Raw genomic sequence first — 57,671 nt, forward strand, 5'->3', positions numbered from 1 at the left:
CCCCCGCCCCCTATACGGATATCAAGCGTGGCCGGATCTATTGAACCTTTCCCAATCGAAAAAGTCGACTGGGCCGCCGTTGGATTAAATGACTGGGTAGCGCTCGTTGTAAAATAATCAACGCTCACATCGCCGCTTGCCGGGGCTTTTCCGAATTCCAGCTCCATGCTGCTGCCGTCTCCGGCAAAAGTGACGCGAACCTGATTAGCTGTCAGCACCGCATCGCCGGTTACGACTTCATAATTTTGATTTCTTCCTTTAATAATCATATCGCCGGCTGCATCTGTTTTCAGATTGTCTTTTGATACCGTAAATGTGGTTTGGGTACCATCGGCGCGCAGTGTTTCTTTCTGCGTGACGCCCGTTTTCCATTCCGGCGCATTGGCTGCATAGCTCTGCGAACCAAGGCTGGCTGTACTTTTAAACGTTTCATCCCCGACCCGCGCCGAGGTTGTTAACGAAGCCGCCTTCGCCAGCTCACGGACTTCGCTGAGCTGGTAGCTGGAATTTCCGGCCTCGGCGTTAGCTGTTGACGTTACCCGGGCATCATTCGTTGAAGCCGCCGTACGTGCCTGCATATTGGAAGCACGCATGACAGTATCGAAGGTACTCGTGCGGAAATCGTTAAACATGCGGTTTACGCTGCGGTATTCCTCCATCTGGTACGCAATCGTTGTTTTTTTCTGCGTGAGCTTATCCATCGGCATCCGCTCGGCGCGCATAAGATCTTTTACCATCTGATTAATATCCATTCCGGAGCCAAAGCCGGTAACCCGGTTCATCGCCATCTCATTTCATCCTCTCGTTCTCGAACTCTACTCTCTTTATCGGTCTACACGGCGATAAACTAAACCTTTTGCTGTAAAAAAGTATTCAGCCGGCTATGTATTTCGCATATAACAAAACCTCAGCTGATCAGCTGAGGTTTTCGTTGTATTTTAAACACTCTCATCTACAATTAAACCGGCCTGCTTCATAAAAGCCGCTGCCATATCCATAAACTTCTCCGGCGGAATCTCCCGAATGAGTTCTTTTGTATCACGGTCTACAATTCTAACAATCGGCCGGTGCAGATCTTCATGCAGAGAAAACTCCAGACTCGTATGCCTCATCAGCTTATTTCCTTCGCTCACAGTATTGGATAATAGAATTGCGTCATATCCCTTTTCAATACCGGGACGGACGACTTTTTTATCAGTCTGTTCAATAGGAGTCACTTTCTGTTCTTCCATGACTGCTTTTTTCCAAAACTGGACCGCATCGCTGAATCCTGAAATCCCCTCACTCATAGGTCATTCCTTCTTCCTTTTTGTCTTATCTTGAGAGATATAAATACCTTTTTTTACCAAAATGACAATTTCCTAATCGAAAAGTATTAGTTAATGAACAATATGTCATGTATCCTATTTCTTTTGCTGTACATTGTTAATACTTGTTCGCATAGACTGTTCTACACATCCTCTATTATTTTTTAAAATCAATACTTCCTCCTAAATGAGGCTGGGCTGCTTGCTCTATCTTTTGCACATCCGCTGATTCCATCAGCTTTTTTAGAGCTTCACTTTGTTCACCTGCCTGCCCCATCACTTTCTTCATCATCGAGACCGACGCCTGTTGTTTCACTTCTCCTTGACTCATTGCCATAGATAATGCAGCGATATCCATCATAGCACCTTCTTTCAATTAGAATAAAAACGATATGCGAATCAAACAACATTTTTTCTTCACCTTTAATCTTTTTAAATTAGAAATAAGCCTCGACTGGAAGATGAAAACAACTTATGTAAAATATAGGGTTTATGTATCAAATTTGCTTTGGGTAGCAATTTCAACTCTTTCATCACTTTGGGTTAAATAATATCTGATATTGTTTGTTAACTTTCGCTTAAAGGGCTGGTCATGTTTTAAAATAGCGTTAAAAATTATTCACGCATTTGCTAAATATTTTCCCAATTTAACGGAGTACCTTTTTTAAATCCAGTTTTTGCATTTTTCCCTAATAACATCTCAAAATACTTCGGCTCCAATCCATATCCCGGTCTAACGATTTTCAAATTTTCTTTCGTAAACGCTTCTCCTGCCGTTATATCTTTTGATACATAAATGGATCTTCTAAACTTCAACGATGCTTTTTCTTTTTCTGTTGGTCCATATGTCACTTTGCCAAGTGCCTGCCATGCGCTTTTTGATTCTTCCACTAAACTTCTCATTTCATCTGGTTCCATAGAAAATGCGGAGTCTACGCCTCCATCAGCCCTGGATAAGGTAAAATGCTTTTCAACAACTGTTGCACCTAAAGCTACACTTGCTATCGCTGCACCAATTCCCAACGTATGATCAGATAATCCAACCTGACAATTAAATAACTTTCTCATATGAGGTATAGTTATAATATTTGTATTATCAGGAGTTGCCGGGTATGTGCTTGTACACTTTAATAGTATAAGATCATTGCAGCCTGCTTCCCTTGCTGTTCTGACTGTTTCATCTAATTCAGCAATAGAGGCCATGCCAGTTGATATAATCATCGGCTTACCCGTTGCTGCCACTTTCTTAATTAACGGAAGATGATTGTTTTCAAAAGAAGCAATCTTGTACATTGGAACATCTAATGATTCCAAAAAGTCTACTGAAGTCTCATCAAATGGGGAACTAAATGGAACCATACCAAGTTCACGACATCTATTAAAGATTGGTTCGTGCCATTCCCAAGGTGTATAAGCCTGCTCATAAAGTTTGTAAAGAGAATTCCCTTTCCATAAATTCTCTGCATCTTGAATTTGAAAATCTTCATTGTTAACATCCAACGTTAAAGTATCTGCTGTATAAGTTTGTAACTTCAAAGCTTGAGCACCAGTTTTTGCTGCTTCTTCTACAATTTTAAGAGCACGTTCCAAAGACTGGTTATGATTGCCTGACATTTCAGCAATAATAAAAGGAGGATTATTTTCTCCAATCTTTATACCTTCCACTGTAAGGCCATTTTTCATCATTTAACTGCTCCTTCTAATTTTTTCTTCAAGTTGTTTTTACTATGTCCCCATTGATGCTCAAATTGTGCCATTAACACAACATCAATAAATTTGTTCCCTTTATTAATGTGTTCCACCAAACGTCCTTCTTCAACAAAACCCATCCTTTGATGAAATTGAATACTTTGGGTATTGTATCCAATGATTTCAGAACAGACCTTTCTAATGCTTCGATTCTCAAATATATAATTAAGAGCCAGGTAACCCAGGATAGTGCCTGCTCCCTTGGGAGCGTCCAGAGCTCCAATATAAAAACCCCAATAACACTTGTTATCAAAGGCGTTTATTTTATTAAAATTAACTAAACCTATTGGTTCACCTAAATATAATAAAATTTTAATGATAGTTTCATTAGAATCCCTAAAAGACTCAAACCAATTCCAATGTTCTTCAAATGAAATAATTTTATCGGTATACATCACTGTACGAATCTCATGAGAATTTCTCCATTTTAAAACAATTTCTAGATGCTTCTCTTCAAGAGACACTAATTTAAAATCAGCTATTCTAATAACCCTGCCCTCCTCCAAATAAATTAATGGCTAATGAGCCTGCCGGATTGGATTGACATTTGTTTTAAAGTATTGTTATTGCTTAATAATGATTTAATTCGCTCTACCAAATTCTCTATTGAAACATGCGAAGAATATCCTAAATTTATAATAGCTCCTGACTTTTCAACTGCTCGTAGTATCTCCATCTGATTGTAGGCTACTCCAATAGTAATAGCCGGTAATCCTAAATAGCATCTCTCCCACGTTGTGCTTCCCCCCGCACCTATGGCTAAATCTGCATTTAACATTAACTCTGCTATATTTGAAACCTGACAGTGATAAATCATATTTGGGAATTTATTCACTAAGGTCTCGACTTGATCTTTATTAGGATTAGAGGCTCCTACTACGACATCGATAGAAATATCTTGTCTATTTAGTTTTTCTATAGCCTTTACTGCTTTTGTCGTTTCATTAGTCGGATCGCTACCTCCAAAAAAAACCAGTATTCTTTTGACTTCTCCACTTCGGACTCTTAGCTTTTCTCTAGCTTCTTTGAACTCTCTTCGGAGCAGTGCATATTTGGGCCCCAGCATTAATGTACAATGCTTAACTACTAAACCTTCATACCTTTTCTCCATGTCTAAGTAAAAATTTTGGTCTAATAAGATATCGCAATGATGATATCGATCTGCTAAATCATCAATCACAAAAATTTTCTTTGCCCTACCTTTAATTATTAGCTCCCAACGATAGTCAATAGCATAATGATCAACAACCATTAAATCAATCGTGGTAAAATCTGCTATTGCATGAAGTACATCTCTAGCATCCACTTCTTGTGAAGTCCCCAGCCAGTCGCTGTGTTGAAGCTCCTCTTTGATACTATTTTCTTTAGAAGACTTTTTCAGCTTAATAACCTGAAAACCTTTTGATTGGATGAAATCAGCCAAATGACCTTCATGATCACTTGTTATAAATGTTATATCATAACTATTGTCATCTAATTCTTCTGCCAGCGTGAGGCACCTCATCACATGACCTGTCCCAATCTCAATAGAAGCATCAACTCTTATGACAGCCGTTTTCATCGTTTATAATCCTAACTTTTTTTGTTCGATGGTTGCGTTTATTTCTTTAAGCTCAGGATGTTTATTTATATAAGATAGTGTATCTTCCATGCTGAAGGTATTAGCCTCAGCATGGAAATGTCCGAGAATCTTTTCAATTAGTAAAAAGTCCTCTTCTGTATCCACAGTCCACCGGTGGGCACTTTGATCCGTTACATACTCCAGGTTATGTAAGTGAAATATTTTAGGATTCAAATAAATATATGGAGTAACATGCTCTCTTTCAAATGGCTTATCCGCATTTTTATGAGCTTTTTCTAATGCATCAAAAGCAAATACTTCGGTATCCATTCCCCTTGGATAGAATCTTTTTAATGTATTAGATACATAGTCATGTTCATTATTTTCGAAGGTTAAAATAATATCATCTACAACACTCGGATCAATAATTGGACAGTCTGCGGTTAAACGAACAACAGTATCGGCATTGTATTTTTTTGCTGCCTCATAATATCTTGAAAGGACATCATTTTCTGATCCTCTGAAATAAGACAGATTATTGTTTTTGCAAAATTCGATAATAGGATCATCGGCTTTGTTCGTTGTTGTTGCAATGATTAATTGATCTATTTTTTTTGTTTGTTTTAAACGCTCAAATTGATATTCTAACAAAGGCTTATTATTTATTTCTTTTAAAACTTTTCCTGGTAACCTAGTCGATCCCATCCTGGCTTGTATAATTGCGACAACCTTCATTTTTTCACCTTCTACCTTGAATATAATAAGATGATCTTTTTCACTGCATTTATAACATCATTTACATCTTTGTCATTCATGGAAGGAAATAATGGTAATGAAATGATTTCTTCATATAATTGCTCTGCTTTAGAACATAAACCTTTTTTGTATCCCAGTTGTTGATAGTACGGTTGATAGTATACCGGTATATAATGTACATTAACGCCGATGTTTTCCTTTTGGAGAGCTTCAAAAATTTCTTTTCGACTCACTGTTAGTGTCTCCAGCTTCAAACGAATAATATACAGATGCCAACTAGAATTGCCCTCAGGTGATTGATAGGGTATTTTTATTTGTTCTAATTTAGAGAATGCTTCATTGTAAAATGAAACGTACTTTCTTCTTAACTCCACAAATTCATCCAGCTTTTCCAACTGGCTCATTCCAAGAGCTGCCTGGATATCGGTCATTCGATAGTTATATCCTAAAAATTGCATTTCGTAGTACCATGGACCATCATTTTCGATTAGTTTATCTGGATCACGGGTAATTCCATGAGAACGAAATTGCAGCAGTTTCTCATAGTACTCTTTATTATCTGTCGTAATCATGCCACCCTCACCCGTCGTAATATGCTTGACAGGATGAAGACTGAACATGGTCATATCACTGATGGCCCCAATTTTGTGATCTTTGTAGACTGCTCCAACAGCATGAGCTGCGTCTTCAATGACAATAAGGTTATGATCCTTCGCTATTTTGTTGATTTCGTCTAAGTTGACTGGTTGACCAGTGAAGTCTACAGGAATAATCGCTTTTGTCTTATCATTAATAAGTTCTTTTACTTTAACCGGGTCTATATTATAAGTATCTTCACAAATATCGGCAAAAACAGGCCTCGCACTTTGATATAATACACAATTTGCGCTTGCTGCAAAAGTCATTGGTGTCGTAATAACTTCATCACCAACACCAATATCAGCTGCAAAACAAGCACCGTGTAAAGCAGCCGTCCCACTTGAATAAGAAACAGCATATTTTGCCCCTACATAGTGTGCAAATAACTCTTCAAACTTTTTGACAGCAGGTCCTGTTGTTAAATAATCACTCTTTAATACGTCGATAACGGCTTGTATATCTTTATCATCTATCCATTGCTTACCGTAAGGGAGATAAGCTTCGCGAATAGGCTTAATTTCCTCATCACTATTAAAATTCATCAAACCATCTCCAAATTTTTACTCACTTTATTTTTTAATAGTTTCTTTATCTTCTATTAATAATTGTAAGTCTTCGACAGACAGCCACTCCTCATTAATATTACTAATGTAACCAAATCCTTCAGAAACAGGTTTTCCATCTATTCCATTTTCATTTCTCCACCAAGGGAATTCAGGCTGGATAACGTAATACGTATCATATTCTAACGTACGCCTTGCATCGTCCTCAGTAATCATAGCTTCGTGTAATTTTTCTCCAGGTCTGATACCTACTACTTCAATTTTACATTCCGGTGCAACAGCCTGCGCAAGGTCTATCACTTTCATACTGGGAATTTTCGGTACAAAGGTCTCTCCTCCATGCATACGCTTAAGGCTGTCTAACACAAATTGTACACCATGCTCCAGAGTAATCCAGAATCTTGTCATCCGCTCATCAGTAATTGGCACGGTACCGGTATGCCTAATCTTTTTGAAGAAAGGAACGACACTTCCTCGACTTCCAACAACATTACCGTACCGCACCACTGCGAACTTAGTATCTTTCTCGCCAACATAGGAGTTAGCGGCAACAAAAAGTTTATCTGAGGCCAGTTTTGTTGCGCCATATAAGTTTACCGGACTGCAAGCTTTATCTGTACTTAATGCAATAACTCGGTTAACACCTCGATCGATTGCAGCTTCAATTATATTTTGAGCACCATTTATATTCGTCTTTACAGCTTCAAATGGATTATACTCACAAGCCTCTACATGTTTCATAGCCGCAGCATGGACTACAATATCCACACCATCGAAGGCACGATAAAGACGTTCTTTATCTCTAACATCACCTAAAAAAACGGAGTCGTGTATCCGAAAATTCCTGGGCCATTTCATATTGTTTTAGTTCATCTCTACTAAAAACAATCACTTTTTTTACATCCAGCTTTAGAATCCGGGCAACAAACATTTTCCCAAATGAACCAGTACCACCTGTTATTAAAATAGTTTTATTTATAATATCCACTAAATTCTCAACTCATTTCCAATTATATTCTTTCGGATTCTTCTTCAATTTCTGTCATCACATTATTATAAACAGGTACTACCATCTCAAGAACTTGTTCAATGTGGTTAAAGTAGTTCGAGAATACCTTTACCATTTTTTCTCCCTTTTTAAATGTATCCTGTTCAAATCGAAATTCCTCTACTTGTTTAGCTGTCACTTCATTTTGAACACGTATCATGGGCAGAATAAACACTTTGTAAAAATCTAAATTTTTAAGCTTCTTAAGCAATTTATCAAATTTGCTAAATAGATCATGTATCAATTGAATCGACTGAGCATCAATTAATTTCTTTATTTGTCTTGTAATTTGCTGCAAATGGTCAATGATAACGATTAATTCCTTCAAACTCTCATCCATTTCCCCTTTTTTACTCATAAATTCATATGGCTTTAAAGGTGCTTCCAAAAAATCGTACCAGTTTACAACAATCTGCTTTTCAGTTAATTCACGTTTGATTACTTGCTGCAAAGATAAAAATGTTGTTCCGTCAATTCTTGCCCCGCCCTGAGTTGTATTAATAAACGTACAATTATTTATCTTTTGAAAGGCCTCGATCACCCGCTCCATTTGCATCTTCATCTTTAAAAAACCTTCATTTGTTAATATAAATTCTCCTTGAACGTTTTCTACAGTTATCGATTTATTCAGAATTTTTTCAGAGACAGCATTTGAGATTCCTTCATATTCAATCCCCTGTGCGTAATGGGAATTATTTAAATAAGCAAAATTTTGTCCAACAAAGATAATTGGGTCGCATTCCAGACTATTTAACAATTCTGTGGTTACTACAGCTATAGAAGGCGCGTCTGACACTTTCACTAATTCATTTTGCCTGTCCTGCTGATAAAAATAAGAAGATACCATATCCTGGCTGGTGATCATATGTGCTTTGGATCCCCTGTATTTTTGAATTGTTTCAAAACCAACGCTCGTCCCGTATATCATAGGGATTTCCCAATCCGCCTGTTTGGTGACAGTTTTCTCAAAAACTTTATAATTGTGGGATTGAGGATCATACGTACATGCAGCATCAGGGTAAATATCATAATCTACTAATGTATTAATAGCAGAACCTACAGAAAAAATATAGGCAAGTCCATTCATTTTAATATGCTTAAGATGCTCTAACTCTTCATTCAAAGATGGACCTGCTGCAACAATAATAGCCGGTTTTCCTTGAAATATATGTTTGTTTTCAATATGTAAAATATTTGGTGTTTGCATTGTTTCTTTTAAATTCATCAAACTATTTATAGTCCAGCGCTGTTCATAAGCAAAGCTTGTTCGTAGATTCATTCTTTTATTTTTGAGCTCATCAGTAAATATTTCCATAAATTTCTTGTTTTCATCCTTAAATATCCGCTCATAACTTGGTAGAGTAATCAAAAGAACGTCGTCATTTACTTCCATTGCAAAATTACGAAGGAATTGATTTCTATTTTCTTCAGAAGTTTCCACAAATAAATCTTTTATAGCTTTATCAGCTAAATTTTTAATTAATTTAGTTTCCATAAGACATTGGAAAACATCAACGTTTGGTTCATACAATGTTATAGAAATATGTGGATATTGCTTTCTAATCGCCTCGATATGATATCCTAACCCTATTCCGTAAAAAAATACATTTTTCTTTTCGTTTAATTCTTCAGAATACTGCTTAACAAGTTTTACAGCTTCTTGAATAGGATCGTATTTACTGTGCAAATAAAGTATGCGTCCATCGTTCTTTATAGTTAAAGTTGGAAGATCTTTTTTAGAATTAACCACATTTACACCTCATTATTTTTATAGTGGTCTTTCGTACTTTTCTAACTTCCGGGAAATTTTTCTAAGATAATTGATATTTTCAATTTGTACCATTTCTAGCTCCAGCTTCATTGATAATTGTTGCTGCTTGTTTTGAATATCAATTAATAATGGTTCGATTTCATATTGCAGTACATCGGCAAAGACAATCGTATCTTGATTCTTAAATACTTCTTCCATGTTTTTCACAACCATTTCTAAACTTGTAACTGAAATCAGTAAGTTATTCCAATCTTTAGGACGCACTTCTAATTGATCTATATTTTTTATGACTCTATGTATCCATTGAATGCCTTCTAATAACTGAAGAGTCTTATTTGATCCAATATCTGCTTCACTACTGTAAAGTTCCTCCACAAAAATTTTAATTTCTGGTAATAACCGTTCTACATAGCTTTCCATTGAATGTAATGATTCAATGACAAATTCAGAAGCAGTTTTAAAAACAGCTTCAACTCTTTCAACCGATTGAAAATTTTCTTCAAAGTACTGTTCATAACTATCAAAGACAGATGTATTATCGACATTAAAATGACTAAAATAATAACCTTTATTTTTTAATTCATTATTAACTAAATCTGTCATAGACTGTAATGCTTCACTTTTATTGTTAAACTCATAGACTTTTCTTTGAATAACAAATTTCATTATGTACCTCCCTTTAATCATACCTTTATAATTAGTATCGGTTTAATCTGTGCAATTATAAAGGAACATTAACTATTATTAATACGAAATAAAAAAAAGAAGACTTCATCGAAGTCTTCTTTTTTAAAACTACTATCCAAGCAACTGTAGTACTGATTGAGGCTGCTGATTTGCCTGAGCAAGCATCGATTGAGAAGCTTGGGAAAGAATGTTATTTTTAGTCATTTCCATCATTTCTTTTGCCATGTCTACGTCTCTAACACGAGATTCTGCTGCTGAAAGATTTTCTGAAGCATTGTCAAGGTTAGTGATAGTGTAATCTAATCGATTCTGCATAGCCCCAAGATAAGAACGTCCCTCAGAAACTGTTTTAATTTTATCTTCAACTTCTGTAATTGCTGCTTGTGCTCCACTAAATGTAGAGATATCTTGAGCTTGGATACCACTTACTGTTCCAGATAAGTTAACTCCAGACGTGGTAAAATCAAGTTCAGTGATTTCTGCAGCGTTAGCTCCAACTTGGATACTAACAGTTCCACTTGCTCCTGCAGTACCATCTAAGAGATTTTGCTTGTTAAATTGAGTGTTATCCTTAATTCTTTCAATTTCATTTCCTAATTCCTTAAACTCATTTTGTAAAGCATCTCGATCCTGATCAACGTTTGTATCGTTAGAAGCCTGCACTGCCAGTTCTCTCATACGCTGCAGAATATCATGCGTTTCATTAAGAGCACCTTCAGCTGTTTGAATCATCGAGATACCATCCTGCGCGTTACGGCTTGCCTGGTCTAAGCCTTTAACCTGGGCACGCATTTTTTCGGAAATTGCAAGACCTGCTGCATCATCGCCGGCTTTGTTAATTCTTGAACCGGAAGACAATTTTTCCATTGAGTTCTGCATGTTTGCCTGGTTTGCTCCGAGTTGACGGTGAGCGTTCATCGCACTAACGTTTGTGTTGATAATCATAATATAAAACCTCCATATTGTTTTTTACTCCACGTCCTTGTAGAGCGTTTATGTAAGGCATTTGGACACCGGCTACGATCGCTGACCGGGTGTCTTTCCTGCTTACACTGTTTATATCGGCAGAGGTTTTTATATGTTTAATACTTTTTTAAGAAATTTTATGCCGATTAGGTATATACTCCTGAAATCGGTGGACGACCTATCCTTATTATGGTAATTTAGTCTTGTGACCGCGGAGCAGCGGGCTTTGCGGACGCAATACTTTAAAAGGGGATAAAAGAACTTGGAGAAAACATTACAGGACATTCTAAACACGTATCAGATTACGACAGCCCAGGCGATTGAGCCTTGCTTCGAGGGGAAGCAAAGGCTGTTGTACGGGAGGAGGGCGGCACCTTGTATTTTGTTAAGCAGACACCGGCTGCGATTATCAGCCATGCCTGCCTCGAAAACGGCTCTTCCTTAAAGGGGCGGGGAGACGCGGTCAAGCACCTTACCGGCTTTATCGACGCAAACCTATTCTATAGACGAAAAACGTCGTATTTTTGCTTTTCCAATTCATTCCCAGCGTTCTCCCGATAACGTCTGGCTGTTCTACTTCCACGTTCGCAACGCAAAAACGGAAGGCTTGATTGAATTCCGTGACCATTCTACGATGCCGACAGAGGTCAGCGCGTATTCGATTCAGCAGCAGCTGCTTCGTACGAGCCACTGCATGTCTCATTTCACCGATATCGGTTGAAACCGCACCGTACTTAGATGAAACGAAAAACCCCCGGACGCATGGCGTTGCTCCGGGGGTTTCGTTATGTGGTTTTTAGTAACGTTTGGAATCAGGAGACTGGGTGATGCTGATCCAGCCTTCCTCGATCGCCCGCTTAATTGTATGCGTGCGATCGTTTGCTTTCATTTTCTTTGTTAAGTGGCTCACATGGTTGTTGACGGTCGCCACTGCCAGGTAGCATTCTTCCGCGATGCGGCGGTTACTTTTGCCTTCGATGATCTTCTCGAGAATGCGAATCTCCGCATCCGAGAGGACCGCTCTGGCTTTATCGCTTTCGAGCTGCATCTGCTGCTCCTTCGGCTGCTCCTGCTGGCGGTGGAGACTGCGGTAACGTTCCATAAAGTACGGCTGAAAGTATGGATCCATATACGTCTGAAAGGCTTCCGCTTTTTCAAACTGATCACACCATTCCTTCATCGGGCGGTCTGCTGCCATCATAATAGATACGTCCTTGCTCATTAAATATTCAAGCAGGTGCGAGTCCACGGACGACACGTTGACGCCGAGCCTGACCGGCAGCCCCATTTCGGCCACCTTTTCCATAAGTTCCAGCAGATCTGTGTTTTCGCATTCGGCACAGTAGACCGTGTCTCTAGCGATTCCTTCCTGTGTTAAGAGAGAAAGAGACTCCGGCGTTTCCGCTTCGACTGCTTTTCCCATATAAGCCACCGCACGTCTTACCATGGCTTCACCGGAGGTATCAATAAACAATACCGGCCGGCGGTGGACCGGACCTTTACGTCTAAGCATTTTTGGCATTATGTATTCCTCCTGAACTATCTCTGAAAGTGTGATTTTTTCTTGCAGGTAAATGATTACACTTCCACCAAGCTGCCCCTTGCTGCCCTATTCTCTCTATAATTGTATGTAGCCGTTAATGCAAGCGGTTTTCTCTTCTTTTATCCCCTATGTTTACTAATGATGATCATTCTTTCAAATTTTATCTCGGAACACCTTTTCTTACAACGAACCAAAAGACCTTGTGTTCGCTTAGGTAGAACGTCAAAAGCATTATTTGTCGTGGTTCTTTTGACATACATTATAGCGTAATATACTTTTAGGCATCAAGAAATTTTTAGTAATTTGATAAATTAATGAGACTTTTGCTACAAAAAAAGGAGGTTTGGCTTATTTTTTGTTTTTTTTCATTAATTCCGAAATTTGTGAAAGCATTGATACATCAACATTAGATGCCTGATTGTTTTCTTTTTGAATCATTTCGTACACTTCTTTTCGGTGAATTTCGACATGTTTAGGGGCACTTATGCCTACCTTTACCTGCTCCCCTTCCACAGCGGTAATGGTAATTTCAATGTCGTCGCCGATTTTAATCGTCTGGTCTTTTTTCCTCGTCAATATAAGCATTTACCGTCCTCCACTCTCGGCAGAAACCGTCTGCGGGGCATTGGGAAACAGCTTGTGCTTCGTACGGTATGCCGCTTCCGGCAGAATTATCTGTCTGCCTTTCTGCTTAGCCGGGTTCAGCACAACGGGTGCCTGCAGGTTGGCGGTCGTTTCGTGAAACGGCTCCTGCACGGTCAATACCGCAAATACAGCTATATCTTTCTGGCTTTCCGCTTCCAGCTCCACCGTCTGTGAATCGTTCAGCATAATCTCATAGTCCTTAAAAAATGGAAATGGATCGGTAATAACCAGTGCCACCTGAGCTCTTGTAATTGATTGTAACACATATAAAAGTCCTGATTCGTCAAATGGCAGCAGCGCAAATTCTTTTTCTTCCTCAAAGCCCGGGAGACCATGCTCGAAAATAAATTTATCCTTGGGTGAAATCGTTACTGTGCCGCTGTATTTCGTATGTATGTTCATTTTTTTATTCCCCCTTTATAAAATAAAAAAAGAAAAGCAGGTCCTGTTCCCAACCCGCTTTTCTTTTTAACGAAGAAAATCCATTAGCGATGGCTGAATAATTCTTGCACCCGCGGAAAGAGAGGCCTGATGCACGTTCTCGAGCAGCATCAGTTCAATAATTGTCTTTTCCAGATCCACGTCTTCGTTTTTGCTCATGACTTTCTCGGCGATCAGCTCCTGGTTTCCCAGACGATTCTCCATCATTTCAATCCGGTTCGTACGTGCTCCAAGCTCTGCCCGTTCGTTCACCGTGTTATTCATATGGGTATCTATTTTCGATAAAAAACCCTCAATATCGGAAGATCCGGCATCCGGATTGCTCAGTGTCCGCTCGAGCCGCTCCAGATCGGCAAACAGCTCCTGGTTAAAAACGCTGTCCGGTGAAATGTTCACTGGCATCATTGTATCATGAAGCAGCTCAATATTCACCCGGTCCTGATTCATAGATAACGCACTCTCATCATATACAAAAGCTGCGTCTGGTTCTGCAGCAGTGCCGTTCACGTTCAGCTCCATTCCGTCATCGGTCCGGGTGAAGGTAACGATTTCGTCAGCATCGTTCGTAAACTGAATCGTATCATCATCCAGTCGGGCTGCGTTACTGTAGACAGCTCCGTCTATATTAACGCTGAGCGATTCCAATTCCTCTGCATCCATTGTAAACATATCATCTGCTGCCATACCAAGTCTGGCGGAATCGACCGGAGCGTTGTTTGTGTCCGTGCCGTTAAAAATGTATTTTCCATTGATGGACGTGTTGGCCATCGTCGCCATATGTTCTTTCAGCTGCTTGACTTCTTTAGCAATATTACCACGCTCACTGGCTTCATACGTATCGTTTGCCGCCTGCGTCGTTAGTTCCTTCAGCCGCTGCAGCACCTGCGTGGCTTCCCCTAAGGCCGTATCCCCCGCATCCATCCACGTATGGGCTTCCTGGACGTTGCGCTGGAACTGCTCCACCTCCGCCACCTGAGCCCGGTAGCGCATGCCGTTTACGGCGACGACCGGATCCTGGGACGGACGCGAGATTTTTTTGCCGGTGGAAAGCTGGTTCTGCATCTCGCTTAAGTTTTTATAGTTCTGAGTCACGTGGCGCAGCGACTGCTGGGCCAGCATCCCTTGTGTAACTCTCATACGCGTTCCTCTTTTCTGCGGTTATCTGCCGACAAGTCCCATGTTATTAATGATCCGGTCGAGCATTTCATCCACCGATGTAATATTTCTCGCAGCCGCGTTGTAGGCGTGCTGGAACTGAATCATGCTGACCATTTCTTCATCAAGCGACACGCTGCTTACCTGCATGCGGCGGTTGTCTGCGCTCGAACGAAGGGAGTCGGAGGTATTTGCCTTCTGGCCGGCTTCGGAAATTTTGACCGCCATCTCTCCGATTACTCCCTGATAAAAGCTTTGAATCGTCGTGTTCGGTCCCTCGCCGAAACCGAGCTTAACGTTCTTTAACGCTGCCAGTTCCCGGGCGTTGGAGCCGTCCCCGCTGTAGGCGATCGCTCCATCCGCATTTGCTGCTGGAGAAGCCGCTGCAATCAGGTCCAGGTTGCCTTTGATTTCAGAGCTGAGACTGATAGAGCGCGCGGCTCCCAGTTCGGCACGATCCTGCTGAATTGTAAAAAATGCAATATCGTCGCCTTTTGTTTTGTTTTCAATATCCTGCAGGTTCCAGCCTGCCTCATGCACGTCGTTAAACGCGGTCATAAAGGTTTCTGCCATCACGTCCAGGTTATTCATCATGTCCGGGTAGGTGCCTTTTGCTTCATTTGTCGCTGGATCCACGTATCCGTATGTTTCCACGAGTGCCTTGAGCTTGCCGTCGCTGTTCAGCACCGCCACCGCTCCAGGGTCCCCCGCGTTTTCCGGCTCGGTGCCGGACTGGGCATTAGCCCACGTAAAGGAAAGTGAGTCAATTGGATCATGCTGCTGATCCGGATTCGTCGTTACCGCCATCTGCTTAAACGCATCAGCCTGGCCGTCCACGAGCGTAAACAGCCTGGTGCCTTCTCCGTCTGTCGCATAAATGTTCATTTTACCTTCTGCGGCAGCCATCGCATTCGATCCGCCTTCGTTGCGTACCACTTCTATCGAAAGCATGCCTGAGAGTTCATCGACGAGATTGTCGCGCACGTCGTACAAATCATTAGGAATCTGGCCGTGGGGCTCGACTTTTCCAATCTGAGTGTTCACTTCATTAATACGCGATAGCAGTGAGTTGACGTTTTTTTCGGTAATATCAAGCTCTGTGCGCACGTCCAGCTTATTAGCCTGAAGGGAATCTCCTATGTAGCGGAACGTCTCCGCGAGTGATTCGCCGCGCTGACGCATAACCGAACGGGCACCCGCATCCTCCGGCTGCACGGACACATCCTGAGCTGCTTCCCAGAACTGGGTAACAGAGTTGGAAAGACCGTGTTCGGAAGGCTCGTTCATGATGTCCTCCATCCGTTCCATCGCGCTCGTATGCGTGCTCCAATATTCGGTTTTGCTCGTTTCCGTACGGAACTGCACGTCCAGGTACTGCTCGCGAATCCGTTCTACAAATGGTGTGTGCACCCCTGTTCCCATCTGTCCTGCAATCATTGGGGCATTCATCGCGGCTTTCGGAAACGCCTGTGCGGCTTCCATTGTGACCCGCTGCCGGGTGTATCCCGGAGTATTGGCATTGGCAATATTATGACCTGTCGTCTGGAGTGCCGACTGCTGAGCAGTCATCGCCCGCTTGGCTGTTTCTAGTCCATGAAACGTAGAATACATACATGACACCTCCCTTAAGTATGGCGTTTACGCCTTTGAATCAAAAAATGAATACGCCTGCGTCTGGTTTTTCTGACCGGGCGGAGTGTAACGGGACTGGTCCGCTGCCGGACGCATCCATTCCATATTTTTCTGCAGAAAATAAAGAGAATCAGCCAGAAGCGCACGGTTTAGTTCCTGCTGCTGCTGGAGCTTTTGAATCGTTTCACCGAGTCGTGCCTGCAGCTGCCGGAGCTCAGACTGAACGCCCTCGGGCAGAACCGTCAGCAGGCTGCGGATCGTCACCTCATCTGCCGCGTATTCACCGGCCACCGTTTCCGCTTCTTCGGCGCGGACCGTTTCCACTTTTTCTACCTCACGGATGCAGAGCACTTCTTTTTTTACAAGCTCCTGGAGCTGTTTGGCTTCATTGTTTTTCAGCAGTTCTGTTTTTTCCAGGCTCAGCTCGTACAGCCGCTCATGCAGGACGGCCAGTTCTTCCATATGTGCTACTAATGTTGTCACCGACATTCTGATTTCTCCCCTTCTCTACTGCCCGTTACTGCTTTGTCCAAAAATCATAAAATTTTCTGGCGGTTTCTTCGGCATCAATTTTATAGTCGCCGCTTTCTACTTTACTCTTCAATGCGTCCACCTTTGCCTGGCGGGCCGGATCAATTTTATCGCTGTTTAACATATCCTTGGCTTCCTTTGAAATTTCCAGTTTATCGGTCTTCTGCGGCGCGGCCTGTTCCGATGCCTGCGCTTTTACCGTTTTTTGATACGGGTTGTTAATAGGTCCGCTTGGATTGATTTTCATGGCTGCTGCCTCCTCTGACAAGTCCGATCTGTACTGCTGTCTTTCTTATATCGGTTGTTTTTTCTATTATTACATGACTACCGGACTGATTTCGACCGGTAAATGTTGGATCGCTCTTCCCGAAGCTGTTCTGTACGCTTTTGTTCGTATGTTTCCTGATCCAGGTCCGCTTTAAGACGATTATGGCAGTCCGTACAGATTTTTCCTTCACGGATACCGGTCCCGCAGGACGCACACGGGTAAAACAGCTGTGGGAAAGATTTCAGCTCCAGTCTGCCTTCTTTAATAAATTGAATAATTTCCTTTTCCTCTACGTCAACGGCTTCGGAAATATCGGCCATCGTGGCCTGGCGGTTCTGCTTTTTACGAATAAATTGATAGACGGCCTGGAACCGATCCTCCCGTTTTTTATAACAGGACGGGCAGATGTCCCGTACGGTTCGTACATAAAGCTGCTCGCAGACGCTGCAGTTTTCAAGCTGGTTCATTGGGCGTTCTCCTCTTTTCTGGAAAGGGTACCCGTACTTCGTGCAAGCGTAAATGAAGCAACCCGCTCCGCTCCCGCACTCCGCAGAACAGACGCTGCTTTTCTGACGGTGGTCCCTGTAGTATATATATCGTCCACGAGCAGAATTTTTTCACCATCAAATCTAATATTTTCCTGATTACTCATATAAAAAGGTTGATAGGACAGGCTTTCTCTTTGATTTTTAGTACTTTTGCTCTGTTTTTTCGGCTCATCTTTTTTTTCTAGTCCGTTCAGCCTAATCAAAGGCAGCAGATCCGCCAGCAGGACGGCCTGATTGAAGCCTCTTTCCTGTGTTCTGCCGGGACCGGCAGGCAGTGCCATCACCTTCCAGGAAGTGTAAGAGCGCCGCCAGGTCTGAACCCATTCTTTTTGAAACACAGCTGTAAGCGCCGGATCCCCGCGGTATTTCCAGCGTGCCATCCACTTTTGCATGGCTTCATCATACCGATACAGGGAAATATTATGATCTAGAGCACGTCCTAAGTCTTTTTCTCCCCACGCTACGCAGTCGCCGCAGCAAGTATCCTGAAAAAACGATGCGCTTTGTTCATCTTTTTCCCGGCCGCAGATCCGGCAGTCCCGGGACGTCAGCATCGTAAATAATGCCGGCAGTCCGGACAGACCGGGTCATTGGCGCGGCTGATCAGACCATGCCAGGAGAGCTGCTCCTGCCTTGGTTCCATACAGTATAAACAGCGGCGCTTACTCCCCATGTGCAGTGCCCCCTTGTTTGTTCATCGTCTGAATATGACGGACCGCCTCCAGCATCGCGGTCGTTTTTCCATAATGAAAATACATCACGTCCCCATCCGGCTGGTCGCTGCTTCTCCCCACCCTTCCGGCAATCTGCACAAGCGCTTTTTCGTCAAATATATTTTCTTCGGCGCCGAGCACTGCCGCTTCTGCCCCTTTGATCGTAACGCCGCGTTCCAGAATGGTCGTCGTCACTAAAATCGGCACTTTTTTATCGCGGAACAGCTGGATTTTTTCGTGGCGCAGCGGATCTGCGGCGTGCACGCCGATCGTCCCTTCCCATTTTTCTGCAAGCAGCCTTGCCGCTGTTTCTGCCTGTTCGACAGAAGAGACAAAGACAAATACCGGTACACCGGCGGCTGTCTTTTTTTCGCACCAGGCGAGCAGTGCCGGCGGCATCCGGTCTTTTTTTAATGCTTTTTTCCAATTCCCTATCCATTTGAGCGTTGGTACGGGAAGGGGATAATCGTGATAGCGGCGCGGGATTTGTATAAAGGGAAGCTCCCCGTCCCGCGCCTGTTTTTTTAACTGCCTGGAGGGGGTGGCGGTTAAATAAATCCTGGCGGCGCCGGGTTTGGCTGCCTTGTCGACTGCCTGCTTAAGAGAGGGATCGTAGGAGAAGGGAAACGCATCAATTTCATCAATAATAACCACGTCAAAGGCATCACGGAACCGTCTCGTCTGATGGGTGGTGGCTATGTGAATATCAGCGTAGCCGAAGCGCTCTTCACTGCCGCCGTAGAGGCCTTTCACGATCAGCCCCGGAAAAGCTGCCCGGATCCGTGGGAGAAGCTCCATTACTACATCGGCACGAGGTGTCGTCAGAAGGACCCGCCTGCGGTCGAGACAGGCGTCTTCGATGCCCCGGAAAAGGATTTCTGTTTTCCCTGCGCCGCAGACGGCCCAGATAAGCAGCTCCGTGCCATTCGCAATGGCCCGGCACAGCTCGTCGGATGCTTTCTGCTGGCCCGAAGAGAGCTCCCCCTGCCACTGCAGAGAGGCGCTGCCTTCGGGAAGCGGTGCCCTGCCGTTCCAGGAAAACAGTACCCCGCACGTGTCTATCCGCCCCATTTCCAGGCAGATGCGGCAGTATGTGCAGGTCTGCCCGCAGCGGGCGCAGGAAAATGCTGCAAACAATCCGGGATCGCTTTCCAGACAGCGGTGGCAGAGCCAGCTTTTCTTCGATTTCGATAAGCCGGGGCGCATCACCACATGCCCTGCCTGTAGAAAGGGAAGCAGAATCTCCAGCGGTTCGCCGATTTCCTCCAGCAGAAGATCGCGTCCAGCCAGACGCGTGCAGATTTCGTTATAGAAAGGATGGTTAAAATCAGCGTCCGCTTTTATCGTGGACACCGCAGGTAAACTATCTATACTTCTTGGAGCCGAGGGATCTTTATATACGGGAATGTAGCGTGTTTCTCCTGATGTGGAGAGAAATGAATGGATACGTATCGGGGGTCACTCCTTTAAGGGGTTTATATGAGGAAAGCAGCAGACGGGTGCCTGCCGCTTTTTATTACCTGCTGTACCAGCCAAGCGCGAGAGCGCCTTCGCCGAGGTGGGTAGCGATGACCGGTCCGAACTCACTGACCACAATGTCCGCCTGCGGATGGGCCTGGGAAAGTTCTTCTTTTATCTGCTCTGCTTTTTCCGGGCGGTTGGAATGAATCACCGTCGCCTGGACCGAGGCACTGTTTTTAACATCATCGGCAAAAATATCATAAATACGGGCAATTGCTTTTTTCGCAGTCCGCACTTTCTCAAATGGGACAATTTTTGTATCTTTCATTTGAAGTACAGGCTTAATCTGCAGCAGGCTGCCTACAATCGCCTGGGCGCCGGTCAGGCGGCCGCCGCGGTGAAGGTGGTTTAAGTTATCGACGACAAAATACGCCTTCGTGCGCTTTCTCATATCGGAAAGCACATCAAGAATTTCATCCACCGTGTGACCGGCTTCGCTCATCTCCGCCGCGCGGATCGCATAGAAGCCCTGCGGCATACAGCTGATTTCCGAATCAAAGCAGTATACTTCCACTTTATCGCTCACCTGCTCTGCGGCAGCACAGGCGGTCTGGTACGTACCGCTGATACCGCTGGACAAATGGATGGAAATAATGGCTTCATATTCCTTACTGAGCTCTTCAAAAAGGGCCGTAAATTCGCCGATAGGCGGCTGGGAGGTCGTCGGAAGGCTGTCTGCGTTTTTCATTTTCTCCAGAAAGTCATCTTTGGAAATATCTATTTCTTCCCGGTAGGCGTCTTCTCCAAATACAACACTTAATGGAATCACGGAGATGTGATGGGCCTCTCTTACGTCATCGGCCAAATAGGCCGTGCTGTCAGTAACAATTGCAATCTGCGGCATACTCGTTCCTCGCTTTATTATAGAATGGAATTTCTTTCCGGCAGGATAAGAAAAGCCGAAGATGCATGACACCTCCGGCTTCCTTTTCTTTATAGCGTCTGCCTTATCTGACTTTAACCCAGCCTTTTTTGATGGCTTCGACCACGGCCTGGGTACGGTCATTTACGTTCATTTTCTGCAGAATATTACTTACGTGGTTTTTCACCGTTTTTTCACTGATATAGAGCGCTTCTCCGATCATGCGGTTGCTGTAGCCGTCTGTCATCAGCTGAAGCACTTCGCACTCGCGTCTTGTCAGGATATGAAGCGGCTTGCGGTATTCCACTTCCCGGTAGCCGATTTCCTCCGGCTCCATTTCGCCTTCTGTGCCAAGGGCCAGGCGGCGGTATTCCTTAATCAGGTTCTGGGTGACCTTTGGATGAATATAGGCGCCCCCGGATCCGACTACTTTTACGGCTTCAATCAGCGCATCAGCATCCATTTCCTTGAGCAGGTAGCCGGAAGCTCCTGATTTCAGGACGTGGGTAACGTATGTTTCATCGTCATGAATCGAAAGGATCAGGACTTTCACTTTTGGGAAGCGGTCGAGAAGCTGTCTGGTCGCCTCTACGCCGTTAATGTTAGGCATGTTAATGTCCATCAGCACAACGTCCGGTTCGTTTTCTTCGACAAGCGCAACGGCCTGTTCGCCGTCATCGCCTTCTCCGACTACTTCAAAATTATCTTCCATGTTTAAAATTCGCTTTACACCTTCGCGGAACAGCTGGTGGTCGTCTATTAATACTAATTTAATATGCTCTTGTATCATCACATTCATCCTTTCGAATACATACCTCGGCATAGTCTAGTAGAACTATGTGTCCAGCATGTTTCAGCCGCTCATTTTATTAACTTTTCATTCCAGCGGTATCTTAATGATCACCGTGGTTCCTTTTCCAGGTTCCGACTGAACGCGCATTTCCCCGTTAAGGGCCAGTACTCTTTCTTTCATGCCGACAATGCCAAATGAATTTTCCTTTGACTTTTCTGTTTCAAATCCTTTGCCGTTATCTTTAATTAAAGCGGTCACAAAATCGTTTCTCACTTCAAGATTGACGCGGACCATGTCCGCTTCTGCATGCTTTGACGTGTTCTGCACGGCTTCCTGAATTAAGCGGAATAACGCGATTTCCACATGCGGGGGAAGCCGCAGCGCTGTGCTGAGCTCCCGGAAATAGATCGTCATGCCGGTGCGTTCCTCCACCGTCTGCAGGTATTTCCGCAGGGCCGGAACCAGGCCGAGATCATCGAGTGCCATCGGACGGAGGTCATAAATGATGCGCCTCACCTCTGCCAGACTGTCCTGGATCAGGTAACGCACATCCCTTATTTCCTCAAGAGCAGGTTCAATGCCCTTATCGTTATACACGCGCTCGACAAGCTCGGAGCGCAGCATGACGTTTGCCAGCATCTGCGCCGGTCCGTCATGAATCTCCCGGGCGACTTTTTTTCTTTCTTCTTCCTGTGCTTCAATAATTTTTAAGCTGAAACGCTGTTTCTCTTTCGCGTTTGCCACCAGTTCCCCAACATCTTTTAAATCTCCGTCCAAAAAGTTATACACGACCGATACCTGGTGAATGAGCGTTTCGGCTTTGCCAATCTGTTCCTGAAGAAGCACGAGCCGGCGTTCAATGTAATCGCGCCGCTCCCGCAGCTGCTTCTCTTCCTGGCGCACAACCGCAAGCTCTACCTGAAGAGCATTTGCTTTCTCATAGGCATTCTGGACATCTTTGTCGCTGTATTCCTTGAAAGTCCGGCTCATCTGCGCTAATCTGTTTCTTGCAATACGGGCACGGATTTCCATTTTGTCCGAAGCTTCAATCGTTGCTGCTACTTTTTTCTTTATCTCTCTTAATTCATCATTCAATGCGTCAAATTCGGACCGCGACTGCTCGCCGATATCAAAAAGCTGGCGTTTGCTTAGGTCCACAGTACCGAGCATTTTCTTTACTACTTCATCTAAAGCAGGTTTCCATACCAAGGATACCCCTCACCCTTTTTACATCCTTTACCTAATGTATTCCAAGGGGGAAAGAATGATTTTTTAGCCTGCGCGTTTCCATCCGGGCTTTTTGGCCTTTAAAGAAATAACGCTTTGCTATGATTAGTTTAGCACATTCTGAATTACCTATTACAGGTTTTAAAAAAATAATTTGTTCCTATTTTATTAACATTCTCGTAAAATGTCTTTATAAATCATAACATTTATTATTTTTACGTTGTTTTACAATATGATTATAGTGTGATGACATAACTAGAAGGAGTTACCATATGCTTACATCTTATTACACCGTTAAACAGCCCGGAACCCACGAAATCGTTATCCAGAAATCCCGGTTTATTACTTTCGTCCGGCGAGCCTACACAGAAGAAGAGGCGCAGTCTTTTATTGAAGAGGTTAAAAAGGAGCATAAAAATGCCAATCATAACTGTTCGGCCTATCTTATCGGCGAGCAGGATCACATCCAAAAAGCAAATGACGACGGAGAGCCAAGCGGCACGGCCGGTGTCCCCATGCTCGACGTCCTGAAAAAGCAGAAGCTGAAAAACACGGTCGTCGTCGTGACCAGATATTTCGGAGGCATCAAGCTTGGCGCCGGCGGCTTAATCCGTGCCTACGGCTCATCTGTTACCGAGGCCATCACGGCTGTCGGTGTTGTCGAACGCATCCGCACGCAGATTATGACCGTAACGGCGGATTACACCCTGCTTGGAAAAATCGAAAACGATATCCGCCGCTCCTCCTATCAGCTGAAGGACATCCGCTACGAGGAAAACGTGCATATAGATACGTATGTGGCGGCGGCAGAAACAGAAACCTTTACCGCCTGGATCACTGAACTATCCAACGGTCAGGCAGAGGTTAAAGAAGGAAATACCGCTTTTCTTGAACGAACGCTTGAATAATCCTTTCTCTAAAAAAAGGATTATTCTTTTTTTGTAACTATTGTTTTGTTACAGCGTCTTACATAGAGGAAATTGAATATACATATCCCATATTTACTATCTGAAGGTCTTTCTGTAGAATAAAGAGAAGTGGCTGTTTGCCGTAAAAAAGCCGTAAAGGAGCACAGGCCTTGAGTAGACATTCATAAGGAAGCTCCATCTATACAACCGCTTGGGAAAATACTAGAACATCATATGTGAGGGAGCAATTAACTAAATGGCAGATATACATGAACAAACAAGACTCCAGCGTCGAAATAAAAAGGTACGCCGCCGCCGGAGAATAATTAAAATTTTCGGTCTCCTCGGAATACTTGGAGTATTAGCCGTAGCGGTTGCAGCCGGCTATTTCCTTATCCAGCTCAGCAGCGTTACCGCTGATACTCAGGAAGAGCTCGAACGCGGCGAAAAATCAGATCTGCGTACGGAAGCCGTTGACCTGCAGGAAGATAACTTTTCCGTCCTGATTATGGGGGTTGATGACAGAGACGGCTCCAACCTGGAAGGCCGCACGGATGCAATGGTGCTTGCTACATTTAATAAAGATGAAAAAACAGTTAAGACTACCAGCATCCCGAGAGACTCTTTAGTTAATATCCCCGGCCGGGGCGAAGATAAAATCACCCATGCCCATGCATACGGTGGAACTGATCTTGCTATTGAAAGTGTAGAAAACCTTTTTAACATCCCGGTCGATTACTATGTAAAGCTTGATTTTATCGCCTTTGTCGAAATCGTTGATGCACTCGGAGGTATTGAAGTCGACTCTCCGCTCGCTTTCACCGAGCAGGACAGTGAAAGCAATCCCGATGCTATTCAAATTGAAGAAGGCGAACAGACCTTAAACGGAGAAGAAGCGCTGGCTTTTGTCCGCATGAGAAAGCAGGATCCCCGTGGAGATCTTGGTCGAGGCGAACGCCAGCAGATAGTTATTGAATCATTAATTAACAAATCCGCTTCGTTTTCTTCGATTAATAAATTTGATGACGTGTTTGACAGCGTGCGTTCGAATATGAGAATGAACTTCACCTTTGGAAACCTGGTATCGCTGCAGGGCTATTCACGCTCTCTTGACGATGTGGAAAGCCTCCAGCTCGGAGGCACAGACGCTACAATTAACGGTATCTATTATTACCAGATTGATCAAGGATCACGCGAGGAAATATCTGAAACGTTAACCGATCATCTGGAAATTGAAGGCACAAACGCCTATATGCCGGAACAGCCTACTTCCGGTTCCTCTTCTGCCGGAGAAGCTCCGGTTGAAGAACAGCCTGCTGAAGAACAGGCTCCTGTAGAGCAGGAAGAGCAGCCGACTGAACAGGACAGCCAGCCGCAGAATGAATCTTCAGGCGAACAAACACCCTACTTTTCTACAGTAGAATAAGAAAAAGCGTTTTTCCGATTAGCGGAAAAACGCTTTTTTTATGCCTTTAAAAAGAATCTACATCGCCCTGAGTAATAAACCAATTGGAAGGGTCATCCAAAGATGGGGAAGAAGAAAGATTATGTGTGACAAAGGGAAGCGGCTGGTCCTTTTCCCTAAAGCCCAGATGCTGCAGGGAATCTGCCAATGCGGAATGCGGAAGCGTCCATGTCTGCACGACCAGGCATGATTTCAGCTCATGCACAGCTTCACGCGCTAACGCTTCTGATTCTTCTGCCGTACCAGCGGAAATGTCGACAATGCTTCCTATGCCGATCGGCAGCCCTTTTACTTTTTTCTTTTCTTTTTTCGTCACAACGTATCCTCTTAACTTTCCTTCCATGTAGCAGGCAGTCATGTTATACGAGTTAACCGGATGCTGCAAATACCTCCAGTTCAAAAAATCCGCCTGCTTCTTTACATGCACCGGCCACTGGTCTTTATTTTGAGAAGCCAGTTCATTAAATTCCGGCCCGCAATCTGCTACAGGCTTAAACGTTAACTTCCATACATCGGTTTTATTTCTGCCTCGTTTTAATCTGGCAGGAGCATATAAAACCCGGCGGGAAATATTCACCTGATGGCTGGCGTTCGTATATTTCAGCAGCCGGCTGTTAGCTGCCGGAGAGGGAAATCCGTAAAGCATGGCAATATTTTCTGCTTCAGCCCGCTGCAGCATATCCTGATTCAAATAGTTATAAATACCTTTTCCTCTTGCTTCCGGGTCAACCATCGTATCCATTCTAAGTCCTATTTTAGAAGAACGGCCTTCTATATATGCCGGCATCACCCAAAGAGCGATATGACCTAATATCTGTTCATTTTCTTCCCATACCAAGACTAACGGCTTGAGGGGCGGGCTGGAATATTTCCATTCCCAATATGAATCGGGATGCTCTTTATCAAACACTTTTTTTAAACAAAGCCCTCACCGCTTCACGGTCTTCTGGATGATACAGCCTAATAGACATGGAACCTCCCCTGAATAGATATTATTGATCAATAAATTTTTTAATTACGGAAAACATCTGCTCCTGTTTGGACTGAAATGGTTTAGGTTCAAATGTTTCGGACTGGTGGATGAGCTCGAGCAGGTTGTCTCCTTCTCCCCATTTCAGAATATGCCCCTGTTCCGTGAAGCTTTCTGTTAACTGCAGCTGGTGGTCATCATTATGTTCTCCATACTTTTCCAGCCTCGGTGCCGCAATAACTTTTTTCTTTTTTTTCAGTCCGGTAATAACCGACCCGGTACCTGCATGGGTAATAATCAGTCGTGCTTCATCAAACAGCTGATCCATCTGCTCAAATGTAACAAATGGCCGCAGTTCCATATACCCGCTCTTAAAAGGAGTATTGCCATTCTGTACGATAATTTCGTCTTCAATGAATCCTTCTTTTTTTAAACGCTCTACTTCATTTAACAGGCGTGTAAAGGGCAGTTCATGGGTTCCGAGAATAACGAATATCAATAGATAGTCCCTCCGTAAACAGCTTTTGGATATACTTTCAGCATGGATTCCCACTGAACTACAAATAAATCAGCAATAGGATACACCATTCGCCCGGAAAGGTTAGCTGAAGAAGATTTGGAAAAGCTCTCAATGAACACTACTTTTTTCCGGAACAGCTTTGCAATGTAACACATCGGCACCGCCGTGTGGGTGCCAGTCGTAATAACTACATCCGGACGGTACTTCAAAAACAGCAAAAACGATTTAATAATGTTGTATGAAAATTTGAAGATGTATCGTATTGGGTAATTTCTTGCTCCATATACCAGGTAGGACATGGGATACTTCTTTTTCATTTCCAGGGTGATTGATGACTTTTCCGTTACAATATGGTAATCATACTGCGTGAATATCGGCTCCAGCTGAAGAAGCTGGGTGAGGTGACCTCCAATGGAAGAAATCATCATTACTTTTTTCTTTTTGTCCACAGCAGACCCTGCCCCTCTCCCTTTTTTGTTTGTTACCATCTTCTATTTCCAGTTTCTTTTTTCATAGACATTGTAAAAAGAAAGGCCAGTCCAACAGCCAGGTAAATACCGGCTCCCGGGGAAGACAGCACATGGCCGGCTGTAAATGCAGCCCCAAGTCCAATACACGTAGCAAGTCCGGAAAATAATACGTTTAAGCTGAACAGTCTGCCGTTTTTCAATATATTTATTATGCTGGCTCCGCCAACTGCTGCCAGCGGAATCATTAATAAAATAAATCCAACAAAGCCGAAATTAAAGAACCAGTCAATAAAGTCCATTTCGATGAACTTAGAGGTTTCTTCGTAATTCCCTCCTCGTCCCATGCCTAAAATCTTCTGGGAAACAGGAGCTGCCTGAAATTGAGTCATTGAATCGTTGAAAAAGCTTTCTCTTCCACTTAGGAAAAAGGATTGAATCGGTCCTAAATCAGGGCCTTCCGAAACGTTTTCCGGGCTTTCCCCTGAATCAACACTTCCACCTTCTTCAGCAGCGCCCTCCTCTCCTCCTTCTTCTGTCTCTTCTTCTGCCGGAGCCTGAGAAATATCCATGGAAACCCCCAGATTATTTCCGATAGCCATAAAAGGGGAAATCGCAAGTGTCACTACGGTCATCGCAGTAATAATAATAAGATTAAGGCCTTGTTTTTTTTTAATTAATTCCCAGAAGGATGTTACTACCCCTAACAGCAGGGCAATGACTGCCCCTCCAAAGGCGACTTTTGTTCCAATATTGAGCATCGCTAATATCATCAAAAATAATACGGGAATCATCAGCCATTTGATCAATCCACGCTTTGTTTTTAAGAAAAACAATACGGCGAAACAGAATCCCATGGCATAAATCGCACTCAATTCGTTTCCGGAGAAAACCATCCGGTGTGGCCTTCTCTAAGCAGCATACCGTAACTGCGCTGTCCGGTACCTGTAATATGAGCCAGCAGTACAATGATAGAGATGACCAGTAAGTTGATATAAATGAATTTGGGTATAGTCTTTTTTATATTCCACCTGGATTTTAAGGTAAAGAACAGCATGATGTATACGATCAGCATGACCGCGAAGTAAACGGTCTTTATAATATAGGTAATTTCTTCTCCATACTGATTGGGTCTTTGAAAATCATGTTATTGATGAAGTGAAGTCCCATATATATAAACAACACAGCAAGGTAAATTAATGAGATTTTCGTCCACTTCACAGAAGAAAATCCTAAAATAAATACCAGCCCCAAGGGAATAACAAGGGCCCGTATTAAAGTAGAAACAGGTATACCTACAAATGCAAACAGATCCAGAAAAGGCTGAAGCAATATGTAATAAGCAAACAATATACCGAGTGAATAGTGCCATTTTTCAAATCGTAAACCTTTTTTAAGTGAAGCTCCTCTCACAACAATTCTTATCCGCCGGATTTTTAACTTAGTGATTTTCTATATACTTCTTTTTTAAAGGCCTGGCTTTTAGTGATTGCCCATAACAGCGTTTCTGTTCGATTAGCCTGTTTAAAAGCAGCCTTAAAATTATAACCGTGTCTCTTGATGTGAAAAGCTGATTTAATGAATGCTTCTATGTCCAATTCAATAAAAGCTTCAGCGTAGGAAACTCTTTTTTTCTTTACAAGGTGCCTTTTATATTTATTTAATTTAATAATCCGTCAAAGCGATTGCCTGAGAAGAAAAAATAGTAATGGCTTTTTTCTTGTATTTCATTGTTTTGGAAACGTTCACGACAAATTTATGAACTCGGGTGGAATCGGACAGTTTATTTCATACAGACGATCACCGGCTTTTTTTGCAGATGCACCGTTTGAAGCATATCAGCAAGCATTAGAGATGTATTCGTATCTGGATGAGCATCTATAAATGTATTCGTATAAATAATGTCAGGCTGCTCTGTCTCCAAATTTCTTTCAATCTGCTGTTGGAAGCCTCTGTCGGAACATGCCCCCGTCCTTTAAATCCAGATAACTCACCTGTTGAATCCCGAGAACTTTTTTTACCTTTTCCATTTCCTGCGTCGTTCAGCTTTTAATTCCTTGCTGTCAGATCGCTTACACTTTTGCTTCCATCTGTTACGAGCACAACATGCACGCTGCTGTTATTTTCTACATGAGCACGTATCGTTCCTCCAAGTCCAATGGTTTCATCATCAACGTGCGGCACCATAACGACAATATTTTCATTTTCCTTAATGGAACAAAGCGCAGCTTCGAAGCATAGTACCTTTTTAGAAAACTACCTGTGATAGGGTTCAGCGGAATTCCGGCTGATTTTATTGCGATATCTTTAAAGCGCATGCTTGATTCACCTATTCTTTCTTTTTAAATCGTTCTATAACGATATTTACCGATTTTGCTTTCACCAGCAGCAGCGATACTCCATACACGGACGCTCCTGCCGCCCCTACAAGGGCAATTTGAAAAATATTGGCCCAATCTGTTATGAAGGGCTGTATCAAAAGGATAGCCCCTGTCATCACTGCTGCCGCTGCTGTTATTTTGATAAACTCCACTGCTATTTTAAGGTGTGGCATTCCACCGATAAGCCGGGAGAAAACAATATAGCAGAGACCTGCGTAAAACAACCCTACAAAGGAAGAGGCCAAAGGAATACCATTATAGCCAATAATAGAGGTAAAGATATAATTAAACAATATGTTCAATAAAACAGAAATACCGCCGATGATCAATATTAAATGGCCTTTTTTCAATGTATAAAAGCCTTTGTTTATTACATTATTTAAGCTGAAGAACAGCACGGAACCAAAGTAATAATAAGCTACTATAGTTGTATTGGATACTGCCCCGGAGCCGAACTCCCCTCTCTGGTATAACAGCTCTACTATGTTAGGCATTAGGAGCATCATACCAATAATGGATGGCAGCACAATTAAATACATAGCATTCAGACCGTCTTCAATTCCTTTTTTAAATAAGTTGTTATTCTGATTGGACATCGCTTTTGCAAGCATTGGGAAAATAACCGTCGCTATGGCGATGCCGAATATCTGCTGCGGAAAATGAACGAGGTTTTTAGCGTAATTAATATACGTAACAGCCCCTTCTGAAAACCGGCTGGCAAATACATTATCAACGGTCAAGTTAATCTGCCCAACCATAACGGTTAAAGCAACCGGGATAAAAATCGCATAAAACTTTTTTACTTCTGTCCAGTCGATGCTGCTTTTCCATTCTATAATTTTATCACTTTTTAAAATAGGCATTTTAAACAACAGAGAAATAATCGTACCAGCCAGGTATCCATAGGCCAGGGAGTATACGCTTAATTCACCGGCTAATAATACCGCTCCCAAAATGGTAGAAAGCACAACGATCACCTGCGAAAAAATCGATAAAGAAAATCGTTTCTCTGCATCAAAATAAGCCTCAAATACAGAATTCAGGCCGACAAAAAATAAAGAAGAAAATAAAATAATGGTCACTACTGTCGAAATCTGGACAGCTTCCTCAGAAAATCCGCTATACAATGTTCGTACGATAAAAAGGAGCAAGCACAACGCCCAATAAAGAAAGAGCAAGACTGATAACTGCTGTGCCTTTAAGCACCTGGTTTAAATATTTCTTTCCTCTATTATGCTCAAAACGCATCTACGTAGCTCGGCACCAGCGCATTCTTCATACCGTTGGTCATAAATAGAAAAAGCATATTTGGAATAATAAAGGCCGCAATATATGCGTCTGCTAAATAAGAATCACCAAAATAAAAAGCAATAGTCATATCTCTTAATAGACCGGAAACTTTTAGTATAAAAGTTACTCCAATCAACAATAGACTGGCTATTCCTAAATTTCTTTTCAACTTTAGAACCTCGCTCACTGTATTAGATGCAAATCATTTTCTATAAAGCTTTAAATAAATTCCTTATTCATTCTATCATAATTACCATGTGCCGGACTTCCTTTTGTTCGTTAAATATGCCTTCTTTCCCGGATTAAATCCGTTTTTTTCAAAGAGCAGTAGACTATTCCTACTGACTTTTTATACATTTATATCTAATTACGAGCGGATCGCTTATACTCAGATAGTATGTATCCGGTTTAATAAAAAAGGGGGATGGAAGTATAACAATGAACAGCCCGCAGGAGAAAAGCTTTTTTTTATGAAATTAACTTCATTCGTGCTCTCGCCTGTTTAATGATAGTTATGGTTCATGTATCCGCCCAATTTGCTCAGGCAAACGGAGGCGATTTACGGCTTATACATATTTTTGGAACCAGATTACAAGATTTGGCACTCCTATTTTTGCGGTCATTGGCGGCTTTCTTCTTTTTAATCAATACCGGAAGCGTGATTTTATTCTTTCCCGGTTCGCTTCTTCCCGGATAACAAAAGTATTATTTCCATTTTTATTCTGGAGCGTATTTTACATAATTTATAAAGATATTGCAGGACTTCGCGCGTTTCCAAGTCTTGGCACCCCCGGCGAAATTATAGACTTCGCGTATATTTTTGTACGGGGCGAAACAAATTACCACCTTTATTTATGTCGGTGGTACTCCAGTTTTATATCATTTTTCCTTTTCTAATTATGGCGGCAAAATCTTTTAACCGCTATCTCGTTTTATTCATCCTTGCCTTTGCAGTTAACTTCCTGCTCGTCCGGTACCATCCGGAAATAGGAAACTCTTACGTGGACATGATTATCTCTGAAAGATCTTTTTTATTCAGATGGATATTCTTTTTTATGATCGGCGGCATGTTGAGCTATTTTTGGGGGCCTATTATGAAATGGGTGGCTCAAATATAGAAGAACTTCCCTTTCGATCGGCCTTCTCATTTTTGTTTTGGAGCTCTCGAATATGCTGTACAAGGCTTTGTAGGATCCAATAGAGAAAGTAATTTTTTTTAATATTCCCATGCTGTTTTTAGCTGGCGCTTCATTATACTTATTCTGTTCCAGACTCCCGCGGCTGCAGGCATGCTGTTATCTCTTTAGGGAATTTATCTCTTGGTATTTATTTGATTCACCCTTTTGTATTATTCGTCAGCAATGATTACCTGGGCGGATTATATACTAACGCCGTTTGCTGCCTTTTTCTTACGCATTGGTGCTTGCCGGCAGTATAGCTCTCGTCCTGCTGATAAATAAACTTCCTTACAGCCAGTATATTATCACCGTCCCTAAACAAAAATAATGACGACAAGAAAAGCATGCCCCGCAGAGGAGCATGCTTTTTTTGATGACGTATAAACTCTTTTTCCATTAATAATGAATAATAAAAAAGTGTTCTGCAGTTATACTCTGCAAAACACCGTTTTTATTCAAAGCCTTCTTGGGAAATTATAAATTTTATCTACCAGATTAAGAACAGGACGATACTGTTTACTAACTAGCCTACCTGTTCCACTAAAATTTCCACTGCAATCACCAGGAGTGAAATAAAACTAAAGAAACCCAAAGTGTAGATAACGTAAATATCACAGCTGCCAGCCCAAACATCGCACTAATGGCATAGATAATTAAGACCGTCTGTTTGTGGGAATATCCCAAGTTTAACAAACAGTGGTGTAAATGCGATTTATCCGGGCAGACAGAGGCTGTCTGTGCACAATCCGTCTGATAATTGCAAAGAACGTATCAGAGATCGGCACCGCCAGAATAATGACCGGTACGACCAGCGAGAAAATAGTTACATTTTTGAATCCTAACAGAGAAATAACAGCAATCATAAATCCTAAAAACAGGGCTCCTGTATCTCCCATAAAGATTTTAGCCGGGTTAAAATTATGCACGAGAAATCCCAGTGTTCCTCCTAAAAGCGCAATACCCATGGCTACGATGAAAATATCTCCCTGAATAATAGCAAGGATAGATATGGTTGCCAATACGATAGAAGATACTCCTGCTGCCAGGCCATCAAGACCATCTATTAAATTAATAGCATTGGTAATACCAACAATCCATAAAAGAGTAATAGGAATACTCAGCCATCCGAGCTGCAGCGAGCTTCCAAAAGGCAGGTTGATAAAATCAATCTGGACGCCGCCGGCAATAACAATTCCTGCAGCAGCTATCTGTCCCAGCAGCTTATATTTGGCCGACAGCTCTGTAATATCATCCAGCACGCCGGTAACAATGATAATAGCTCCTGCGACTAAAATATAAGGAAGATAGGCACTCTCCGGCTGCAAAATTAACAGACCGATTAAGAAAGCTGCGTATATTGCTATGCCGCCAAGTCTAGCCATTGCTTTGTTATGCACTTTTCTCAGGTTAGGCTATCTGTCGCTCCGATGCGGAAGGCAACTTTTTTCACTACCGGTGTTAAAAGCAATGAAATCATGAAGCAGCTAATCAGTGCAATGGCAGTGATCATTAAGATCCTCCTCATTTGAATACATTTTTAAGTTATTTGAAGCTGATTTTTTTCACATGAATCTATTGTAACATAGGCATAAAGCTGTTAAGAGCACTTTCCTGCATTATATTTTTTCTTTAAGCACCATTATGTTAGACGGCAAATAAGATTTTTAGTTACACAAACTTACTTATTGTTTTTATAAATCTCAATAATTTCTTTGGCGATCTCCTTTGCGTTATTTTCCTTTGCTTTCAGCAGTCCTTTTTTAATAACTTTTTCTCTTAATAATTCATCGGCTAAAATGGAATGGACGCCTCTGCCAGTTCCCCCGGTTCTTTCGGTGATACCAGCAGACCGGCTCCATCTTTAAGCAGATGATAAAGCCCTCCGGTTCTCGTTCCGACTACCGGCGCTTCACATGCCATAGCTTCTACAGCTACTAATCCAAATCCTTCAATGTGCGAGGGCAGGATAAACACGTCAGCGGCCGACATCCAGTTTTTAAGCTCCTGGTACGGTTTTGGACCGTGAAAATGCACGGCGTGTGTTAGATTATTTGATAAAACTTCTTCTTCAGCCGTCCAGGTAGAAATCCTGTTTGTGCTGCCCTACCAGATGAAGAACAGTCCTGTCGTTTTTTTCGTGGATGAGGCGAAAAGCCTTGATAAGATCCATTACCCCTTTTTTCCTCAATTAAATTCCCCACGTAAAGCAAATGATTTTTATCTCTTTTAAAATCTACTTTGGCAGCGGCTTCGTGTTTAGGAACGGGATAAAAGGTATCCAAATCCACCCCACGCCATGCTGTACAGAGCTGTTTTCTCTTCGGGAATGTGATATTCATTAAGCACTTTGTCTTTTAAATCTTCGCCGACTACAATGACCTTAGAAGCGTCCTCCAGTACTTTTTTCGTCTGGTTTTTAAGAACGAATTAATATTTGCCATTTTATTTAAGTCGCCGCCATGGCAGGTTACCACATAGGGAATGTTAAGCCTTTTTGCCATTAATCTGGCGATTGCTCCTGATGGAAAAGCGTAGTGAGCATGAATAACATCATAGCTGCCGCTCTTCTTTACATACGGCCGGACAAACTGCAGCATCCATGCGCTGTATTTTTTCAACAGTTCTTTTTTTCCCATTTTTGGATTGTTATTTGAAATAACATCAGCTGTATGACCTAATCCGGATAGCTCCTTCGCTTGATTTTTTACAAAAATATACCGAAAGTTGGGTATTCCTGCGCGAAGGAACATATTGCTTATTATTAAAATTCTCATTTTTTCACTCATTTCTGCGCAGCTGTTCATAAAAAAACTGCCCTTTATGTTATTAATTTACCATAAAGAGCAGTGTATTTGGGTTATCTTGTAAAATTCACAACCGTGTTTGTGCTTACCGCACTTGTTCCACCGAGCGCTTTGATCGTTTGAAAAGAACTGTTGTTCGTTAAGGAAGACGTTTCTGATGGGATGCTGCCGGATCTCGTCAAAAGAAGTGCTCCATTTTGTTTGGCAGCCAGCACAGACCCTGTCAGCGCATCAGGGAAATTCTCCCCGCTGACTATTAAGCCTGCTTCTTTAGGGCTGTTTAGTTCGTTGATAACTGCAGCAGCGGTACCATACCTTGTCGATCCGCTGATACGTTTTGGGTTGGAGAGCGAGTTAAAGACTTTACCGCTTACCATACTCGTCCCTCCGACTACTGTAATGTTTTTGCTGTTACGTAGTTTGGACGCCGTTTCTGACGGCACCGAGTTTTCTCTTGTCAGCAGAATCGGAATGCCTTCACGTGCAGCATGAGGCGCAATAGATAAGGCATCAGGATACGAGTTTCCGTTTGCGAGGATGTATTCGCCCGAACCGCCGACTCTATCAGCGATTAAGCCTGCTGTCGCGTAACGGGTCGCTCCTGAAATTCTTTCCACTGATCGTCCTGTACTTCTAAGCTTATTCTCTACTTCTTTTGAAATAGCCTGTGTTCCACCCAGGATTACTATATTTTTTGCATTAAGACGGTTAATTTCTGCTTCTGTTCGGGCTGGAAGTTCATTTGCACTGCTGAGAAGAATAGGAGCATTTAACTTATGGGCAAGCGGCGTTCCGGAAAGTGCATCAGGAAAGTCTTCTCCCGTTGCAATAACAACTGTTTCCGCCTGCATCCAGCCATTTTTTGAAATTTCTACAGCCGTATCATATCTTGTCGGCCCGGAGAGACGCTGCAGGGAAAGATAGCTCGCAGGCACATAGCCCGTTTCTCCGGAAGCATTTTTCACCTGGTACCAGCCGTGATGAACCAGCCTGTTTTCCTGATAAGTAATCGGTCCCGAGATAACTGCAAGCTGTCCTGCATCTAATTTTCCAGTTACAGCTCCGCCGGGAGCATTTCTCATGTTTACTGACGCTCTAGGCGCAACAACATCATCTTTTTTATAGTTTTCTTTTGAGCGCGTGTAGGGTGCAGTTGTTTGGTATTTCATTTTATCGGTAAAAATCATTAAGTTCGGACTGTTCGGATTTGTATATTTTATGTTCAGCGTATTTTCCGGGAATGGTTTTAATCCCAGGCTGCCCATATTTCCATTCATATGTTCGAATATCTTCGCCTGGTACGTATTCGACCTTTCTCTTGGATCATTTATTTTGGAAATTCCATTATAGGCGATTAATGCAAAATACCAGTTATCTACTACTTCTTTAGATCCGTCATTCACCTGAGGAATGATTTTACCGGTCCAGTTCCATTTTTGCAGAAGTATCTCGATTCCTTTATCGATATTATATTCGATATCCGTTTTAAGTCTCTGCTCAAACTCAGGAGTTCCGTCTTCCGGCAGCCCCGTATATCCCGGTGTAACCTGCATAATTCCAATACCTTTCCCGTCAAAACCAATAAGCGGATCTCCGTTCACGTATTGTCTCCAGGTGCTTTCCTGCCACGCGATAGCCTTTAGCAGTTCAGGCGGAATGCCGTGCTCGTTGGCTTTTCGCGTTAACAGTTCATTGATTTCTGTAAATGATGGATTCGCGTAATTAGCCAGTGTATTCATCTCCCTGGATTCCTCTGCATATGAGTGATTAAAGCTTTCCAGACTCATTTCCTTAAACCCGGACTCATTCACTTCATCTTCAGTGAAAGAAATAGTGTTAGTCTCTACTTTTTCAGGCACGGCCTGGCTTTCTGCCGTCTCCAGGTCAGGCCTGCCGATCACAATCGAATCGTCCTCCACCGTTACAGAGCCGCTCATAATATCTTCTTCTTCATAGACAGTCTCCAGTTTCTTTTCATTCCATTTGTAAATATCTACATTCATAATATTTCCATTTCCCTGATAACGCGAGAGAACGGTTATAAAAGCGGCTTCTTGATTGTTTGTGTAAATAACCTTCTCCACGTAGCCGTTTTCTATTGTTTGAATTTCTTCTCCGTTTACTTCCACTGTTCCATTGTTTGAAGAATTGCGTACCTGCAGCTTCATTTCTTCGCCTTTCTCAATACTTTCGGAGCTCTCTTTTTCTACCTTTATTTCCTCCATTATAGTATCTGCCTGGGCTGATGCCGGTAAGAACTGAAGAAAAGCTGCGAGAGAGGCACATGCGGCTGTCCATTTTATTCCTTTTTTCAATTTAAATATCCCCCTTTAATTTTTTACTGCCTGCGTTCCACTGCCTGTTCCATATCTATCCTGGTAATAACTGTTATAAATCTGATTGTCTATTTCCCACTTTGTATGGGAACTTACCGCAGCCGTTCCACCAAGTACGGTAAAGGATTGAAAATTACTCTGATTTGCAATAAAGGTCGAGGAAACCTCCGGCACTTTATTTTTTTCAACAAATATCATAGGAGTATTTGTTTTTGCTCCCATTACCCCTCCTGCTAAAGCATCTGGAAAATTAGCTCCAGTAGCTACAAGGAGGTGATCAGAAGAAAGCGTCCCTTTAAAAAATTCATTTACTTTAACAGAAGTTTCGTAACGGTTGCTGCCGGAGATTCTCACCGGCTCTGGAAGCTCCGCTGCTACTTCTTCAGAAACAGCATTGGTTCCGCCAATTACGTATGCCTTACTAAAATTGTATTTCTCCATAAATGCCCGGCTCGCTTCCGGAAGGGCGTTCTTTTGAACAAAAACGATCGGCAGCCCTTTTTTTGCAGCATAGCTCGACACTGCTGCAGTGCGTCAGGAAAATTTTCTCCGGAAGCTACGACGACTTCGCCTCCCGGAACAGCGACATAGTCATTAACAACTGAAGCCGTTTCATAACGATTGCTTCCACGGAGACGCATCGTTTCAAAACCGTTGGCTTGAATGGATTCTTCCACTTTTGACGATACAGCGTTGAGACCTCCGAGCAGAATGACGTTTGTTACGTTTAATTTCTTCATTGTATTAACAGTAGTAGCATCCAGACGCGTTGGAGAGGTAAGAAGCAGTGGTGCATCAATTCTATTGGAAAGCCCGCTTGCTGCAAGGCTGTCTGCAAAGGACTGATTATTTGCCATAATGACAAATCGACCTTTTACCGGCGCCTCCTCTTCCTCACCAGATGCTTTGGAAAGAGTAGTTTCATTAATTTCACTCCAGCCTTTTAAGGCAATTTCATTGGACGTTTTTATGGAAGACGCACCATACAGCCTGTTTTCTTCTTTATATAGGGTTTGAGCGGCTTCGGCGTTTGTCAGCCCGTATTTGGTTTTTTTATTGTCTCCCACTTTTGTGCTGGCCGCGCTTTCTATCAAATAGCTTAATTGATGGTTGGTAAGCTTTTGATCCTGAGCTTTGAGCATCCCTGCCATTGATGAAACCATTGGCGCCGCCATGCTTGTTCCACTGGATGGAATATACGGATTGGACTGGCTGCACTTGGTGAAGGGATACAGTGAACCTTTTGTACAAATGCTCCAGATATTTGTTCCGGGTGCAGAAACGTCAACCCAGGAACCGTAATTGGAATAACCGGCGATATTATTTGTTTTATCGTCAATGGCCGAAACGGAAAGCACACCGTTGCTTGCAGCCGGATAAAATTTATTGGATGAACTGTTATTGCCTGCTGCTGCAACTACCAGAATTCCTTCAAGATTTGCTCTATTCACAGCCTCCTGTACTACTGTGGAAGAAGTTGGTCCTCCGAGACTGAGGTTGATAATATCTGCTTTATTATCGATAGCGTAGTGAATGCCTCTGGCAATATTCATGTTTGTAATTTCTGTAGCTTCTCCTACTTTTACCGGCATGATTTTTGCATTTTTCACCAACGAAGCAACACCGATGCCATTATTAGTAACCGCCCCTGCCGTACCTGCCACATGGGTTCCATGCCCGACTAAATCCTTCACGTTCGTTGTCTGATTTACTACATTGAAAGGTTTTACTACTGCTTTGCTGATATCCGAATGAGCAGTCTGAAGTCCTGAATCAAGAACCGCTATCGTAGGAGTATACTTTGGCGTGTAGTTGCTCCAGGCGCCGTAACCACCTATTTTTTCAAAATTAATTTTCTGCCTGGACATAAAAGGATCGTTTGGCATTCTTGTATATTCGTAGTAAATTTCTTCTTCTACAAATTTTATTTCTTCATTGTTTTCCAGCTCTTCCAAAGTTTCTTCATAGTCTTCTTCCGGAACGCTTATTGTTTCCACCCTCTGTTTGTCTACAGATTGAAGCCCTATTGATTCCTCCTGGACGTGATCTTCGTATTCTATGTAAATTTCTTTGTCTTCTGCGTCTGCTTCCATTGGAAGAAAAATAAAAACCGCCAGTAGTGATGTCCCTATCTGCCATACTATTTTTTTCAATAAACTACCACCCTTTTGACTATCGCATGATTATAAAAAAAGAGAGAAGCAGACAGCTTCTCTCTCATTTTCTGCCTTTTATTTACTTCCGTAATACGTCTCAAGACCATTTACAATCGCAATAGCAGATTTTTCTCTAAACTCGTTTGATTTTAATTTTTGTGCCTCAGCAGTATTTGTCAAAAATCCTAATTCCACAAGAGCTGCCGGCATGTTAGTAAGGCGAAGCACGGCAAAATCATTATTTTTTACGCCGCGGTTTGTTGTGCTCAGTTCTTCAATTAATTCTGTCTGAAGAGCCGTTGCCAGCTTTCTGCCTTCTGTGCTTGTTGGGTGATGGAATGTTTCCGTTCCATTTGCCGAAGCGTTAAAGGCATTGCCGTGAATGCTTATAAAGGATGATGCTTTAGCATCGTTTGCAATTCTGGCGCGTTGTCCAAGTTCAATAAATGTATCTGTTTTTCTAGTCATAATAACCGTAGCACCAAGGTCTTTTAATCTTTTTTCAACACGAAGTGCTACGTCAAGATTAAGTTCTTTTTCCTGAAGTCCATTAGCCACGGCACCTGGATCGTTTCCTCCGTGCCCTGCATCAATGGAAATGACCTTACCGGCCAGAACGGATGGTTCCGGTTCCGGCTGTCCGCCGGTAAGATTTACATAGTTCCCCGGGATAAAGCCGGTAGAACTGCCGTATTTAATTTTGGCCCAGCCGTCTTTCACTTCGTACACTTCTACTCCCTGTCCGTTTTTCACGGTCCCAAGAATATCAGCACTCCAGTTTGCTACGCTTCTAACATTAATTTCATACGGAGAACTGATAGTTGCTGAAGTTAAAGAACTATCGTCTCCAGGAGCAGTGCTTCCTCCACTTGAAAGAGAAACATTAAGATCATTTAACGCTCCGTTGGAAATAGCAGTGGTGCCGCCTAAAACTAAGTTCGTTTTGCTTGATGAGCTGATATAATTTTTTATTACGCTTGCGGGGCTGCTGTTATGACTCAATATAACTGGAGCTCCAAGCTTTTTTGAGAGCCCGGCAGATGCTACTGCATCCGGATAATCTTCTGCTCCACTTTTTACGGAAGTACCTCTGACTATTAAATTATGTTTACCTGAAAGGTTTGCCCACTTGGCTGCATTTACACTTGTTTCATATCTATCTGCGCCGGAAATACGCTGCACTGATTTCCCCTGCGATTTCAGCTTTTGTTCTACAGAAGAACTAATCGCTGCTGTTCCGCCGAAAATCACTACATTCTTTACAGTTTCAACAGGTGTAGAGTTTGTTCTTGATAGATAAATAGGAAGATTTTTGTTTGCTGCAATTCCTGAAGCACTTAATGCATCAGCTACTGTACTGCCGTTTACCAGAATAGCAGTAGACGCTGAACCTAAACCGGCTTCTTTGTTAACGCTTTGTGCCGTAGTATATCTTGTATCGCCGGAGACTCTTTTCACGCTGACGCCTTGTGATTTTAACGAGCTCTCTACAGAACCGCTGATTGCTCCAGTGCCGCCAAGCAGATAAACCTGCTTCGCGCCGAGGCGTTTAATCTCAGCCGTTAAGCGGGAATCAAGGCTGCCTTTTTTACTTAAAAGAACCGGGGCACCTGTTTTAGCAACTAGTCCCGCTGATGCTAATGCATCGGCAGGGTGATCGGATCTGGCGATAATAACGCTTCCGCTCTTGTCCCAGCCGTGTTTGGAAAGCTCAATAGCCGTTCCAATCCGGTCCGAGCCGCTTAGCCGCTGGTCCTGGGCGAGGCTCTGCAGTGGAACGAGAATAAACAAGATGAGGGCAACAAGAACTGGAAGGACAATCTTTAAACAATTTCTTATCATACTTTTCTCCATTTCTTATGTAGAGTCTGCTTCATAAGTATTATATAAATGGATGCAATTGGAGTATATGTACTAATAAATGATACAAACGAAACAGCTACTATGAAGATATAACTATTTTAAACTAATTCATAGTCCTATATTTAAAAAACAGGTATAAACTACCAATACTTTAAAGCTATTATTTGACATTGTCATTAAAACGACAAAAAAACCACCTTTCCCGGGGAAAGGTGGTTCAATTTATTTTCTGGCTGGTATGACACTTTCCAGGTATTCCTGGACCGCATCTTTCAAATCGTCGCGCTCCAGGGCAAAGTCCACGGTTGCTTTCACAAAACCGAATTTGTCTCCAACGTCGTAACGCTGGCCTTTGAATTCGTAAGCCAGAACTTCCTGCGTTTTGTTTAGTTCTTTAATGGCGTCTGTAAGCTGAATTTCGTTTCCGGATCCGGGCGCCTGGTTTTTTAGTATATCGAAAATCTCCGGATTCAGAATGTAGCGTCCCATAATAGCGTAATTGGAAGGGGCGTCCTCGAGCTTCGGCTTTTCCTTCAAATCGGCCAGCGGAAGAATTCCCGGCTTGTATTCTTTTCCTTTCGGTTCTACGATGCCGTATTTGGATACGTCCTTATCAGCCACTTCCTGGACACCAACGACAGAAGATTGATATTCGTCATACACTTCAATCATCTGTTTCAGGCAGGGTTCTTCTGATTTAACAATATCATCCCCAAGAAGCACGGCGAACGGCTCGTCACCGATAAAGCTGCTGGCACATGCAATAGCGTGGCCCAGGCCCTTCGGTTCTTTCTGGCGGATATAGTGAATGTTTGCCAGATTGGAGATGTTCTGCACCTCTTCCAGCTGCTTCCATTTCTCTTTCTTCGCGAGCGTTTCTTCCAGCTCATACGATTTATCAAAATGGTCTTCAATCGCGCGCTTTCCCCGTCCACTGACAATAATAATGTCTTCAATACCTGATGCAATCGCTTCTTCTACGATATATTGGATAGTCGGCTTATCTACGATTGGAAGCATTTCCTTTGGCTGGGCCTTCGTGGCAGGCAGAAATCTGGTTCCTAATCCGGCTGCCGGTATAATCGCTTTTCTTACTTTCATGTTACAGGCCTCCTCTTAACTCTTTCTTGCTGTTATGTAACCTCCAGGTGAAATTCTGGAGGGATTCTTCTGTATTATATCTTTTTGTGCAGGGTCGTTACCACCTTTTTTTGGAAATACTTTATTCGTTGGTCTGCAGCGACTTCTTTTTTCTTCTGCTGCCGACTTTGTGCTTGATCATATAAAGAGCCGGTACGACAAGAAGCGTCAGCAGAGTGGAAAACACGAGACCGGAGACAATGGCGATACCGAGCGGCTGAAACAACGGATTGTTTCCAAATGCGATCGGCAGCAGTCCAACCGCTGTCGTTAAACTTGTCAAAAGAATTGGCCGGAACCGCTCCCGTCCTGCCTGCTGCACAGCCTGTTCGACCGGCTGTCCTTCCTTCAGACGCTGTTCAATAAAATCAATCAGCACGAGTCCGTTACGGATAACGATTCCTGCCAGGCTCACCGCCCCCATCATCGACATGAATCCAAGTCCCGTCTGGGTAAGAAACAGGCCGAGAATCGCGCCCGCTGTTGATAAGTAGACAGCGCTCAGGACAATAAGCGGCAGCATGAGTGAATAAAATGGAATGGCTATAACGATAAATATTAGAAACACGACGAGTATAAAAATCTGGCCGATATCAATGAATACATCTGCCCGCTCGGACGTTTCCCCACCAATTGATACGTCAACGCCGGGCATTTCTTCTCCAGCCTCTAAAATAGGGGTTTCCACGGCGGCCTCAATATCCTCTACGTTTTCATTACCCGGGTAAGCGCGGACCGTTACTGTTCGTTCTGTTCCAATATGGGGAACCGCGCTGAAGGATGTTTCTTCTTCTCCAGCAATCAGTTCCGAAAGAGCAACAGGTTCCTCCTCTGCCGATGGTCCTTCTGTCTGCGGGGAAAATGCAATGCTTTCCAGATCTTCTTCGCTGACGGTTCCACCGGTATTGTAGGATATTCTCATATCCACCTGACGACTCCCCTGCTGGAGGGTTCCAAGCGGAACTCCTTCTCCCAGCAGCAGGAGTTCCTGGCTGATTGCTTCCTTATCAACGCCTGCCGCGGCGGCAGCTTCTTCGTCTACCTCATACGATAAGGCAGATAGATTGTCATTTGCATCTGCTTCTGTTTCCTGCACTCCTTCTGCTTCCGCCAGAATCTGCTCTATCTGTTCCGCTGTCTGCAGAATGTCATCCATATTTTCGCCGGATACTTCGACTGCAATAGGCGCCCCTATCGGCGGTCCGGATTCAACAATGGATCCTCTTGTTGATACAATACCGCTGAATGTTTCCGACCAGTCGTTGTTCCACGTGTTCATTACATCACGCGCGGCGGCCTGGCTTCCATCTATATATACGAGGAACTGCATGTCACTTTCTCCAGTAGCGCCTCCGCCGTTGCCGGAATTAAATATTCTCGGCACTTCCGTTCCTGCATAAGAGGAGACAGAACGGATTTCCTCCTGTTCCAGCAGCCACGTCTCTATTTCTTCGGCTTTTTCTTCCGTATCAGCAAGTGTTGTTCCTTCTTCCAGAGACGCTTCTATAAACACTTCTTCCCGGTCGGTGTCCGGGAAAAATTCAACTGGTGTAAATGGGACCAGCGCGTAGGCTGCTGTACCGAGCAGTAGTCCTCCTGCTGAAAACAATATCGGCCGCTTCACGACTTTTTTTAGAATACCGTTACTGTATAAATCGGCTCCTTTATCAATCCAGGAGCCAAGCAGCCCCGGGGAAGAAGATTTCTTGCGCTTCTTCGGACGTCTCAGGGCCCGTTCCTCCTGCGCGGCGCGGAACAGGGGCATAATAGTTAACGCTACGATCGTCGACGCAATGATGGCGGCAATCAGCACGACCGGAAGTGGTCGGATAAATGCCCCGGCCGAGCCCGGCAGAAGCAGGAGTGGGAAGAACGTAAACACAACCGTCAGCGTCGACACAATGACGGATACTGCCACCTGCCTGACACCGAGTGTCGCGGCACGGAACGGCGAGTCCCCCAGCTTCAGTCTACGATCTATGTTTTCATTAACAACGATGGCATCATCTACAAGAATACCAAGGGAGATAATAAAGGCAATTAAAGAAATCTGATCCAGTCCAACATTGGCAAATGGAAGAACGATCGCCGCAATCGTTAAGGACACAGGAATGGAAATTCCTACGGCGGCGGCAGTACTGAAACTCAGGCCGATCGCACAAATAAGAAAAACCGATATAAAAGCCAAAGCAAACGAAAAGGCCAGATCAGTAAACAATTCGGAAACCAGATCAGCCTGGGTATAAAGTTCTTCCAGCGCAGCACCTTCCGGAAGCCCGGCTTCAAAGTCCTCAATCACAGGATCAAGTTCTTCCTGTGCTGCTGGAACACTGGCATCCTCAGCCAGGAAAAAGGTTAAGGACAGAGCCTGCTCTCCATTATGAGAAACGGATGAGACTGCCGGAACAAGCGTATCCTCCACCCTTCCGACGTCTGAGAGACGAAGGCTGTCTCCCTCCTCATCTGCGCCGACAATAATTTCCTCCAGTTCTTCTGCTGTAGAAGCGCCCGGGAGCTCTACGCGCTGATTTCTATCGTCTATCTGCCATTCCCCCGGCGGCACCGTTGATGTTTCTCCGCTGACGGCTCCAATCACCTGGCCCGCCGAAAGGTTGTCATCTGCTAATGCTTCAGGATCAAGTGAAAAACGAAGCTCTCGCTCCAGATCCCCTTCTACGCCTACTTCCGTGATGGACGAAAGCTGTGTAAAGTTTCTTTCCCAGCTCTCAATATAATTCTGCACTTCGGAAAGTCCGGCATTTTCATTCAATACCACCTGGTAAATAGCCAGGCCCTGCCCGCCTGTGCTGTTGCTGAAGGACGGAGCTTCTGCATCTTCCGGGAAACTGCGCGCCGCTTCGTTAATGTTTCTTTCAATTTCTGTCCAGATTTCGTTTGTATCACTGCGCCCTTCTTCGAGCTCCAATGTAATAGAAGAAAAACCCGGACTCGAGACAGACGTAACTTCGGCAATGCCCTGAACATTGGCTGTCGACTCCTCGAGCGGATTGGTCAGGCTCGACTCGACGGCTTCCGCCGAAGCACCGGGATATACCGTGTTGATCTGCGCCACCGGCGGATCAATAGCGGGAATTTCTTTTTGAGGAAGTTGTAGAAAAGCCAGTCCTCCGACAAGACAGAGCATAATAAAAAATAGAATCGTAATCTTTCGTTTTTTGATGATTTGTTCAATCATGAAAAAACCCCCTAATTTTTATAAAATATGTGGTGCTTTTTACCTAACATTCTGGTATATTTAAGACAACTTAAAAAGAAAGGAGAGTCGTTAACACTTTATCGCATCATTTACATGCTGCAGGACGCCTCCCCCCTATCGCGCCCGCAGTGTATACGAATTACCCCTTCAAGTTTCACCCCGGCAGGACGCCACCTGCAACGCACTCCCCCTTTAGTATAAAATGTTTACACCCGCCCGCTTTACCACACCATTCATCTAAGTACAAATCCACCCCTATACTTTCATAAAGGAGCTATGTATGTTTAATCAAGTCACGATGGTTGGACGTTTTACGAAAGACCCGGAACTGCTGTACACGAAAGAAGGAGTTGCCGTCTGCCGTTTCACTCTGGCCGTTCAGCGCCATTTCAAGAATCAGCAGGGAGAATATGGAGCCGATTTTGTTCCCGTCACTGTATGGAGAAAACAGGCTGAGAATACGGCATCCTACTGCCATAAAGGCGCTACAGTCGGCGTAACAGGACGGATACATACCCGTTCCTACGACAATAAAGATCAGCAGCGCGTACATGTTGTAGAAGTAAACGCCGAACAGGTGCGGTTTTTAAAGCTCCAGCCTCAAAAGGAAACATCCGTCCTGCATAATTTTGCGGCAGATGAAGATGAATCAATGGAAGATCCTGTATTTTCGTAGCATACAGCTGAACAGCTTTTTTCCTGCTGTCTTTTATGTGAGTGCCTATCTATATCCAGACAGCATTTCCTCTATATACCTTCGATATTCCCCCCTCTACTATCATCCCAATACACTCACATATTATTAGTGCACTGCGGATTCCATTATCCGCGGTGTCTTTTAAATGACACACGTGTCATATTTTTTTAAAAAGATAAGCAGCCACTTTGACTGCTTTAATATGACGGTTGTGTCATTTATTTATATCATAAAAAAGAGCCTGCGGAAACTATTTCATCCCGGGCTCATTCCTTTTGTCAGTACAGCATATATTGTATCCACCCATACCTCCCGGCTGAGCTTAGCGTTCGGCGCTCTTACAAGAGACATAATGATGGCATTTAATGCTGTTCCGGAGAGATTTCTGTCTATATGTCCGCTGGTTTTTCCCTCTTCAATTAACAGCTGGACATGGCGGTTTAAGGTGCCGAAAAAGCTGAAAAGCCGCTCAACATTTCTTTCCACCAGCGGGGAAGCGTGATGATCCATCACAGGTAAAATCTGCAGGGATTGATGAATATCCGCATAATCAATCCACACCCGGAGAAACGCTGTGAGCTTTTCTTCAAAAGGTTCTATAGCAGCTGCTTTTTCCATACGCTGCATAATCTGGTCAATGACGTACATCATGTATTCGGTGACCAGCTCTTCTTTTTTTGAGTAATAATTATAAATAGTGCTTCGTGCCACGCCGAGCCGTTTGGAGAGAGCCTGAAAATGAAAAGAATGATATCCCTCTTCGAGCAGCAGCTTTTCCGTTTCTTCGAAAAGCCGTTCTTTTTCGAGGGTACGCTGTCTTGCCATGGATGAAGTCTCCTTTTTGTCTAGTCCTCTTATTGTACTACACCCAAACGATCCAGGTAATTGTTACCGTAATCAGCATGACAAAAAAGCTTACGGGAATGCCCAGCCTCATAAAATCGGTAAAACGGTAGCCTGCCTGATGATAAACGAACAGGTTCGTCTGGTAGCCGATCGGCGTAATAAAGCTTGCTGAAGCTGCAATAGCAACAATAACCGCGAGAGGAAGAATATCAATATCCAGAAGCCCCGCAGCTTCGATGGAGATAGGCAGCATAATGATCGCCGCAGCATTGTTAGTGATCATTTCTGTAAACAAATTGGTTACAATATATATGACAATAAAGATACCGATAATGCCAAACGGCTGCACCCAGTTAATCAGCTGGCCGGCTCCAAATGCCGCAGCTCCAGTCTGAAGCATCGCTTCTCCCACTCCAAATGCAGCAGCAATAACAAGCAGAATAGGAATAGGAATATAATCGACTGCTTCTTTGACCGTCATCACGCGCAACAGCAGAAGGAGTCCAGTTACAGCAAGAGAAGCATAGAAAATAGGCACAATCTGCAGTGCTGACAGCACTACCATCGCACTCATCAGTACAACCGGCAGGACAGCTTTCCAGGAAGGAAGATGAAAGAAAGGATTCTCTTTTTTCGTCAGCACGGTAAATTCATTATGATGAAGGGTTTTTTCTTCAAACTGTGGACCTGCCAGCATAAGCAGCGTGTCCCCGGGCTTTACCGATATGTCATTCAGGCTGCTTTCCTGAACGTCCTGGTGACGGTGGACACCCGCCACTTCCGCGTCAAAACGGTCTGCGAAAGAAACAGACCCAATCGTTTGAAAAAGCAGGGACGAGTAGTGCGTTACCACAACTTCCAGGAGCCTGTTTTCGCCGTCCCGCAGTTTGTTAATGCCATACTGCCCGGAAGAATAGTGCTCTATCCCTTCCTTTCGTTCCATGGCAGCCAGAGCATCCAGGGTTCCTTTCACCCAGAGCCTGTCCCCTTCCTGCAGAATAAACTTTTCGTCCCAGTGCAGCTGACGTTTCTGTTTTCGGTATATGTCTTTTATTTCGATGGATTTTTCTGTCCACAATCCGGAAGAACGGATTGTTTTTAAATGATAGGCTTCTGTGTTTTCCACAGTAAACTCCATCATAAAACGCTTGCGGTCATCTTTTAATAAATAAGAAGGCGGCGTTCTGTCCGGAAGCAGAACGGGGCCGAGCAGCACGATAAAAATAATTAAACCGATCGTTATCGGGACGCCGATGATGCTGAGCTGAAAAAAAGAAAAGCCGTCATATCCCCTTTCCACCAGCATGCCATGCACGACGAGGTTCGTAGACGTACCGATGAGCGTCATCGTTCCGCCTGTGATCGTTGCGTAGGACAGCGGCAGCAGAAACTTTGATGGAGAAACATTATGGCGCTCGCACCATTGTCTTACAAGCGGTGAAAACGTTGCTACTATGGGGGTATTATTTAAAAAACCGGACAAAATAGAGGACGGAATCAATATGCGCAGAAGAGACTGCCGCTGCGTTTCCCCTTTGCTTAAAATCCCGTTGATAAACGTTTCTACCAGGCCGCTTCGCTGCACAGAGCCTGCTACAATACAGAGCAGTCCCACCGTCAGCATCCCCTGGTTGGTAAAACCAGTCAGGGCATCCGAAAAGGAAAGAATACCGCTCACGACAAGAACGCCGAGCGCAAGCAGCAGAATTATTTCGGGAGGAGCTAATTCTTTTATGAGAGCGCCATCATAACAACGATGATCAGGCCAAGCGCAATTATTTCCCAGGTCATGCCGTTAAGCTCCTTTTTAATTAATACCAAGTAATTTTATATGTATTGTGTATTTAACAATGTATCCATCATTATACCTTCCCGTTTCTAAATGTAAAGAATCCTCTGTCCATGCAGAAAAGAAATATTTCTCCTGTACAGAAGGTATATAGAAAGCATTAAAACATCTTGTTCCATGTTACAATAGAAGCAATAAAGGGGGTGGAAAAATGGCTTTCGTTATTTTGGACCCATGTATCGGAGAAAAAGCCGGCGACTGCGTTGATGTCTGCCCGGTAGACTGTATTGAAGAAGGCCCGGATCAGTATTTCATCGACCCGGATGTCTGCATTGACTGCGGAGCCTGTATTGTCGTCTGTCCAGTAGAAGCAATCGTGGAGGAAGATGAACTGACACCTGCCACTGAGTCTTTTCTTGAAAAAGCAAAAGAATTCTATGGAACGACTTAAAACAAATATGAAAAAATTGATAAAAAAAGGATTAATTTCTTTAAAAGTGGGAATACTAAAACTAACCCACCCCATACCTCGATTATAGATCAGATACATTATCTGTATCCATAATTGTGCCACAGCAGAAAACCCTTCGGCATAAGCCGGAGGGTTTTTTGTGTTTAGCTGGCGTCCAGGTTTTCAATCCTTTTACAAAAGGTATATACATACTATACACATACGGAAGGGATTGAAGAAATATGCTAGCAGTTATTTCAGGAGGAACATCAGGAATAGGCAGTGCCACCGCCGTTCTTTTTGCAGAAAAAGGATACGAAGTGCATGTACTAGGCCGGAATGAAGAAAAAGGCAAAGCGTTTGAAGAGGAGCACAGCGATCTAACGATTACCTACCACCAGGCCGATGCCGGCAGTGAAAAAGATGTGGAGGCTTTCTTTCAGGAGCTGGCTGATGCTGATAAAACAGTCGATGTGCTGTTTAACAACGCCGGTACAGTTGAATTTGCATTAGGTCCCCTGCAGCGTGTCAAAGAGGAAGATTGGAATGCGCTGTTTGATGCTAACCTGAAAAGTGTGTACTTGATGATCAAGCACGCCACCCCGCTTTTTGACAAAAAAGCCGGCGCTTCGATAATTAACAACGCGGCTATTGTAGGAAACGGCAAATATCCTTCGGCCCTCCCTGCTTATGCCAGCGCCAAGGCAGGCGTTGTGGCCATGACAAAATCGCTTGCCGTTCGTCATGCCAAACAGAAAATGCGCTTTAATTCGATTTCGCCGGGCCCTGTAAACACCAGCCTTGCCCATCGGCTGTATGGAGGAGAAAGTAATTTTGAAGAAGCTTCGAAAAAACACCCGCGCGGAGAGGCGGCCGATCCAAAAGAAATTGCCGAAGTCGTCTACTTTCTCGCTTCTGATAAAGCGTCCTATATAAATGGGCACAACCTAGTTGTAGACGGGGGATATTCTCTCGCATAACTTACAGAAAGCTTCCATAAATAAAAAAGACAGAACCCGATAGAAAATGGGTTCTGTCTTTTTGCTGTTATTCTGATGCTAAATCTTCAATGGATTCTGCTTCTACATATTCCGGAACAACAAGGCCGATTCTGGCACCTTCCAGATTCGCTCCGAGATCCGTAAACTGATCTTCGTAATCACTGAAGTACTGTTCGTGTGTAGCCGGCAGCCATGCTGCTACCATAGCGTCCTGCTCCCCCTGTGCAACAGCCTGGAACATGATGTTTGCTTCCATAGGCGTTGTCTCTACTTCATACCCCTGGTCCATTAATACCTGTGCCACCACGTTGGTAGAGGCAATTTCGGAATCCCAGGCTACAAATGCAAGGCTTAACGGCTCTCCGTCTACTTCTTCGACGCCTTCAGTCCATGCGCTTACTACATCTTCGTTTTCATCCACCCATGTTCTGGCAGCTTCTTCCGGCTCAGCTCCATTATATATTTCGAGCATTACTTCTTCCATCTGCTCGCCTTCCCATTGGAAATTATCAAGAACTTCATAGGCTTCCGGTGCGTCTTCTTCCAATCCTTCACGTGCGATAGTATGAATATCTTCTGCTTCCCCAAAGGAGCCTTCCGGATCCTCTAAGTATTTTAAATCATGCACAGAAAACATCCAGTGAGGATTCCAGCCTGTAATAACGATAGGTTCTTCATTGGAAATCGCTTCGTCAAGCGCACTGGTCATCGCTGCGTCTGAACTCGACTGCAGGCTCCAGTCGTCAAGACCGTAGTCTTCGATAGACTGCTCGGCTGCAGCCATTACGCCTGCACCGGCATCAATACCAGTAATCGTATAATCCATTTCTTCGCCAATATTGCCTCCGGCGCTTTCTTCACTGCTTTCTCCGCCTTCCGATCCAGACTCCTGCTCTTCTGAATCGTCAGAACCGCCGCCTCCGCAGGCAGCCAGGGCTATTGTAAAAGATAATCCTGCTGTTAAGCCAACATACTTAAAATTCTTTTTCATACCTTGATCCGCTCCCTTTTTGTTTTAATATATGTTTACTCCAGAAATCGGAGGTAAACTACTGTTTTGCTTTCGCTCCAAAGCTTTGTGTTAAACGGTCCAGAATAATGGCGAGAACAACAATGGGCAATACCGGCTTCAAAACCGCCGCCTGCATCATTACGTCCTACGGCAAAATATACAGCCGTTCCGAGACCCTGTGCTCCGATCATGGAAGCAATAACCACCATGGAAAGAGCCAGCATAATCGTCTGGTTGATACCGGCCATAATAGTCGCTTTGGCCATTGGCAGCTGAACTTTAAACAGTTTTTGCGAGCCTGTGGAACCAAACGCATCAGCCGCTTCAATCACTTCCGTTGAAACCTGCCTGATGCCAAGATTCGTAAAACGAATCGTCGGCGGCATAGCAAAGATTACAGAAGCCACAACTCCCGGTACCATACCGATTCCAAAGAAAGCTACGGCTGGGATAAGGTAAACAAAAGCAGGCATTGTCTGCATAAAGTCCAGAACCGGCTTTACTACGTTTTCTACTAATCCCTTTTTCGCCATCCAGATGCCGATAGGCACTCCAATGACAATCGATATAATCGAAGCGGTAAGAACGATGGAAAGCGTTAAAATCATATCATCCCAGAAACCGAGGTTATCTATTAAGAACAGTCCCAGCAGCACAAAGACCGTTAATCCTATTTTTCGTCCTGCCAGGAAATAAGTAAGCAGCACAATAATAATCAAAAGCAGCCAGGCAGGCGGAAGGCTGAACACAGCTTCAATCGAGCTGATAATCCAGCCGATACCGTTTGTCAGGGAATCAAAGAAAAACTCTGCATTTGTCAGCCATTCAACGAATGCATCAATCCATGCTGCCAGCGGCAGTTTCGGAAGTATCTCCATGCTCGATCACCTCCCCGCCGGACAGTGCAGCCATAACCGAACCACGGAACACGATGCCCTTTAATTTATTATCTTCTACAACAGCTAGAGGAATATTGGTATACGTAAGCAGATTCATCATATCTTTAAGCACTGTTCCTTTTTCAACCGTTGGTACGTTTCTTTCAATTACTTCCTCCACGCTGTCTTTTCCTTCCTGCGCCAGGCGGGAGACGTCTCTCGAATGAACAACGCCGAGCAGTTCTTTTTGGCGGTTTGTTACAAAGATGCTCGAGATGTTGCCTTCTTTCATACGCTGAAGGGCAACACGCGGTCCTTCTTTTTCTATGTTTATTGCCTCGGCACGGGACATAACGTGTTCTACAGTAAATACTTTCGAACGGTCCACATCTTCTACAAATTTCTCTACGTAGTCATCTTTTGGATGCATAAGAATCTGTTCCGGCGTGCCGGTCTGAATCACCGCACCGTCTTTCATAATCATGATACGGTCTCCGATGCGCAGGGCCTCATCCAGGTCGTGGGTAATAAAAATGATCGTTTTTCTCATTTTCCCCTGCAGATCAAGAAGCTCATCCTGCATGTCCTTTCGAATGAGAGGGTCAAGCGCCGAGAAGGCCTCATCCATCAGCAGTACATCCGGATCATTGGCAAGAGCGCGGGCAAGTCCCACCCTCTGCTGCATTCCTCCGGATAATTCATCCGGGTGCATATTTTCATATCCCTGCAGTCCTACAAGCTCTAAAGCTTTACCTGCTTTTTCCTTACGCTCAGCCGGATCCATCCCCTGAATTTCAAGCCCATATTCCACGTTGCTCTGGATCGTGCGGAATGGAAACAATCCGAATTTTTGGAATACCATGCTCATTTTTTTGCGTCGCACATCACGGAGCGTTTTTTGATCCATCGTTGCCAGGTTTTCGCCATCAATCCAAACACTGCCGGCTGTTGGTTCAATTAAACGGTTGAATAAACGCACAAGCGTGGACTTTCCGCTTCCAGACAGACCCATTATAACGAAAATTTCTCCGTCTTCTACTTCAAAGGAGGCCTTGTTCACTCCTACTGTATTTCCCGTAGCTTTTAGAATAGCGTCTTTAGACTTATTCTGGTCCAAAAGTTCCAGAGCCTTTTTTGGTTTTTTCCCGAATATCTTCGTAATATTTTCTACCTGAATTTTAACTGCCATGGTTTATCCCTCTTTTCATGAAAGCCTGAGCCCTTTTTCATGCTTCCCTATTACTATACAATTGTGGGAAAAATGGCGCAAATCGGATAATAGCTGATTTACGTCCATATTCTTTATAAAATATATACTGTACGCTCTTTACATCTGTCTTTTCACATAGATAATCGCTGTATCCTGCTATTGCCTGCTTATATCTCATTATCCGCTTTATCATTTATCTGCTATTCTAAACGTAATGTGCAGTTTATTCAGGGGGCATGCTTATGGATAAAAAAGGAGAACTGCCGGTCGTAACGCAGGTAGAGCAGATCAGGCACCAGTTTATATCGATCATTGCCCAGAACATGGGATTGTATAATATATCCGAAACCAATGGCCGCCTCTATGGGACTGTTCTTTTTGCCGGGCAGCCTATGACGCTTGATGAAATGAGCGATGCGCTCAGTATGAGTAAAATGAGCATGAGCACAGGAATACGTTCCTTAATGGATGCTTCTATGGTGGAAAGAGTGTGGGAAAAAGGAGTACGCAAGGATTTATACCAGACGGAGCAGGACTGGTACAAGTCATTTACTTCCGTGTTTATTACACGATGGAGAGAAGCAACGGATAACAACCACCAGGCAGCGCTCCAGGCTCTTAAAGACCTCCGTCTGCTGCTTTCCTCTGCGAATGATGAAGATGTACAAATGATACATGTGGATATAGAAAAGCTCGAAGGAGCTGTAGAATACTATGAATGGCTCGATGAGGTTATTCTTATATTTGAAAGCGGTAAAATTTTTGAGTGGGTGCCCCGCCGGCCTTCCTGACTCATTGAAATAACGCAAAAAAACGCAGCTCCTTCAAAGGAGACTGCGTTTTTTATTTCTTTTATTACTTCAGCCGTGGCGCAAAATGAAAGCTCGTGGAAGCCTGATAGGTTTCACCTGCTTTAAGTTCGCTGGTTTTCCCCTGGCTGGAAAAACCAGCGGGCAGGCGCTGCGTTTCAATGCAGAGGCCCGCAAATGGAAACGAGGGTCCGTTTTTGAGCTTCAGATCGTCTCCCATTTGAGCTGCGGTGTAGATAACCGCCCCGGGCTCTGTTGTCTGCACGGTCATCTTTATGCCGGTATCCCCTGCAAACACTATATCCTCTTTAGTCTTCGCCCATACAAAGAAATGATCCAGCCCCCTGCCGGTTAAAAGCAGCTGCGGGTGATCGTTTTTCTTAATAGTGTTGATGGCCTCGCCATCCTTCATAGGAAAGATGTCCGAGGCAGGCAGCACTTCTCCTGTCGGGATCAGTTCAGCATCAAGTTCGAGTACCCCTTCAGCCGGTCCTTTCAGCGTCTGGTTCAGGATCGAGCTCTGCAGATCCCCACTTAAATTAAAGTAGCTGTGGTTGGTTAAGCTGACCAGCGTTGCTTTATCGCTCGACGCTTTATAATCTATTGTCAGCGTGTCCTGATCCAGCGTATAGGTGACCGTTACTTCCAGACGGCCCGGATATCCTTCTTCTCCATCTTCGGCAGTATAGGAAAATACAACAGCCGGCTTTTTCTCATCATCGTGAATGGCTACATCCCAGAATACATTCGCAAATCCTTTTTCGCCGCCGTGCAGATGATGATCACCGTGGTTTTTCGTCAGAGAATACTTCTTCCCTTCCACTTCTGCTTCAGCATCGGGTATTCTTCCCGCTACACGGCCTACTACCGCCCCAAGTGCATTTCCGTCTGTTAAATAATCAGCGGGATCTTCATAGGCCAGAACCAGGTTCTCTTCTTCCCCTTTTTCATTTGTTAAATAAATGCCGTTGATACGACAGCCCAGATTCAGTGCCGTTACACGGAGACTGCTGTCATTTGAAAGCTCTGTTTCCGTCAAAATCTCTCCTGAATAGGTGCCGAGTTCTTTTTGTTTTATCATGTTAATGTCTGCCTCCCGTTTTGGTTGTCCTGCCCCTTATTCCCATTTTGATTCGGATTCATGCTTTTTTCTAAAAATCCGGCCCGGCTCATGCTATACTTTTTTCAGGAGGAAGATACTTATGGCGTCTATAGATGACTTTCAGGCTCTTGATATACGTGCCGGCACGATCACTGCGTCAAAGGATTTTCCCGAGGCAGTCAAACCCGCTTATCAATTATGGATCGACTTTGGAGAAGCACTTGGGCAAAAGAAATCAAGTGCCCAGCTGACCGACCTTTATACAAAAGAAGAACTTATCGGAAAACAGGTGCTGGCCGTTGTCAATTTCCCGGACAGGCAGATTGCCGGTTTCCGTTCTGAAGTACTAGTATTGGGATTATATTCAGAAAATGGTGTCGTACTGATTCAGCCCGATAAACAAATTTATAACGGCAGCAAATTAGGATAGAAAGGTTGCGTTTTTTTGAAACTAAGTGTATTAGACCAGTCGCCCATTCCTTCCGGCTCCGATGCCCACGAAGCGCTCTGCAATACAAAAGAGCTCGCCCAGCATGCAGAAGCCCTTGGGTATTCGCGGTTCTGGGTCGCTGAACACCACAGTACAAGCGGCCTCGCCGGTACATCACCGGAAATATTAATTTCCCACCTCGCTACCTGCACCAGCCGGATCCGGGTCGGCTCCGGAGGCGTGCTGCTTCCGCAGTACAGCCCCTATAAAGTCGCTGAAAATTTCAAGGTACTTGAAGCATTATTTCCCGGTCGGATTGACCTCGGTGTCGGCCGGTCTCCGGGAGGCGGCCAGACCATCCGGCTCGCTCTGACCGACGGAGTAAAGAAAAACCTGATTGAATTTCCAAGGCTTTTGGCTGACCTGCAGGGCTTTATTGACAGCAATCTGCCGAGCGGCCATCCTTATGCGTCTATTAAAGCATCACCGCAAACAACGTTTCTGCCGGAAACATGGGTGCTTGGCCTTTCCACGCGCGGAGCCAAGCATGCAGCCAGAAACAGTACCGGTTTTACCTACGGTCATTTTATTAATCCAACGCAGGGAAAGGACGCGGCCGAAGCATATATTCAAAATTTCCTCCCGAGCGAAAGACTTCCTTCTCCCGCGGTAAATTTCTGTATATTTGTTGTGTGCGCTCCTACTCAGGATGAAGCGGACAAGCTCGCATTGAGTCAGGACAGGTGGCTTCTTAATGTTGAGAAGGGCACAAGTACGAAACTGCCTTCCCCGGATGAACTATTTCAGCAGCGCCTATCCGAAGACGACAAAAAACGGATCCGGGAAAACCGGGCCCGGACCATTGTCGGCACGCCGCATACCGTCAAAGCGAAGCTTGAAAAACTGGCAGAACAGTATCAGGCGGATGAGGCTCTTATCATTACTAATATTTATGATCATGAAGCCCGCATGCGTTCGTATACGCTTTTAGCGGAAGCATTTAACTTATCCAGCTGACAGAAAAACCCGGGACCGCTTCCACGCGTTCCCGGGTTTTAACTTACATAATGTTCCATTTGGCTTGTCTGCAGCTTGTGATAAAAACCATTCTGCTTCATAAGCTCCTCATGGGAGCCTTTTTCAGCAACAGCCCCGTCCTGCAGCACCACAATCTGGTCTGCCTGCTGGATCGTATTGAGCCGGTGGGCAATCACGAAACTGGTTCTGCCTTTAAGCAGGCGCTCAAGAGCCTCCTGAATTTTCACTTCTGTAATAGTATCTACGTTGCTCGTCGCTTCATCGAGCACAAGAATTTTAGGATCCGCCAGAAGAGCGCGGGCAATGGAAATCAGCTGTTTCTGTCCCTGGCTGATACCGTCTCCGTCCTGCTGCAGAACTGTATCATACTGATCCGGAAGCCTCATAATAAAGCTGTGGGCGTTTGCCTCTCTTGCTGCTTTTTCCACTTCTTCATCAGTTGCATCGAGACGGCCGTAGCGAATATTTTCCCGCAGCGATCCCTGAAATAAAAAGGCTTCCTGAAGCACAAATCCCATCTGCTGCCGAAGATGAATCCGGGACGCTTTATTAATGTCTACTCCGTCTAGCGTAATCTGTCCTTCCGCGGGCTCGTAAAAGCGGGACAGCAGCTGGATAAGGGTCGTTTTCCCTGCTCCGGTCGGTCCGACAAACGCCACGGTTTCTCCGGGCCTGGCGCGCAGGCTGATATCTTTAATTGTCTGTCCATTTTCTTTATCGTATGCAAAGCTGACATGGGAAAAATCCACTTCTCCCCGAATCGTTTTCCAGGGAGATATGCCCTCCG

The 57,671-nt window shown here is 43.9% G+C and carries 58 protein-coding genes and 4 pseudogenes (2 of these 62 cut by a window edge); 11 read left to right on the plus strand and 51 right to left on the minus strand.

Annotated elements, in window-relative coordinates; translation table 11 throughout:
- The 12 genes and pseudogenes from fliD to MMY81_RS06050 form a co-directional block, all read right to left on the minus strand.
- A protein-coding gene (gene fliD, locus MMY81_RS05995) for a flagellar filament capping protein FliD (protein WP_252312052.1) crosses the window boundary here: on the minus strand, positions 1 to 788 show its start. 1,231 nt of this gene lie to the left of the window's left edge; only the first 788 of its 2,019 coding nucleotides appear in the window; its start codon is at positions 786 to 788; its stop codon lies beyond the left edge, outside the window.
- Between the two features lie 150 nt (positions 789 to 938).
- The gene (locus MMY81_RS06000) at positions 939 to 1,289 is read right to left on the minus strand and encodes a flagellar protein FlaG (RefSeq protein ID WP_252312053.1); all 351 of its coding nucleotides are present in this window, start codon (positions 1,287 to 1,289) and stop codon (positions 939 to 941) included.
- Between the two features lie 175 nt (positions 1,290 to 1,464).
- Positions 1,465 to 1,668 carry a YjfB family protein gene (locus MMY81_RS06005; protein ID WP_308215237.1) on the minus strand — a complete coding sequence of 68 codons (204 nt, stop codon included), beginning with the start codon at positions 1,666 to 1,668 and terminating at the stop codon, positions 1,465 to 1,467.
- A 269-nt stretch (positions 1,669 to 1,937) separates the two neighbouring features.
- Positions 1,938 to 2,990, minus strand: coding sequence for a pseudaminic acid synthase (pseI, locus tag MMY81_RS06010; protein WP_252312247.1), 1,053 nt, complete (start codon positions 2,988 to 2,990; stop codon positions 1,938 to 1,940).
- Positions 2,990 to 3,520 carry a UDP-4-amino-4,6-dideoxy-N-acetyl-beta-L-altrosamine N-acetyltransferase gene (gene pseH / locus MMY81_RS06015; protein WP_252312054.1) on the minus strand — a complete coding sequence of 177 codons (531 nt, stop codon included), beginning with the start codon at positions 3,518 to 3,520 and terminating at the stop codon, positions 2,990 to 2,992. The genes pseI and pseH overlap by 1 nt, the downstream gene beginning before the upstream one ends.
- A gap of 47 nt (positions 3,521 to 3,567) precedes the next feature.
- On the minus strand, positions 3,568 to 4,617 hold the full coding sequence (gene pseG / locus MMY81_RS06020) for a UDP-2,4-diacetamido-2,4,6-trideoxy-beta-L-altropyranose hydrolase (RefSeq protein ID WP_252312055.1): 1,050 nt from the start codon (positions 4,615 to 4,617) through the stop codon (positions 3,568 to 3,570).
- Positions 4,618 to 4,620: 3 nt separating this feature from the next.
- Positions 4,621 to 5,352, minus strand: a complete 732-nt coding sequence (locus MMY81_RS06025) for a cytidylyltransferase domain-containing protein (protein ID WP_252312056.1) — start codon at positions 5,350 to 5,352, stop codon at positions 4,621 to 4,623.
- Positions 5,353 to 5,363: 11 nt separating this feature from the next.
- On the minus strand, positions 5,364 to 6,554 hold the full coding sequence (gene pseC / locus MMY81_RS06030) for a UDP-4-amino-4,6-dideoxy-N-acetyl-beta-L-altrosamine transaminase (protein WP_252312057.1): 1,191 nt from the start codon (positions 6,552 to 6,554) through the stop codon (positions 5,364 to 5,366).
- Positions 6,555 to 6,581: 27 nt separating this feature from the next.
- A pseudogene (gene pseB / locus MMY81_RS06035) lies at positions 6,582 to 7,491 on the minus strand (UDP-N-acetylglucosamine 4,6-dehydratase (inverting)).
- A 94-nt stretch (positions 7,492 to 7,585) separates the two neighbouring features.
- Positions 7,586 to 9,373, minus strand: coding sequence for a motility associated factor glycosyltransferase family protein (locus tag MMY81_RS06040; protein ID WP_252312058.1), 1,788 nt, complete (start codon positions 9,371 to 9,373; stop codon positions 7,586 to 7,588).
- 18 nt (positions 9,374 to 9,391) lie between these two features.
- Positions 9,392 to 10,060 (minus strand): hypothetical protein, encoded by a 669-nt coding sequence (locus tag MMY81_RS06045; RefSeq protein ID WP_252312059.1) that lies wholly within the window; start codon positions 10,058 to 10,060, stop codon positions 9,392 to 9,394.
- Positions 10,061 to 10,192: 132 nt separating this feature from the next.
- Positions 10,193 to 11,026, minus strand: a complete 834-nt coding sequence (locus MMY81_RS06050) for a flagellin N-terminal helical domain-containing protein (RefSeq protein WP_252312060.1) — start codon at positions 11,024 to 11,026, stop codon at positions 10,193 to 10,195.
- A 348-nt stretch (positions 11,027 to 11,374) separates the two neighbouring features.
- On the opposite strand from MMY81_RS06050, the gene MMY81_RS06055 reads away from it, so the two are divergent.
- Positions 11,375 to 11,608 carry a competence protein ComK gene (locus MMY81_RS06055; RefSeq protein ID WP_252312061.1) on the plus strand — a complete coding sequence of 78 codons (234 nt, stop codon included), beginning with the start codon at positions 11,375 to 11,377 and terminating at the stop codon, positions 11,606 to 11,608.
- A complete protein-coding gene (locus MMY81_RS06060; protein WP_252312248.1) occupies positions 11,583 to 11,768 on the plus strand; it encodes a competence protein ComK in 186 nt (61 codons plus the stop codon). The genes MMY81_RS06055 and MMY81_RS06060 overlap by 26 nt, the downstream gene beginning before the upstream one ends.
- Before the next feature lie 75 nt (positions 11,769 to 11,843).
- Here the strand turns inward: MMY81_RS06060 and MMY81_RS06065 are convergent, their stop codons facing one another.
- The 14 genes from MMY81_RS06065 to MMY81_RS06125 form a co-directional block, all read right to left on the minus strand.
- Positions 11,844 to 12,569 carry a response regulator transcription factor gene (locus tag MMY81_RS06065; RefSeq protein WP_252312062.1) on the minus strand — a complete coding sequence of 242 codons (726 nt, stop codon included), beginning with the start codon at positions 12,567 to 12,569 and terminating at the stop codon, positions 11,844 to 11,846.
- A gap of 369 nt (positions 12,570 to 12,938) precedes the next feature.
- Positions 12,939 to 13,175 carry a carbon storage regulator CsrA gene (gene csrA / locus MMY81_RS06070; RefSeq protein WP_120191913.1) on the minus strand — a complete coding sequence of 79 codons (237 nt, stop codon included), beginning with the start codon at positions 13,173 to 13,175 and terminating at the stop codon, positions 12,939 to 12,941.
- Positions 13,176 to 13,637: a flagellar assembly protein FliW gene (gene fliW, locus MMY81_RS06075; RefSeq protein ID WP_252312063.1), complete on the minus strand. Its 462-nt coding sequence runs from the start codon at positions 13,635 to 13,637 to the stop codon at positions 13,176 to 13,178. It lies immediately after the preceding gene.
- 66 nt (positions 13,638 to 13,703) lie between these two features.
- Positions 13,704 to 14,813 (minus strand): flagellar hook-associated protein FlgL, encoded by a 1,110-nt coding sequence (gene flgL / locus MMY81_RS06080; protein ID WP_252312064.1) that lies wholly within the window; start codon positions 14,811 to 14,813, stop codon positions 13,704 to 13,706.
- Between the two features lie 21 nt (positions 14,814 to 14,834).
- Complete coding sequence (flgK, locus tag MMY81_RS06085; RefSeq protein ID WP_252312065.1) at positions 14,835 to 16,442, minus strand: flagellar hook-associated protein FlgK; 1,608 nt, start codon at positions 16,440 to 16,442, stop codon at positions 14,835 to 14,837.
- Positions 16,443 to 16,469: 27 nt separating this feature from the next.
- A complete protein-coding gene (locus tag MMY81_RS06090; RefSeq protein ID WP_252312066.1) occupies positions 16,470 to 16,952 on the minus strand; it encodes a flagellar protein FlgN in 483 nt (160 codons plus the stop codon).
- 28 nt (positions 16,953 to 16,980) lie between these two features.
- The gene (flgM, locus tag MMY81_RS06095; RefSeq protein ID WP_120191908.1) at positions 16,981 to 17,241 is read right to left on the minus strand and encodes a flagellar biosynthesis anti-sigma factor FlgM; all 261 of its coding nucleotides are present in this window, start codon (positions 17,239 to 17,241) and stop codon (positions 16,981 to 16,983) included.
- 77 nt (positions 17,242 to 17,318) lie between these two features.
- Complete coding sequence (locus MMY81_RS06100) at positions 17,319 to 17,729, minus strand: TIGR03826 family flagellar region protein (protein WP_252312067.1); 411 nt, start codon at positions 17,727 to 17,729, stop codon at positions 17,319 to 17,321.
- Positions 17,726 to 18,364 (minus strand): ComF family protein, encoded by a 639-nt coding sequence (locus MMY81_RS06105; protein ID WP_252312068.1) that lies wholly within the window; start codon positions 18,362 to 18,364, stop codon positions 17,726 to 17,728. The genes MMY81_RS06100 and MMY81_RS06105 overlap by 4 nt, the downstream gene beginning before the upstream one ends.
- Complete coding sequence (locus tag MMY81_RS33285) at positions 18,358 to 18,483, minus strand: hypothetical protein (RefSeq protein ID WP_256497867.1); 126 nt, start codon at positions 18,481 to 18,483, stop codon at positions 18,358 to 18,360. The genes MMY81_RS06105 and MMY81_RS33285 overlap by 7 nt, the downstream gene beginning before the upstream one ends.
- Entirely contained in the window at positions 18,473 to 19,876 is a 1,404-nt protein-coding gene (locus MMY81_RS06110; RefSeq protein ID WP_252312069.1) for an ATP-dependent helicase ComFA, read from the minus strand. Before MMY81_RS06110 ends, MMY81_RS33285 begins: the two co-directional genes overlap by 11 nt.
- Positions 19,877 to 20,039: 163 nt before the next feature.
- Positions 20,040 to 20,888: a DegV family protein gene (locus tag MMY81_RS06115; RefSeq protein WP_252312070.1), complete on the minus strand. Its 849-nt coding sequence runs from the start codon at positions 20,886 to 20,888 to the stop codon at positions 20,040 to 20,042.
- A gap of 103 nt (positions 20,889 to 20,991) precedes the next feature.
- Positions 20,992 to 21,696 (minus strand): response regulator, encoded by a 705-nt coding sequence (locus MMY81_RS06120; protein ID WP_374561461.1) that lies wholly within the window; start codon positions 21,694 to 21,696, stop codon positions 20,992 to 20,994.
- 87 nt (positions 21,697 to 21,783) lie between these two features.
- On the minus strand, positions 21,784 to 22,908 hold the full coding sequence (locus tag MMY81_RS06125; protein ID WP_256497868.1) for a sensor histidine kinase: 1,125 nt from the start codon (positions 22,906 to 22,908) through the stop codon (positions 21,784 to 21,786).
- A 290-nt stretch (positions 22,909 to 23,198) separates the two neighbouring features.
- On the opposite strand from MMY81_RS06125, the gene MMY81_RS06130 reads away from it, so the two are divergent.
- Both MMY81_RS06130 and MMY81_RS06135 read left to right on the plus strand, forming a co-directional pair.
- Complete coding sequence (locus MMY81_RS06130) at positions 23,199 to 23,834, plus strand: YigZ family protein (RefSeq protein WP_252312072.1); 636 nt, start codon at positions 23,199 to 23,201, stop codon at positions 23,832 to 23,834.
- 256 nt (positions 23,835 to 24,090) lie between these two features.
- Positions 24,091 to 25,260, plus strand: a complete 1,170-nt coding sequence (locus MMY81_RS06135) for an LCP family protein (RefSeq protein ID WP_252312073.1) — start codon at positions 24,091 to 24,093, stop codon at positions 25,258 to 25,260.
- Positions 25,261 to 25,306: 46 nt separating this feature from the next.
- Here MMY81_RS06135 and MMY81_RS06140 read toward each other — a convergent pair whose 3' ends face one another.
- The 8 genes and pseudogenes from MMY81_RS06140 to MMY81_RS06175 form a co-directional block, all read right to left on the minus strand.
- Entirely contained in the window at positions 25,307 to 26,209 is a 903-nt protein-coding gene (locus tag MMY81_RS06140) for a GNAT family N-acetyltransferase (RefSeq protein ID WP_252312074.1), read from the minus strand.
- Between the two features lie 82 nt (positions 26,210 to 26,291).
- Positions 26,292 to 26,768, minus strand: coding sequence for a PssE/Cps14G family polysaccharide biosynthesis glycosyltransferase (pssE, locus tag MMY81_RS06145; protein ID WP_252312075.1), 477 nt, complete (start codon positions 26,766 to 26,768; stop codon positions 26,292 to 26,294).
- A complete protein-coding gene (pssD, locus tag MMY81_RS06150; RefSeq protein ID WP_252312076.1) occupies positions 26,765 to 27,238 on the minus strand; it encodes a PssD/Cps14F family polysaccharide biosynthesis glycosyltransferase in 474 nt (157 codons plus the stop codon). The genes pssE and pssD overlap by 4 nt, the downstream gene beginning before the upstream one ends.
- Positions 27,239 to 27,270: 32 nt before the next feature.
- Positions 27,271 to 28,669, minus strand: a pseudogene (locus MMY81_RS06155) (O-antigen ligase family protein).
- A gap of 370 nt (positions 28,670 to 29,039) precedes the next feature.
- On the minus strand, positions 29,040 to 29,180 hold the full coding sequence (locus MMY81_RS06160; protein WP_252312078.1) for a hypothetical protein: 141 nt from the start codon (positions 29,178 to 29,180) through the stop codon (positions 29,040 to 29,042).
- Positions 29,181 to 29,305: 125 nt separating this feature from the next.
- Entirely contained in the window at positions 29,306 to 29,443 is a 138-nt protein-coding gene (locus tag MMY81_RS06165) for a PIG-L deacetylase family protein (protein ID WP_252312079.1), read from the minus strand.
- 142 nt (positions 29,444 to 29,585) lie between these two features.
- Positions 29,586 to 30,764: a murein biosynthesis integral membrane protein MurJ gene (gene murJ / locus MMY81_RS06170; RefSeq protein ID WP_252312080.1), complete on the minus strand. Its 1,179-nt coding sequence runs from the start codon at positions 30,762 to 30,764 to the stop codon at positions 29,586 to 29,588.
- A gap of 110 nt (positions 30,765 to 30,874) precedes the next feature.
- Positions 30,875 to 31,096 carry a hypothetical protein gene (locus tag MMY81_RS06175; protein ID WP_252312081.1) on the minus strand — a complete coding sequence of 74 codons (222 nt, stop codon included), beginning with the start codon at positions 31,094 to 31,096 and terminating at the stop codon, positions 30,875 to 30,877.
- A gap of 365 nt (positions 31,097 to 31,461) precedes the next feature.
- On the opposite strand from MMY81_RS06175, the gene MMY81_RS35010 reads away from it, so the two are divergent.
- Positions 31,462 to 31,824: an acyltransferase family protein gene (locus MMY81_RS35010; RefSeq protein WP_374561502.1), complete on the plus strand. Its 363-nt coding sequence runs from the start codon at positions 31,462 to 31,464 to the stop codon at positions 31,822 to 31,824.
- Positions 31,825 to 32,560: 736 nt separating this feature from the next.
- On the opposite strand, the pseudogene MMY81_RS06180 reads toward MMY81_RS35010, so the two are convergent.
- From MMY81_RS06180 to MMY81_RS06225, 10 genes and pseudogenes are all read right to left on the minus strand, one after another.
- Positions 32,561 to 33,612: pseudogene (locus MMY81_RS06180) on the minus strand (glycosyltransferase family 4 protein).
- A gap of 284 nt (positions 33,613 to 33,896) precedes the next feature.
- Positions 33,897 to 34,139, minus strand: a complete 243-nt coding sequence (locus MMY81_RS06185) for a glycosyltransferase family 4 protein (RefSeq protein WP_252312082.1) — start codon at positions 34,137 to 34,139, stop codon at positions 33,897 to 33,899.
- An 8-nt stretch (positions 34,140 to 34,147) separates the two neighbouring features.
- Entirely contained in the window at positions 34,148 to 34,393 is a 246-nt protein-coding gene (locus tag MMY81_RS06190) for a hypothetical protein (RefSeq protein ID WP_252312083.1), read from the minus strand.
- An 81-nt stretch (positions 34,394 to 34,474) separates the two neighbouring features.
- The gene (locus tag MMY81_RS06195; protein WP_252312084.1) at positions 34,475 to 34,909 is read right to left on the minus strand and encodes a glycosyltransferase; all 435 of its coding nucleotides are present in this window, start codon (positions 34,907 to 34,909) and stop codon (positions 34,475 to 34,477) included.
- Between the two features lie 53 nt (positions 34,910 to 34,962).
- The gene (locus MMY81_RS06200; protein WP_252312085.1) at positions 34,963 to 37,224 is read right to left on the minus strand and encodes a cell wall-binding repeat-containing protein; all 2,262 of its coding nucleotides are present in this window, start codon (positions 37,222 to 37,224) and stop codon (positions 34,963 to 34,965) included.
- Between the two features lie 15 nt (positions 37,225 to 37,239).
- On the minus strand, positions 37,240 to 37,767 hold the full coding sequence (locus tag MMY81_RS06205; RefSeq protein WP_252312086.1) for a cell wall-binding repeat-containing protein: 528 nt from the start codon (positions 37,765 to 37,767) through the stop codon (positions 37,240 to 37,242).
- On the minus strand, positions 37,653 to 39,398 hold the full coding sequence (locus MMY81_RS06210) for a S8 family serine peptidase (RefSeq protein WP_252312087.1): 1,746 nt from the start codon (positions 39,396 to 39,398) through the stop codon (positions 37,653 to 37,655). The genes MMY81_RS06205 and MMY81_RS06210 overlap by 115 nt, the downstream gene beginning before the upstream one ends.
- Positions 39,399 to 39,476: 78 nt before the next feature.
- On the minus strand, positions 39,477 to 41,243 hold the full coding sequence (locus MMY81_RS06215) for an N-acetylmuramoyl-L-alanine amidase (protein WP_252312088.1): 1,767 nt from the start codon (positions 41,241 to 41,243) through the stop codon (positions 39,477 to 39,479).
- 243 nt (positions 41,244 to 41,486) lie between these two features.
- Positions 41,487 to 42,365: a UTP--glucose-1-phosphate uridylyltransferase GalU gene (gene galU / locus MMY81_RS06220; protein ID WP_252312089.1), complete on the minus strand. Its 879-nt coding sequence runs from the start codon at positions 42,363 to 42,365 to the stop codon at positions 41,487 to 41,489.
- A 121-nt stretch (positions 42,366 to 42,486) separates the two neighbouring features.
- Positions 42,487 to 45,600: an efflux RND transporter permease subunit gene (locus MMY81_RS06225; RefSeq protein WP_252312090.1), complete on the minus strand. Its 3,114-nt coding sequence runs from the start codon at positions 45,598 to 45,600 to the stop codon at positions 42,487 to 42,489.
- 301 nt (positions 45,601 to 45,901) lie between these two features.
- On the opposite strand from MMY81_RS06225, the gene ssb reads away from it, so the two are divergent.
- On the plus strand, positions 45,902 to 46,297 hold the full coding sequence (gene ssb / locus MMY81_RS06230; protein ID WP_252312091.1) for a single-stranded DNA-binding protein: 396 nt from the start codon (positions 45,902 to 45,904) through the stop codon (positions 46,295 to 46,297).
- Between the two features lie 276 nt (positions 46,298 to 46,573).
- Here the strand turns inward: ssb and MMY81_RS06235 are convergent, their stop codons facing one another.
- Both MMY81_RS06235 and MMY81_RS06240 read right to left on the minus strand, forming a co-directional pair.
- On the minus strand, positions 46,574 to 47,143 hold the full coding sequence (locus MMY81_RS06235; RefSeq protein ID WP_252312092.1) for a TetR/AcrR family transcriptional regulator: 570 nt from the start codon (positions 47,141 to 47,143) through the stop codon (positions 46,574 to 46,576).
- Positions 47,144 to 47,180: 37 nt separating this feature from the next.
- Positions 47,181 to 48,950, minus strand: coding sequence for an SLC13 family permease (locus tag MMY81_RS06240; RefSeq protein WP_308215252.1), 1,770 nt, complete (start codon positions 48,948 to 48,950; stop codon positions 47,181 to 47,183).
- Positions 48,951 to 49,164: 214 nt separating this feature from the next.
- Between MMY81_RS06240 and MMY81_RS06245 the strand changes: the two genes are divergently transcribed.
- Complete coding sequence (locus tag MMY81_RS06245) at positions 49,165 to 49,404, plus strand: ferredoxin family protein (protein ID WP_120191885.1); 240 nt, start codon at positions 49,165 to 49,167, stop codon at positions 49,402 to 49,404.
- 242 nt (positions 49,405 to 49,646) lie between these two features.
- Entirely contained in the window at positions 49,647 to 50,384 is a 738-nt protein-coding gene (locus tag MMY81_RS06250) for an SDR family NAD(P)-dependent oxidoreductase (RefSeq protein ID WP_252312094.1), read from the plus strand.
- Between the two features lie 67 nt (positions 50,385 to 50,451).
- Here MMY81_RS06250 and MMY81_RS06255 read toward each other — a convergent pair whose 3' ends face one another.
- From MMY81_RS06255 to MMY81_RS06265, 3 genes and pseudogenes are all read right to left on the minus strand, one after another.
- Positions 50,452 to 51,396 carry a glycine betaine ABC transporter substrate-binding protein gene (locus MMY81_RS06255; RefSeq protein ID WP_252312095.1) on the minus strand — a complete coding sequence of 315 codons (945 nt, stop codon included), beginning with the start codon at positions 51,394 to 51,396 and terminating at the stop codon, positions 50,452 to 50,454.
- Positions 51,397 to 51,454: 58 nt separating this feature from the next.
- Positions 51,455 to 52,295: pseudogene (locus tag MMY81_RS06260) on the minus strand (ABC transporter permease).
- A complete protein-coding gene (locus MMY81_RS06265; protein ID WP_252312096.1) occupies positions 52,255 to 53,484 on the minus strand; it encodes a quaternary amine ABC transporter ATP-binding protein in 1,230 nt (409 codons plus the stop codon). The pseudogene MMY81_RS06260 and the gene MMY81_RS06265 overlap by 41 nt, the downstream one beginning before the upstream one ends.
- Before the next feature lie 263 nt (positions 53,485 to 53,747).
- On the opposite strand from MMY81_RS06265, the gene MMY81_RS06270 reads away from it, so the two are divergent.
- Positions 53,748 to 54,296: a GbsR/MarR family transcriptional regulator gene (locus MMY81_RS06270; protein ID WP_252312097.1), complete on the plus strand. Its 549-nt coding sequence runs from the start codon at positions 53,748 to 53,750 to the stop codon at positions 54,294 to 54,296.
- Positions 54,297 to 54,360: 64 nt separating this feature from the next.
- Here the strand turns inward: MMY81_RS06270 and MMY81_RS06275 are convergent, their stop codons facing one another.
- A complete protein-coding gene (locus MMY81_RS06275) occupies positions 54,361 to 55,395 on the minus strand; it encodes an aldose epimerase family protein (RefSeq protein ID WP_252312098.1) in 1,035 nt (344 codons plus the stop codon).
- Positions 55,396 to 55,516: 121 nt separating this feature from the next.
- Between MMY81_RS06275 and MMY81_RS06280 the strand changes: the two genes are divergently transcribed.
- On the plus strand, positions 55,517 to 55,846 hold the full coding sequence (locus tag MMY81_RS06280) for a tRNA-binding protein (protein ID WP_120191878.1): 330 nt from the start codon (positions 55,517 to 55,519) through the stop codon (positions 55,844 to 55,846).
- Positions 55,847 to 55,861: 15 nt separating this feature from the next.
- Entirely contained in the window at positions 55,862 to 56,863 is a 1,002-nt protein-coding gene (locus MMY81_RS06285) for an LLM class flavin-dependent oxidoreductase (RefSeq protein WP_252312099.1), read from the plus strand.
- A gap of 38 nt (positions 56,864 to 56,901) precedes the next feature.
- On the opposite strand, the gene MMY81_RS06290 is transcribed toward MMY81_RS06285, so the two are convergent.
- Positions 56,902 to 57,671: the end of an ABC transporter ATP-binding protein gene (locus MMY81_RS06290; protein WP_252312100.1), read on the minus strand. Its footprint extends 1,066 nt past the window's final position; only the last 770 of its 1,836 coding nucleotides appear in the window; the start codon falls outside the window, past its right edge; the stop codon is at positions 56,902 to 56,904.

The sequence above is a fragment of the Sinobaca sp. H24 genome (assembly GCF_023845525.1).

Excerpts from the sequence above, each read along its gene's own strand:
- MMY81_RS06250 (WP_252312094.1), top strand. The coding sequence starts at position 49,647 with ATGCTAGCAGTTATTTCAGGAGGAACATCAGGAATAGGCAGTGCCACC.
- galU (WP_252312089.1), bottom strand. The coding sequence starts at position 42,365 with ATGAAAGTAAGAAAAGCGATTATACCGGCAGCCGGATTAGGAACCAGA.
- MMY81_RS06025 (WP_252312056.1), bottom strand. The coding sequence starts at position 5,352 with ATGAAGGTTGTCGCAATTATACAAGCCAGGATGGGATCGACTAGGTTA.
- flgK (WP_252312065.1), bottom strand. The coding sequence starts at position 16,442 with ATGTATTCTACGTTTCATGGACTAGAAACAGCCAAGCGGGCGATGACT.
- pseI (WP_252312247.1), bottom strand. The coding sequence starts at position 2,990 with ATGAAAAATGGCCTTACAGTGGAAGGTATAAAGATTGGAGAAAATAAT.
- MMY81_RS06005 (WP_308215237.1), bottom strand. The coding sequence starts at position 1,668 with ATGATGGATATCGCTGCATTATCTATGGCAATGAGTCAAGGAGAAGTG.
- MMY81_RS06115 (WP_252312070.1), bottom strand. The coding sequence starts at position 20,888 with ATGCCGCAGATTGCAATTGTTACTGACAGCACGGCCTATTTGGCCGAT.
- MMY81_RS06275 (WP_252312098.1), bottom strand. The coding sequence starts at position 55,395 with ATGATAAAACAAAAAGAACTCGGCACCTATTCAGGAGAGATTTTGACG.
- MMY81_RS06120 (WP_374561461.1), bottom strand. The coding sequence starts at position 21,696 with ATGATACAAGAGCATATTAAATTAGTATTAATAGACGACCACCAGCTG.
- MMY81_RS06280 (WP_120191878.1), top strand. The coding sequence starts at position 55,517 with ATGGCGTCTATAGATGACTTTCAGGCTCTTGATATACGTGCCGGCACG.
- MMY81_RS06235 (WP_252312092.1), bottom strand. The coding sequence starts at position 47,143 with ATGGCAAGACAGCGTACCCTCGAAAAAGAACGGCTTTTCGAAGAAACG.
- flgM (WP_120191908.1), bottom strand. The coding sequence starts at position 17,241 with ATGAAAATCAATCCAAGCGGACCTATTAACAACCCGTATCAAAAAACG.
- MMY81_RS06225 (WP_252312090.1), bottom strand. The coding sequence starts at position 45,600 with ATGATTGAACAAATCATCAAAAAACGAAAGATTACGATTCTATTTTTT.
- pseC (WP_252312057.1), bottom strand. The coding sequence starts at position 6,554 with ATGAATTTTAATAGTGATGAGGAAATTAAGCCTATTCGCGAAGCTTAT.
- flgL (WP_252312064.1), bottom strand. The coding sequence starts at position 14,813 with ATGAGAGTTACACAAGGGATGCTGGCCCAGCAGTCGCTGCGCCACGTG.
- MMY81_RS06265 (WP_252312096.1), bottom strand. The coding sequence starts at position 53,484 with ATGGCAGTTAAAATTCAGGTAGAAAATATTACGAAGATATTCGGGAAA.
- MMY81_RS06130 (WP_252312072.1), top strand. The coding sequence starts at position 23,199 with ATGCTTACATCTTATTACACCGTTAAACAGCCCGGAACCCACGAAATC.
- MMY81_RS06165 (WP_252312079.1), bottom strand. The coding sequence starts at position 29,443 with ATGGTGCCGCACGTTGATGATGAAACCATTGGACTTGGAGGAACGATA.
- MMY81_RS06195 (WP_252312084.1), bottom strand. The coding sequence starts at position 34,909 with ATGAACAGCTGCGCAGAAATGAGTGAAAAAATGAGAATTTTAATAATA.
- MMY81_RS06000 (WP_252312053.1), bottom strand. The coding sequence starts at position 1,289 with ATGAGTGAGGGGATTTCAGGATTCAGCGATGCGGTCCAGTTTTGGAAA.
- MMY81_RS06270 (WP_252312097.1), top strand. The coding sequence starts at position 53,748 with ATGGATAAAAAAGGAGAACTGCCGGTCGTAACGCAGGTAGAGCAGATC.
- MMY81_RS06135 (WP_252312073.1), top strand. The coding sequence starts at position 24,091 with ATGGCAGATATACATGAACAAACAAGACTCCAGCGTCGAAATAAAAAG.
- MMY81_RS06090 (WP_252312066.1), bottom strand. The coding sequence starts at position 16,952 with ATGTCGGTGACAACATTAGTAGCACATATGGAAGAACTGGCCGTCCTG.
- MMY81_RS06245 (WP_120191885.1), top strand. The coding sequence starts at position 49,165 with ATGGCTTTCGTTATTTTGGACCCATGTATCGGAGAAAAAGCCGGCGAC.
- fliW (WP_252312063.1), bottom strand. The coding sequence starts at position 13,637 with ATGAACATACATACGAAATACAGCGGCACAGTAACGATTTCACCCAAG.
- MMY81_RS06215 (WP_252312088.1), bottom strand. The coding sequence starts at position 41,243 with ATGATAAGAAATTGTTTAAAGATTGTCCTTCCAGTTCTTGTTGCCCTC.
- MMY81_RS06050 (WP_252312060.1), bottom strand. The coding sequence starts at position 11,026 with ATGATTATCAACACAAACGTTAGTGCGATGAACGCTCACCGTCAACTC.
- csrA (WP_120191913.1), bottom strand. The coding sequence starts at position 13,175 with ATGCTTATATTGACGAGGAAAAAAGACCAGACGATTAAAATCGGCGAC.
- MMY81_RS06105 (WP_252312068.1), bottom strand. The coding sequence starts at position 18,364 with ATGCTGACGTCCCGGGACTGCCGGATCTGCGGCCGGGAAAAAGATGAA.
- MMY81_RS33285 (WP_256497867.1), bottom strand. The coding sequence starts at position 18,483 with ATGGGGAGTAAGCGCCGCTGTTTATACTGTATGGAACCAAGGCAGGAG.
- MMY81_RS06100 (WP_252312067.1), bottom strand. The coding sequence starts at position 17,729 with ATGAACCAGCTTGAAAACTGCAGCGTCTGCGAGCAGCTTTATGTACGA.
- MMY81_RS06255 (WP_252312095.1), bottom strand. The coding sequence starts at position 51,396 with ATGAAAAAGAATTTTAAGTATGTTGGCTTAACAGCAGGATTATCTTTT.
- MMY81_RS06065 (WP_252312062.1), bottom strand. The coding sequence starts at position 12,569 with ATGCCAAAAATGCTTAGACGTAAAGGTCCGGTCCACCGCCGGCCGGTA.
- pseG (WP_252312055.1), bottom strand. The coding sequence starts at position 4,617 with ATGAAAACGGCTGTCATAAGAGTTGATGCTTCTATTGAGATTGGGACA.
- ssb (WP_252312091.1), top strand. The coding sequence starts at position 45,902 with ATGTTTAATCAAGTCACGATGGTTGGACGTTTTACGAAAGACCCGGAA.
- MMY81_RS06045 (WP_252312059.1), bottom strand. The coding sequence starts at position 10,060 with ATGAAATTTGTTATTCAAAGAAAAGTCTATGAGTTTAACAATAAAAGT.